Origin of the sequence: Bacillus sp. FSL R5-0709, assembly GCF_038004785.1 — a bacterium.
In the GTDB taxonomy this organism is placed as follows: Bacteria; Bacillota; Bacilli; order Bacillales; family Bacillaceae_G; genus Bacillus_A; species Bacillus_A mycoides.
This window is the reverse complement of sequence record NZ_JBBORT010000001.1, coordinates 32,501-80,000: the sequence shown is the minus strand read 5'-3', so window position 1 is coordinate 80,000 and position 47,500 is coordinate 32,501. Positions and strand designations below refer to the sequence as shown.

49 protein-coding genes, 2 tRNA genes and 2 rRNA genes (2 of these 53 cut by a window edge) are annotated in these 47,500 nt (G+C 36.6%); 1 reads left to right on the top strand and 52 read right to left on the bottom strand.

All coding sequences use genetic code 11. The features are described 5' to 3' along the window. From dusB to metG, 41 genes are all read right to left on the bottom strand, one after another. A protein-coding gene (gene dusB, locus MKX37_RS00425) for a tRNA dihydrouridine synthase DusB (protein WP_002009708.1) crosses the window boundary here: on the bottom strand, positions 1 to 860 show its 5' portion. It extends 139 nt beyond the left edge of the window; 860 of the gene's 999 nt are visible here — the first part of the coding sequence; it begins with the start codon at positions 858 to 860; the stop codon falls past the left edge of the window. A 23-nt stretch (positions 861 to 883) separates the two neighbouring features. Next, entirely contained in the window at positions 884 to 1,087 is a 204-nt protein-coding gene (locus MKX37_RS00420; RefSeq protein WP_002009706.1) for a helix-turn-helix domain-containing protein, read from the bottom strand. Then, complete coding sequence (gene folK, locus MKX37_RS00415; protein WP_002130229.1) at positions 1,039 to 1,554, bottom strand: 2-amino-4-hydroxy-6-hydroxymethyldihydropteridine diphosphokinase; 516 nt, start codon at positions 1,552 to 1,554, stop codon at positions 1,039 to 1,041. Before folK ends, MKX37_RS00420 begins: the two co-directional genes overlap by 49 nt. Beyond that, on the bottom strand, positions 1,551 to 1,913 hold the full coding sequence (folB, locus tag MKX37_RS00410; RefSeq protein WP_002130228.1) for a dihydroneopterin aldolase: 363 nt from the start codon (positions 1,911 to 1,913) through the stop codon (positions 1,551 to 1,553). Before folB ends, folK begins: the two co-directional genes overlap by 4 nt. Then, complete coding sequence (gene folP / locus MKX37_RS00405; RefSeq protein ID WP_002167275.1) at positions 1,914 to 2,774, bottom strand: dihydropteroate synthase; 861 nt, start codon at positions 2,772 to 2,774, stop codon at positions 1,914 to 1,916. It abuts the gene before it with no gap. Further along, a complete protein-coding gene (gene pabC, locus MKX37_RS00400) occupies positions 2,749 to 3,621 on the bottom strand; it encodes an aminodeoxychorismate lyase (protein WP_078422378.1) in 873 nt (290 codons plus the stop codon). Before pabC ends, folP begins: the two co-directional genes overlap by 26 nt. After that, a complete protein-coding gene (gene pabA / locus MKX37_RS00395) occupies positions 3,615 to 4,202 on the bottom strand; it encodes an aminodeoxychorismate/anthranilate synthase component II (protein WP_002130225.1) in 588 nt (195 codons plus the stop codon). Before pabA ends, pabC begins: the two co-directional genes overlap by 7 nt. A 5-nt stretch (positions 4,203 to 4,207) precedes the next feature. Beyond that, positions 4,208 to 5,605 carry an anthranilate synthase component I gene (gene trpE / locus MKX37_RS00390; RefSeq protein ID WP_033728756.1) on the bottom strand — a complete coding sequence of 466 codons (1,398 nt, stop codon included), beginning with the start codon at positions 5,603 to 5,605 and terminating at the stop codon, positions 4,208 to 4,210. Positions 5,606 to 5,828: 223 nt separating this feature from the next. Continuing rightward, positions 5,829 to 6,752 carry a cysteine synthase A gene (cysK, locus tag MKX37_RS00385; protein WP_002130221.1) on the bottom strand — a complete coding sequence of 308 codons (924 nt, stop codon included), beginning with the start codon at positions 6,750 to 6,752 and terminating at the stop codon, positions 5,829 to 5,831. Between the two features lie 117 nt (positions 6,753 to 6,869). Beyond that, a complete protein-coding gene (gene hslO, locus MKX37_RS00380) occupies positions 6,870 to 7,745 on the bottom strand; it encodes a redox-regulated molecular chaperone HslO (RefSeq protein ID WP_002009693.1) in 876 nt (291 codons plus the stop codon). 6 nt (positions 7,746 to 7,751) lie between these two features. Beyond that, positions 7,752 to 8,540, bottom strand: a complete 789-nt coding sequence (locus tag MKX37_RS00375) for a type III pantothenate kinase (protein WP_002009692.1) — start codon at positions 8,538 to 8,540, stop codon at positions 7,752 to 7,754. A 222-nt stretch (positions 8,541 to 8,762) separates the two neighbouring features. Beyond that, positions 8,763 to 10,664, bottom strand: coding sequence for an ATP-dependent zinc metalloprotease FtsH (gene ftsH, locus MKX37_RS00370; RefSeq protein WP_002091565.1), 1,902 nt, complete (start codon positions 10,662 to 10,664; stop codon positions 8,763 to 8,765). 85 nt (positions 10,665 to 10,749) lie between these two features. Further along, positions 10,750 to 11,292 (bottom strand): hypoxanthine phosphoribosyltransferase, encoded by a 543-nt coding sequence (gene hpt / locus MKX37_RS00365; RefSeq protein ID WP_002124550.1) that lies wholly within the window; start codon positions 11,290 to 11,292, stop codon positions 10,750 to 10,752. Continuing rightward, positions 11,289 to 12,719, bottom strand: a complete 1,431-nt coding sequence (gene tilS, locus MKX37_RS00360; RefSeq protein ID WP_002107305.1) for a tRNA lysidine(34) synthetase TilS — start codon at positions 12,717 to 12,719, stop codon at positions 11,289 to 11,291. The genes hpt and tilS overlap by 4 nt, the downstream gene beginning before the upstream one ends. A 203-nt stretch (positions 12,720 to 12,922) precedes the next feature. Beyond that, positions 12,923 to 15,394, bottom strand: a complete 2,472-nt coding sequence (gene spoIIE / locus MKX37_RS00355; RefSeq protein ID WP_002091571.1) for a stage II sporulation protein E — start codon at positions 15,392 to 15,394, stop codon at positions 12,923 to 12,925. Positions 15,395 to 15,655: 261 nt separating this feature from the next. Further along, positions 15,656 to 15,727: transfer RNA gene (locus MKX37_RS00350), tRNA-Glu, on the bottom strand. A 13-nt stretch (positions 15,728 to 15,740) separates the two neighbouring features. Further along, positions 15,741 to 15,814 (bottom strand) — tRNA-Met (locus tag MKX37_RS00345). A gap of 159 nt (positions 15,815 to 15,973) precedes the next feature. Then, positions 15,974 to 16,459: a S1 domain-containing RNA-binding protein gene (locus MKX37_RS00340; RefSeq protein WP_002009683.1), complete on the bottom strand. Its 486-nt coding sequence runs from the start codon at positions 16,457 to 16,459 to the stop codon at positions 15,974 to 15,976. A gap of 87 nt (positions 16,460 to 16,546) precedes the next feature. Beyond that, on the bottom strand, positions 16,547 to 16,906 hold the full coding sequence (gene divIC / locus MKX37_RS00335; RefSeq protein ID WP_002091572.1) for a cell division protein DivIC: 360 nt from the start codon (positions 16,904 to 16,906) through the stop codon (positions 16,547 to 16,549). After that, entirely contained in the window at positions 16,903 to 17,556 is a 654-nt protein-coding gene (gene yabQ, locus MKX37_RS00330; protein WP_002091573.1) for a spore cortex biosynthesis protein YabQ, read from the bottom strand. The genes divIC and yabQ overlap by 4 nt, the downstream gene beginning before the upstream one ends. Continuing rightward, positions 17,553 to 17,840, bottom strand: coding sequence for a sporulation protein YabP (gene yabP / locus MKX37_RS00325; protein WP_003186823.1), 288 nt, complete (start codon positions 17,838 to 17,840; stop codon positions 17,553 to 17,555). The genes yabQ and yabP overlap by 4 nt, the downstream gene beginning before the upstream one ends. Before the next feature lie 79 nt (positions 17,841 to 17,919). Then, the gene (locus MKX37_RS00320) at positions 17,920 to 18,195 is read right to left on the bottom strand and encodes an RNA-binding S4 domain-containing protein (protein WP_002009677.1); all 276 of its coding nucleotides are present in this window, start codon (positions 18,193 to 18,195) and stop codon (positions 17,920 to 17,922) included. Between the two features lie 14 nt (positions 18,196 to 18,209). Then, the gene (mazG, locus tag MKX37_RS00315) at positions 18,210 to 19,670 is read right to left on the bottom strand and encodes a nucleoside triphosphate pyrophosphohydrolase (RefSeq protein WP_002009675.1); all 1,461 of its coding nucleotides are present in this window, start codon (positions 19,668 to 19,670) and stop codon (positions 18,210 to 18,212) included. A 12-nt stretch (positions 19,671 to 19,682) separates the two neighbouring features. Continuing rightward, positions 19,683 to 21,284, bottom strand: a complete 1,602-nt coding sequence (locus MKX37_RS00310) for a putative polysaccharide biosynthesis protein (protein ID WP_002130218.1) — start codon at positions 21,282 to 21,284, stop codon at positions 19,683 to 19,685. Between the two features lie 231 nt (positions 21,285 to 21,515). Further along, positions 21,516 to 22,052, bottom strand: a complete 537-nt coding sequence (gene spoVT, locus MKX37_RS00305; RefSeq protein ID WP_002009670.1) for a stage V sporulation protein T — start codon at positions 22,050 to 22,052, stop codon at positions 21,516 to 21,518. A 135-nt stretch (positions 22,053 to 22,187) separates the two neighbouring features. After that, positions 22,188 to 25,718 carry a transcription-repair coupling factor gene (gene mfd / locus MKX37_RS00300; protein ID WP_078422377.1) on the bottom strand — a complete coding sequence of 1,177 codons (3,531 nt, stop codon included), beginning with the start codon at positions 25,716 to 25,718 and terminating at the stop codon, positions 22,188 to 22,190. A 105-nt stretch (positions 25,719 to 25,823) separates the two neighbouring features. Further along, on the bottom strand, positions 25,824 to 26,048 hold the full coding sequence (locus MKX37_RS00295) for an anti-sigma-F factor Fin family protein (RefSeq protein ID WP_002091576.1): 225 nt from the start codon (positions 26,046 to 26,048) through the stop codon (positions 25,824 to 25,826). Positions 26,049 to 26,118: 70 nt separating this feature from the next. After that, positions 26,119 to 26,679, bottom strand: coding sequence for an aminoacyl-tRNA hydrolase (gene pth / locus MKX37_RS00290; protein ID WP_087943057.1), 561 nt, complete (start codon positions 26,677 to 26,679; stop codon positions 26,119 to 26,121). A gap of 72 nt (positions 26,680 to 26,751) precedes the next feature. Next, on the bottom strand, positions 26,752 to 27,705 hold the full coding sequence (locus MKX37_RS00285) for a ribose-phosphate diphosphokinase (protein ID WP_002091580.1): 954 nt from the start codon (positions 27,703 to 27,705) through the stop codon (positions 26,752 to 26,754). A gap of 18 nt (positions 27,706 to 27,723) precedes the next feature. After that, a complete protein-coding gene (gene glmU / locus MKX37_RS00280) occupies positions 27,724 to 29,103 on the bottom strand; it encodes a bifunctional UDP-N-acetylglucosamine diphosphorylase/glucosamine-1-phosphate N-acetyltransferase GlmU (RefSeq protein ID WP_002091584.1) in 1,380 nt (459 codons plus the stop codon). A 328-nt stretch (positions 29,104 to 29,431) separates the two neighbouring features. Beyond that, the gene (gene spoVG / locus MKX37_RS00275) at positions 29,432 to 29,725 is read right to left on the bottom strand and encodes a septation regulator SpoVG (RefSeq protein ID WP_000454042.1); all 294 of its coding nucleotides are present in this window, start codon (positions 29,723 to 29,725) and stop codon (positions 29,432 to 29,434) included. 152 nt (positions 29,726 to 29,877) lie between these two features. Further along, complete coding sequence (locus MKX37_RS00270) at positions 29,878 to 30,252, bottom strand: RidA family protein (RefSeq protein ID WP_000869819.1); 375 nt, start codon at positions 30,250 to 30,252, stop codon at positions 29,878 to 29,880. A 123-nt stretch (positions 30,253 to 30,375) separates the two neighbouring features. Beyond that, positions 30,376 to 31,224 (bottom strand): pur operon repressor, encoded by an 849-nt coding sequence (purR, locus tag MKX37_RS00265; protein ID WP_002091587.1) that lies wholly within the window; start codon positions 31,222 to 31,224, stop codon positions 30,376 to 30,378. A 54-nt stretch (positions 31,225 to 31,278) separates the two neighbouring features. Then, positions 31,279 to 32,148 carry a 4-(cytidine 5'-diphospho)-2-C-methyl-D-erythritol kinase gene (gene ispE, locus MKX37_RS00260; protein ID WP_078422376.1) on the bottom strand — a complete coding sequence of 290 codons (870 nt, stop codon included), beginning with the start codon at positions 32,146 to 32,148 and terminating at the stop codon, positions 31,279 to 31,281. Positions 32,149 to 32,344: 196 nt separating this feature from the next. Continuing rightward, positions 32,345 to 32,524, bottom strand: coding sequence for an acid-soluble spore protein SspF (gene sspF, locus MKX37_RS00255; protein WP_002094215.1), 180 nt, complete (start codon positions 32,522 to 32,524; stop codon positions 32,345 to 32,347). Positions 32,525 to 32,615: 91 nt separating this feature from the next. Beyond that, entirely contained in the window at positions 32,616 to 32,879 is a 264-nt protein-coding gene (gene veg, locus MKX37_RS00250) for a biofilm formation stimulator Veg (RefSeq protein WP_002009653.1), read from the bottom strand. A 238-nt stretch (positions 32,880 to 33,117) separates the two neighbouring features. Beyond that, complete coding sequence (gene yabG, locus MKX37_RS00245; protein ID WP_002009651.1) at positions 33,118 to 33,981, bottom strand: sporulation peptidase YabG; 864 nt, start codon at positions 33,979 to 33,981, stop codon at positions 33,118 to 33,120. Between the two features lie 117 nt (positions 33,982 to 34,098). Continuing rightward, a complete protein-coding gene (gene rsmA, locus MKX37_RS00240; RefSeq protein WP_002091590.1) occupies positions 34,099 to 34,977 on the bottom strand; it encodes a 16S rRNA (adenine(1518)-N(6)/adenine(1519)-N(6))-dimethyltransferase RsmA in 879 nt (292 codons plus the stop codon). Then, positions 34,974 to 35,531, bottom strand: a complete 558-nt coding sequence (gene rnmV / locus MKX37_RS00235; RefSeq protein WP_002029323.1) for a ribonuclease M5 — start codon at positions 35,529 to 35,531, stop codon at positions 34,974 to 34,976. Before rnmV ends, rsmA begins: the two co-directional genes overlap by 4 nt. Before the next feature lie 260 nt (positions 35,532 to 35,791). Then, positions 35,792 to 36,559, bottom strand: a complete 768-nt coding sequence (locus MKX37_RS00230; protein ID WP_078422375.1) for a TatD family hydrolase — start codon at positions 36,557 to 36,559, stop codon at positions 35,792 to 35,794. Between the two features lie 165 nt (positions 36,560 to 36,724). After that, positions 36,725 to 38,707: a methionine--tRNA ligase gene (gene metG, locus MKX37_RS00225; RefSeq protein WP_033728750.1), complete on the bottom strand. Its 1,983-nt coding sequence runs from the start codon at positions 38,705 to 38,707 to the stop codon at positions 36,725 to 36,727. Between the two features lie 520 nt (positions 38,708 to 39,227). Between metG and MKX37_RS00220 the strand changes: the two genes are divergently transcribed. Beyond that, positions 39,228 to 39,512, top strand: coding sequence for an AbrB/MazE/SpoVT family DNA-binding domain-containing protein (locus MKX37_RS00220; protein ID WP_000843037.1), 285 nt, complete (start codon positions 39,228 to 39,230; stop codon positions 39,510 to 39,512). A 20-nt stretch (positions 39,513 to 39,532) separates the two neighbouring features. Here MKX37_RS00220 and rsmI read toward each other — a convergent pair whose 3' ends face one another. The 11 genes from rsmI to MKX37_RS00165 form a co-directional block, all read right to left on the bottom strand. After that, positions 39,533 to 40,408 (bottom strand): 16S rRNA (cytidine(1402)-2'-O)-methyltransferase, encoded by an 876-nt coding sequence (gene rsmI / locus MKX37_RS00215; RefSeq protein WP_002130208.1) that lies wholly within the window; start codon positions 40,406 to 40,408, stop codon positions 39,533 to 39,535. Continuing rightward, positions 40,377 to 40,667 carry a GIY-YIG nuclease family protein gene (locus MKX37_RS00210; protein WP_002130207.1) on the bottom strand — a complete coding sequence of 97 codons (291 nt, stop codon included), beginning with the start codon at positions 40,665 to 40,667 and terminating at the stop codon, positions 40,377 to 40,379. Before MKX37_RS00210 ends, rsmI begins: the two co-directional genes overlap by 32 nt. After that, the gene (locus tag MKX37_RS00205) at positions 40,654 to 41,394 is read right to left on the bottom strand and encodes a tRNA1(Val) (adenine(37)-N6)-methyltransferase (protein ID WP_002130206.1); all 741 of its coding nucleotides are present in this window, start codon (positions 41,392 to 41,394) and stop codon (positions 40,654 to 40,656) included. The genes MKX37_RS00210 and MKX37_RS00205 overlap by 14 nt, the downstream gene beginning before the upstream one ends. A 120-nt stretch (positions 41,395 to 41,514) precedes the next feature. Continuing rightward, positions 41,515 to 41,865: a DNA replication initiation control protein YabA gene (yabA, locus tag MKX37_RS00200; RefSeq protein ID WP_002009639.1), complete on the bottom strand. Its 351-nt coding sequence runs from the start codon at positions 41,863 to 41,865 to the stop codon at positions 41,515 to 41,517. Positions 41,866 to 41,879: 14 nt separating this feature from the next. Continuing rightward, positions 41,880 to 42,707, bottom strand: a complete 828-nt coding sequence (locus MKX37_RS00195; RefSeq protein WP_002009637.1) for a PSP1 domain-containing protein — start codon at positions 42,705 to 42,707, stop codon at positions 41,880 to 41,882. Between the two features lie 5 nt (positions 42,708 to 42,712). Next, positions 42,713 to 43,696 (bottom strand): DNA polymerase III subunit delta', encoded by a 984-nt coding sequence (gene holB, locus MKX37_RS00190; RefSeq protein ID WP_002009636.1) that lies wholly within the window; start codon positions 43,694 to 43,696, stop codon positions 42,713 to 42,715. Between the two features lie 35 nt (positions 43,697 to 43,731). After that, on the bottom strand, positions 43,732 to 44,358 hold the full coding sequence (gene tmk, locus MKX37_RS00185) for a dTMP kinase (protein WP_002130202.1): 627 nt from the start codon (positions 44,356 to 44,358) through the stop codon (positions 43,732 to 43,734). Position 44,359: 1 nt separating this feature from the next. Further along, positions 44,360 to 45,781 (bottom strand): aminotransferase class I/II-fold pyridoxal phosphate-dependent enzyme, encoded by a 1,422-nt coding sequence (locus MKX37_RS00180; protein ID WP_002130200.1) that lies wholly within the window; start codon positions 45,779 to 45,781, stop codon positions 44,360 to 44,362. Positions 45,782 to 45,860: 79 nt separating this feature from the next. Then, positions 45,861 to 46,040, bottom strand: coding sequence for a sigma factor G inhibitor Gin (locus MKX37_RS00175; protein ID WP_002130199.1), 180 nt, complete (start codon positions 46,038 to 46,040; stop codon positions 45,861 to 45,863). A 198-nt stretch (positions 46,041 to 46,238) separates the two neighbouring features. Beyond that, positions 46,239 to 46,354: ribosomal RNA gene (rrf, locus tag MKX37_RS00170) — 5S ribosomal RNA — on the bottom strand. A gap of 49 nt (positions 46,355 to 46,403) precedes the next feature. Continuing rightward, a 23S ribosomal RNA gene (locus MKX37_RS00165) occupies positions 46,404 to 47,500 on the bottom strand (it continues 1,825 nt past the right edge of the window).

Below are 47,500 nucleotides of genomic sequence, written 5' to 3'. Positions count from 1 at the left end.
CAAGCTGCATGCTTTCTCATCTCTCTTACGGCAACATTTTCGTTCTTTAAATCGATAAGACGATCTAGATGCAACATACATACATCAATTTTCTCACGCACTGTTGGTTCCGGCATTAACTCACCTGTCTCTAAATACTTTACCGTACGATAAATCATCCACGGATCTCCAAGAGCAGCGCGACCAATCATAACACCATCTACACCAATTTCATCAAGCATACGCTTTGCATCTTGTGGTGTTTCGACATCACCATTTCCGATAACCGGAATATTTACAGCCTGCTTTACTTGTTTAATAATATTCCAATCCGCTTTACCTTCATACATTTGCACTCGTGTACGCCCATGAACCGCTATCGCTTGTCCACCAGCACGCTCAACAGCTCTAGCATTTTCTATTGCGAAAATATGTTCTTCATCCCAACCAATACGCATTTTAACTGTAACTGGCTTTTCAACAGCATCTACAACCGCCGCTACCATCTCATATATTTTATTTGGGTCTAAAAGCCACTTTGCTCCTGCATCACACTTAGTGATTTTCGGTACTGGGCACCCCATATTAATATCAATAATGTCTGCTGTCGTATATTTATCTACGTATTTCGCAGCATCTACAAGAGTTTCTTTCTCTCCACCAAAAATTTGTAAACTTAATGGCTTTTCTCTCTCATCGATATATAACATATCTAATGTTCTTTTGTTATTAAGTAATATTGCCTTATCACTTACCATTTCAGCACAAACTAAACCTGCACCAAATTCTTTTACCGTCAAACGGAATGCAGAGTTACACACTCCCGCCATCGGTGCTAGTACAACTGGATTTTTCATCTCAATATTTGCAATCTTTAACACCCGACTTACTCCTTCCTTTACGGTCACTTTGGCATCAATTCGTCTATTGAAACGTTTAATGTTTTAGCGACTTCTACTACAAAATCTTGGGAAGGTGATCTATTGCCCCTCTCAACTTCACCTAAAACCGATACAGATACCCCTAATTCTTTCGCAAAACCTTCTTGCGTATAGCCTTTTAGCTTTCGAAAAGCACGAATGCGTCTTCCCCATTTTTCTGCTTCCATACCGTTACTCCCTCTCGCCTTTTCATTTCTTCTACTTGTGAACGTGAAATATTTTGTTTTATATCTTGATTAATCTCTAACAACGGAACGATAACAAAAGCTCTTTCGAACATCCGCGGATGCGGAACAATCAGATTCTCTGCTTCAATATTTTCTTGATTATATAGTAAAATGTCAAGGTCGATGGTCCTCGGGCCCCATCTAATTTCCCTTTTTCTTCCTAGGTCATTCTCTACCTTTTGTGTTACTTTCAATAATTCTTGCGGTGATAAATTGGTAGAAATTTTTATAACTAAATTTAAAAAGCAATTTTGGTCAGTATAGCCAACCGGATCAGTTTCATATACAGACGAAACATCATCAACTTGGATATGCTGGTTTTTATTTAAAAACTGAATTGCTTCAGTTAAATAAGTATAACGCTCCCCAATATTGGAACCTAATGCAATGTACGCTATATTATTCATGGACGTTCTCTCGTAATTTCTACCGCTACAGCACGATAATGTCCCGGTATCGGCGGATCCGGTTTAATTACCTTAATTGTACACTGTGAAATACTCTCATATTGTTTCAATATATCTGTAGCGATATTTTCAGCAATACTCTCTACAAGCTTATACGTTCTATCTTCAACCACTTTTCTACATAGTTCGAAAAGCTCCCCGTAATTGACAGAATACTCTAAGTCGTCGCTTTCTCCTGCACGTTTTAAATCCAACTCCACCGTTAAATCCACTTTAAATCTCTGACCCAATTTATTTTCTTCTGGGAATACACCATGATAACCGTAAAACTCCATATCATGGATATAAATTTTATCCAATTACTTTGCCCCCTTACCAATCATCGCGTCCATCATCTTAGCCATACGCGCCATTTCTTTCACATCATGAACACGGATAAACTCACAGCCCTTTTCAATACCAAGACAAACGGTAGCTCCCGTTCCTTCAAGACGTTCCTCCACTGGCAAATCTAACACATGGCCAATAAAGGACTTTCTTGAAGTACCTAAGAGAACTGGGTAACCCAGTACATTTAACTGTTCTAAATTGCGCATCGCTTCTAAATTTTGCTCAGGTGTTTTCGCAAAACCGATACCTGGGTCTAAAATAATATTCTCATCTCGCACACCAGCATCTTTAGCAATTTTAATACTTTCATACAAATCAGCAATCATATCGGCCATTAAATTGCGGTAATTCATATTATCTCGGTTATGCATTAAGATAATGGGCACATCATAATAGGCTGCAACTTCAGCAATCCTCGGTTCCGCCTTCGCTCCCCAAATATCATTAATAATATGGGCACCAGCTTCAATCGCTTGTTTCGCAACCTCAGCTTTATACGTATCAATAGAAATAGGTAGCTTTACTTCTTTTGACACTGCCTGAATCATTGGAACAACTCGCTTTATTTCCTCTTCTACTGAAACTTTAGCGAAACCCGGGCGGGTAGATTCGCCGCCAATATCAATAATATGGGCACCTTCACTTTTCATTTCTTTCGCATGTCGCACCGCAGCATCTACTTCGTTGTAACTCCCACCATCAGAAAATGAATCTGGCGTTACATTTAAAATCCCCATAATTAATGTCTTTTCATTTAAGTTCAATGTATATTCGCCGCAGCGCAAATCATAATCCCACTTCAAACTACACATCTCCTCTTCGCAATTCATTTCTGCTCCACAATTTCTCTCTCTGCACTCCATAAAGATCCATAAGTCTTTTTGTAACCACTCCCACTTTACCCGGGAAATCTTTCTCCTCTATACGATAAAGAGGGACAATCTCTTGAATAGAGTTCGTTACGAACACTTCATCCGCTGAAAGCAATTCATCTTTTGTAAAGAAACCTTCCTTTACTTCTATATCTAGCTCTTCAGCAGCCTTTATAATAAACGCACGAGTGATTCCGTTTAAAATCCCTGTTTCTAATGAAGGAGTATATAAAATATCTCCTTTAACAAAAAAGAGATTCGAAACAATACCCTCTGCAACATAACCTGTTTCGGTAAGAAAAATACCTTCCTTATTCACAACATTTCCAATTTCGCGTTTCCCTAAAATATTATTTAAATAATGATGGGACTTCAAGCGAAATGCACCCTCTGGTGTATTTCTCACTTGCTTTAAAATAACTCCTTCTTTTTCCACTACATTCCCTGGAGATGCTAAAGGTTTTATAAAAACAATAACAGACGGTTCTTCATATACTTCCGTTTGTAATCCTATTTCATCTATACCCGCCGATACATTTAAGCGCACATATGCATGCTTTAACCCATTCTTAACAAGTAGATTCTTTAAAATAAGCATCACTTCATCTTTTGTCATTGTCCATTTGATTTGCAATATATCTAGCGCATCCATTAAGCGTTCATAATGATCATCCAATAAAAAAGGATGACCATTATAAATACGAAATGTCTCAAAAACCCCAAGTCCATATAGGTAACCGTGGTCATAAGGAGAAATTTTCGCTTCACTCGTTTCTACATACGCGCCATTTACGTAAATTAACACGATGTCACACTTGGGCTATATTTGCGAATGAAATTCTGTAGCAACTCTTTCCCATGAGAAGTCATAATAGATTCCGGATGGAATTGTACCCCTTCAATCGGCAACGTTTTATGACGAAGCGCCATAATTTCACCTTCTTCAGTCCAAGATGTTATCTCTAAACAATTCGGTAACGTCTCTTTTTTAACGATAAGAGAGTGATAACGTGTCGCGGTAAATGGATTTGGGATATCAGAAAAAATCGTCTGCCCATCATGATGCATTAAAGATGTTTTTCCATGCATCAAACGCTCTGCCCTGACAACATCCCCTCCAAATACTTGCGCAATTGATTGATGTCCAAGACAGACCCCAAAAATCGGAAGCTTACCTGCAAAATATTTAATAACCTCCATACTGATTCCCGCCTCATTAGGACTACATGGACCTGGCGAAATCATTAAAAAATCTGGTTTCATATTCTCAATATCCGAAATAGTCACTTCATCATTACGCTTAACAACAAGCTCTTGTCCAAGTTCTCCAAGAAATTGCACTAAATTAAATGTAAAAGAATCATAATTATCAATCATTAATATCATTTCTCTCACCTAACCGTTTCTTCGCTACTTTCTTTTGCACGCCATAAAGCGATTGCTTTTTTTAACGACTCTTTATATTCATCTTTTGGATTTGAATCAATTACAATACCCGCTCCAGCTTGCACATGCGCTTGTCCATCTTTAGCAAGTAGTGTTCGGATTACAATATTCAATTCCGTATCTCCAGAATAACCAATCCAACCAATTGAACCCGTATAAATTCCTCGGCGAACAGGTTCTAATTCTTCAATGATTTCCATCGTACGTATTTTCGGGGCACCGGTAATTGTCCCACCAGGAAATACAGCCTTCACCAAATCGAAAGCATCTTTATCTGCTTCCACCTCACCACGCACATTAGAAACAATATGCATAACGTGTGAGTATTTTTCAATTACCATAAATTCATCTACTTCAACAGTGCCATATTTACAAACCCGGCCCAAGTCATTTCGTTCTAAATCCACAAGCATTACATGCTCTGCTCTTTCCTTTTCATTTTCAATTAATTCTTTCGCTAATTCTTCATCCTCTTGCTCACTTGCTCCTCGAGAGCGCGTACCAGCAATCGGTCTTGTACTCACTTCTTTTCCTTGCTTTTTAATTAGCAATTCAGGCGAAGCACTAACAATTTGAAAATCTCCAAACTCCAAGTAACCCATATATGGAGATGGATTAATTTCACGAAGACTTGTATATATTTCTAGTGGATGTGTTTGTAATGTTCTTTCTTGTCTTGTCGACAAGTTTACTTGAAACACATCACCCGCTCCAATATATTCTTGAATACGTTCAACGGCCTTCATAAAGCCCTCTTCCGTAAAAGCGACTGCTTCATTTTTCTTTTCAGGAGATTCAAACGGCATAGTCACTTCGGGGGCTTCTTTCATCCAAAGACCCTTCCATTCATTTAATCGTTCTTCTGCCTCTTCACACTCATCTACATAATGCGTAATAATCCATAATACTCTCTCCTGTTGATCATACACAAACACGTCATCAAATAACAAAAAGAATATGTCAGGTATATTAATATCATCCTTCGCAAGAGAAGAAAGTTTTTCAATATAACGGATACAATCATAACTAAAGTATCCAATTGCCCCACCCTGAAAAGGTGGATACTCCGGATTATAATTCGTTTTCCATTTCTCCATATACGCTTGCATTAAATCTAACGGATTCCCTCGCTTTATTGTTTCCTTGCCACTTTCACTTATATGTAACGTCTCATTCTTACCCTGAATTACCGCTACTGGATCCAGCCCAACAATATTATAACGACCACCACGTCCACTTTCTAACAAAATATGTTGCGGCTTATCCTGAGAAAGAAATTTATATTGCTTAAAGAAATCTAACTGATATGGAATAGAAAGCGCTAAAGATTTTCTTCGTTGCATATCAACACCCCGTCTTCTGTTATCCCACCCTCTTAAGCCAATCAAATCAAACTACATAAAATTATTTATATAGAGAATGATTATACTTGAGGGCTAGTGAAAATAAATTAGTTATACTACTTCTTATTTTACATGAAGTTTTCTAGTCATTCACTCTTTTCCTTTTTCCAATCAAAAAAGAAAAAGCATCCTTTTTTAAGGATGCTTTTCAAATCACATTCACTTATGACTCAAATTGATAAAGTGGTGTACTTAAATAACGTTCACCGTTACTTGGGATAATAACAAGTACCTTTTTCCCTTTACCTAATTTCTTCGCAACTTCTGTCGCTGCATAAACGACTGCTCCCGAAGAGATACCAACTAAAATACCTTCTTCTTTAGCCACTCTTCTCGCATATTCGAACGCTTGCTCCGTTTTCACTTGAATAATTTCATCATATACCTCTACATCCAATGTCTCCGGAACAAACCCCGCTCCAATTCCTTGGATCTTATGTGGTCCTGGCTTTCCACCAGATAATACTGGTGAATCCGCAGGTTCTACCGCGTAAATTTTGATATCTTTATAAGCCTCTTTCAGCACTTCACCGGCACCTGTAATTGTTCCACCTGTACCAATACCTGCGATAAAAGCATCTAATTGATCCCCCATCTGTTCAACAATTTCTGGACCTGTTGTTATACGATGGATTTCTGGATTCGCTTGATTTTGGAACTGTTGTGGTATAAAGTACCCATGTTCTTCTGCTAATTCAGTTGCCTTTCGAATTGCTCCGCCCATTCCTTCAGGTCCTGGAGTCAATACTAATTCAGCACCGTAAGCGCGTAATAAATTACGACGCTCAATACTCATTGTTTCTGGCATTACTAAAATTGCCTTATATCCTTTAGCAGCTGCTACCATCGCTAAGCCAATACCTGTGTTACCACTTGTCGGCTCAATGATTGTATCGCCCTCTTTTAATAATCCTTTATTTTCAGCATCTTCAATCATAGCTAACGCGATACGATCTTTAACACTGCTCCCCGGATTCATAAATTCTAATTTTAAATATACATCTGCGCTGTCTGATTCTACGATGCGGTTCAACTTAACGATCGGCGTTTTCCCGATTAATTCTGAAACTGATTGTGCCACTCGCATTCCTGTCACTCCTAACACCGAGTATTTTTATTGGTTTTATCTATATTTAGATTTTGTCAGAAAATTCCCTGTTTGTCAATCTATTCGGGCGGCTGATTCTCCACCTAAACTTCTTTATTACAGCTTCTCAATTAGACTTGTAATATCCTCTTTAGCGAATTTATGTCGTTCATTACAGAAGTGACAGTGAACTTCCGTCTCTTCTTCTTCTGCACGAATTTGTTCTAACTCCGCTTTACCTAAACTAATTAGCACACTTTCAATACGCTCACGTGAACATGTACAATTAAATTGAACATCCATTGTTTCTAGCACTTTCACTTTATCTTCTCCAAGCACTTCATACAGTAATTCTTCTGGAGAAAGACCTTGTTCGATTAATTGTGATACTGGCGGGATTTGTTGAAGACGCTCTTCAATAAATGAAATTGTTTCTTCCTGCGCACCTGGCATAATTTGAAGAATGAATCCACCCGCCGCTAATACGCTATCATCTCCATTTACAAGAACACCAACACCTACAGAAGAAGGCGTCTGCTCAGAAACCGCGAAATAATATGTGAAATCTTCCCCTAGTTCTCCTGAAACAATGGGAGATTGACCAATAAACGGTTCACGCATACCGATATCTTTAATTACCGTTACAAATCCTTCTGTACCTACCGCTTGATATACACGTAATTTCCCTTGTTCCGTTCCTTCAAAATCAACATGCGGATTCGTTACATAACCACGTACATCCCCATTTGCATGAGCATCGACTAAGATAGGACCAATCGGGCCGTTACCCTCTACTTTAATCGTTAACTTCTGCTCGCCTTTTAACATAGCACCCATCATTGTACCCGCAGTTAAAGAACGACCAAGTGCCGCTGAAGCTGTTCTCCATGTATCATGACGCTTTTGCGCCTCACTTACTGTATTTGTTGTACGTACACTATAAGCACGAACCTCTCCATTAAACGCTAACGCTTTTACTAAATAATCTTTCATACTTATTTATTCACCCTTCTCATGTTGTAAATTTGCATTACGCTCATATAACATATACAAACCTTTTAACGTTAAAAACGGATCTACAATATCAATTACATTTGATTCTTCTGAAATTAATTTTGCTAATCCACCTGTTGCAATAACTTTCGGTTCTTGCTTAGCTTCTTCCTTCATACGCTTAACAATACCTTCCACTTGTCCAACGTATCCATAAAGAATACCTGATTGCATTGCACTTACTGTATTCTTCCCGATAACACTACCCGGTTTTGTAATTTCAATACGAGGAAGCTTTGCTGCCCTGCTATATAAAGCCTCTGCCGAAATCATAATTCCCGGCGTAATGACGCCACCCATATAATGCTTCTCTTCGTTAATATAACAATATGTAGTAGCCGTACCAAAATCAACAATAATAAGCGGACTTCCATATAAGTGGATTCCTGCTACTGCATTTACAATTCGGTCCGCGCCTACTTCACGTGGATTTTCATATTTAATATTCAAGCCAGTTTTTATCCCAGGCCCCACTACAAGCGGTTTAATTTTAAAATACTTTTCACACATACGCTCTAAAGCGAACATAATTGGCGGTACAACTGAAGACACAATAATACCTTTCACATCTTCAAAAGAAAGACCTTCATGCTCAAGTAACTGCTTTACAAGCATCCCATACTCATCTTCTGTTTTATGACGATCTGTTTCCATGCGCCAATGCTGACGAAGTTCCCCCTCTTCAAACACACCTAGTACCGCATTTGTGTTCCCTACATCCAATACAAAAATCATATTCTCACCACTTATCTTATTTAATCTATATTTGCGCAGTATGTATAAAACTTATAAAAACATCATATCACACATACTTATATAATCAGTTTTTCTATACTCATCATTGTACAAAAAGATTACTCTCTATTTCAATTTTTAATAATAGTTTCATTCAATTTTTTTTGCCACTTAAATTCATTCCACAAAAAAAAGGAGTGACTATTGTCACTCCTTTTTTTCTTACTTATCTTCTGTATCTTCATCGTCTTTCTTCATATTGATGTTTACTTTCACATCATCTGAAGATGTTGGACGCTCAGGTAATCTGCCATAATCATATAAATGATTAATTTGCTCTGCATCTAATGTTTCTACTTCAAGTAACGTTTTTGCGATAATATCAAGCTTATCTCGTTTTTCAGTAAGAATTTGTTTCGCGCGAGCATAACAGTCTTTAATAATTATTTGCATTTCCACATCAATTTCATGCGCGATTGCATCACTGTAGTTTTGTTCTGAATGGAAGTCTCTTCCTAAGAATACCTGACCACCTTGTGAGCTACCAAATTGCATCGGTCCAAGCTTATCACTCATCCCGAATTCTGTAACCATACGTCTTGCAATACCAGTCGCACGTTGGAAGTCGTTGTGAGCACCTGTACTTGCTTCACCAAATACAATCTCCTCAGCTACTCGACCACCAAGTAAACCAGTGATTTTATCAAGTAACTCTGGTTTTGTCATGAAGTAACGATCTTCCTTCGGAAGCATTACCGCATATCCACCAGCTTGACCACGAGGGACAATTGTTACTTTATGAACGATATCTGCTTCATCAAGAACAACACCAATTACAGTATGGCCAGCCTCATGGAATGCAACGATATTACGTTCTTTTTCAGAGATAACGCGACTTTTCTTAGCTGGACCTGCAATAACACGATCCGTCGCTTCATCGATGTCACTCATATCAATTTTCTTCTTATCTTGACGCGCAGCTACTAAAGCAGCTTCGTTTAATAAGTTTTCAAGATCGGCACCAGAGAATCCTGGTGTACGAGTTGCAATTGCTCTTAAGTTGACATTCTCATCAAGCGGTTTATTACGAGCGTGTACCTTAAGTACAGCTTCACGACCATTTACATCTGGACGATCTACTGTAATTTGACGGTCAAAACGACCTGGACGTAATAACGCTGGATCAAGAATATCAGGACGGTTTGTCGCAGCGATGATAATAATACCTTCGTTTGCACCGAATCCATCCATTTCAACAAGCAATTGGTTCAACGTTTGTTCACGCTCATCATGACCACCGCCAAGACCCGCGCCACGTTGACGTCCTACTGCATCAATTTCATCAATGAAAATGATACAAGGAGCATTTTTCTTTGCATTTTCAAATAAATCACGTACACGGGATGCACCGACACCGACGAACATCTCTACGAAGTCAGAACCACTAATAGAGAAGAACGGAACGCCTGCTTCACCTGCAACAGCACGTGCTAGTAAAGTTTTACCTGTACCTGGAGGTCCCACTAATAGAACACCCTTCGGAATACGGGCACCAACTTCAGCGAACTTACGAGGGTCTTTCAAGAATTCAACTACCTCAACAAGTTCTTGTTTCTCTTCATCCGCTCCAGCAACATCTCTGAAACGAATTTTTTTCTTTTCATCATTGTATAGCTTCGCCTTACTTTTCCCGAAGTTCATAACACGGCTACCGCCGCCCTGAGCTTGGTTTAATAAGAAGAAGAATAAAATGAAGATAATGACAAACGGAATGATAGAAGTAAAGAACGTTACCCAAGCACTTGTTTCTTCTGCTGGTTGATACTTAACTTCAGCCCCTTGCGCTTTATCATTAATTTTCTTTTGTAATTCCTCAGTATTTGGTGCATAAGTAACAAATTGTTCTCCTTGGCTAGAAGTCTTGAATTGTCCCTTTACCTCAAACACACCATTTTTCGGTTGAAGCTGCACATTACGCACTTCACCTTTTTCAAGTTGAGTAATGAATTTATCGTAGCTAACTGATGTCGTTTTTTGCGTCGAACCATTAAAATAGCTCACGATTCCAATTACTACTAAGAATATCAGTAAATAAAAGATGGTATTACGGAAGATACGATTCATTCCTAACCTCCTCTCACGGCATAAACACTATAGTAAATCGTAACATAAAAAAAATTTCCTATACAATTGTAACGCCTATATTTAATTAATTTGAGTAAACACTTGGTTTTAATACTCCTACATAAGGAAGATTACGGTACTGCTCTTTATAATCTAATCCATATCCTACAACAAATTCATGAGGAACAGTAAATCCAACATAATCTGCTTTCAGATCAACCTTACGGCCTGTTGGCTTATCTAATAAAGTAACAATTTTTACAGATTTCGCTTTACGATATTTAAACAGATCCACTAAATAGCTTAGTGTAAGACCGCTATCAATAATATCTTCAACGATTAAAATATCGCGACCTTCTACCGAAGTATCAAGATCTTTTAAGATTTTTACTTCGCCTGTCGAAACTGTAGAGTGACCGTAGCTAGATACAGCCATAAAATCCATTTCAAGATATGTATCTGTTCTCTTTAATAAATCTGCCATAAATGGCATTGCACCCTTTAGTACACCAATCGCAAGAGGTACTGTATTTTTGTAATCCTCTGCAATAACTGCACCTAGTTCGTGCACCTTTTCTTGTATTTGTTCTTCAGAAATTAATACTTTTTCGATATCTTGATTCATCATTTCATTATCCTCCCGGAAGACTCCTTGCTTTTGTAGTGAATAATCATGTATTTACCCTTCTTTGCTAGCTCTTTCGAAGTAGCAAACGCAGATCGTTTCAACAAGGGTACCCAAATAATATTTCCACTTGCGTCACAAACGATCGGCCATTCTTCTCTTTTTTCTTTTGGTACTTTCGCTTCGATAAAAACAGCTTTTATCTTTTTTGTACCATCCATACCTTGCATTGACATGCGATCTCCATTTTCCCTAGACCGAATACGAAGTGGATACGATATATCATTATACTTAGCAACAAATACTGTTTCATTCATGTTACTCGGTATATCTTCGCTCACCTCTGTTACAAGTTTATCCCCATTCGGCAATATAATTGTCCCAGGTACTGATAAATCTTGCGAAAAAGGAGAAACAATTTCTTGTTTAAATCCAAAACCACATTCTTCGTATGTGCGAACAATTTTCAAACCACCTGGAAAATCTAGTGAACCTGAAGGTTGTGCCCGCTTAAAAAATTCAATCACCTTGTCAATATGTATAGAAGAAAGCGAAGATGGAATCTTATATTCATAAAGATAGTTTAATATTAGTTGAATCCCTCTTCTTTGTAAAGGCATAGACATGGATTCAAAGGCAGGAATTGATAAGCTAATTTGTTTATCGCTTTTTTTTGTAATTACTTTATTCATTTTCTCAAAAGCTAATTCCTGCAAATAAGCCTCATCCTCTTGCATCTGCACGCTAAATTTTTGAAATTTCTCATGCATTTGTGGATTTTCTTCTTTCAAATAAGGAAGGACATATTTACGTAATCGATTCCTTGTATATACTTCTTTTTTATTACTCGGATCTATACGCGGAATAACTTTTAATTTATTACAGTAATCAACAATTTCTTCCTTAGTTACCCCAAGTAACGGCCTAATTAAATATCCATTATGAAAAGATCGCTTCACTGCAATTCCTGCGTATCCTTTCGGAGTACTCCCTCGTACAAGGCGCATTAAAATCGTCTCTACTTGATCATCTCCATGGTGACCAAGAGCTACATATCTCGCATCATATTTCTTCATTATTCTTTCCAAAAATGCATATCTGCATTCTCTAGCTGCAACTTGTGCATTCATTCCATATTGCTGTTGATATTGCGACACATTAATCCTTAGCGTTTCACAAATAACTCCTAGCTCTTTGCAAAGACCCTGCACAAACTGTAAATCCTCATAAGATTCATTACCTCTAAACATATGGTCCACATGTGCTACTACAATTTCTAGCTGTTTTTCTGCCCTTTTTTCTAACAAATAATATAAAAGAGCCAAAGAGTCAGGACCACCAGAAACCCCTACAACAATTGTTGAATGTTTCTTTAATACATCATGCTGCTTTACAAAGTCATCTACTTTTTCAACAAATGCATCTTTCAACTTCGCAATCACCTTTCATTAAACAAGAACAACAACATTAGTTACCTTGTATATAATGGTACAACTTTTACAAACATTGTGCAAAAAAAAGATGTACAAAATCCATATTTTTATCTTACATCCCTCCTGTATATTTAACAAAGTAATAACATTACCTTTTTAATCAAAAAAACCTAGGCATCTACCTAGGTTTTTTGATTATTTTATTGCGCCTGCATTCCTACTATTGGAATCGTAGCCCACTTCGGCATATTTTTCTTTACTTTCGCCACCACAATAGTCATATCATCATTTATATAACCATCACCAGAGCGAATTACTTCTTCCATAATAATATCAGCGATTTCCTGTGGGTCCTCTGTTTGTAGTTCTTTAATTTTACGTTTTATCCATAATTCGTGATTCTCCACATGTTGCGCTCCCTCAAAGATGCCGTCACTCATCATGATAAGAAGATCACCCGTTTTTAATTGCTCACCAACCACATCAACTTCAACATCTTCAATGATTCCCATCGGCAAATTACTTGCCTCAATTTTCAAAATATTATTTCCGCGTTTAACAAAACTCGGCGTCGATCCAATCTTTAAAAACTTCGCACTCGCATCCCGCAAATCTACCATAGCCAAGTCAAGCGTTGTATACATCTCCTCTGTCGTCCTTAAAGAAAGAATCGAATTGATGGACTTAATCGCTATTTCTTCATCAATACCTGATTGAAGTATCTTTTGTAATAATTTTACCGTTTCCCTACTCTCCATATGAGCCCTTTGTCCATTTCCCATACCATCACTAATCGCAAGTGCATATTTACCAACGCTCAAATCCATCATCGCGTAGGAATCACCTGAAATAAACCCACCACCTTTTGCAGCTGTGGCCAATCCTGTATCAAGAGAATATGTCTTCGCTGAACCAAATGATATTAAACTGTGCCCATTTGGATATGAGGATTTCTCTTCATGCTTAACGACGATATTCTCTTTTAAAATATCTGAAAGCATTGGAGCAACCAACTTCTCACATTCCCCATGTTCATTAGATGCAGCCGGAATCAACATTTCAATATCAATACTTCCTCTATCTAAACAATAAATATCAACATGCTCCACTTCGACACCAAAATCACGAAACGCTTGTAAAATTTGCTCCTCCTGCGCTTGATGGTTCTCTCTTTCTCGTTGTATCTCCTTAGCGAAATCCTCCATCACTTTTGATACACCTAGTAATTGCTCCGCTACAATTCTACGATTTTCCTTCATTTGTTTTCTTAATTTCTGCCCCTCATAGAAGTGATCTAATTCACCCGCTACTAAATCCGTTACTTTCTTCCCTCTCACACAATGCTTGTCCCATTCACGAACTAACTTCCGATTATGCTGCAGCGTTCCTTCTTCTGTTTCACTCATTATTTGTTTCATATAATCGTATGTTTTATCAAAATTAACTACCCAACATTGATCCTTCTTAAAACATGTTTGACATGTTTTTGCAGTAATTGTACTTAAAAATAAATCAGCTTCTGTTTCTTTATCTTCCTCCTCCACATACCCGTATACAGAAAAGCTATTAGACAAAGCAGCAAATACATTAGCAAATTGATTGATTTTGTTTGCTGTAACATCGCGCACTCTTCTTAAATATTGTTGTTGATCCTGTGAATGTTCCTGTGTACCCGGCATAAATTTAGCAATACGATCCATAACAAGCTTCGGTGTTAATAAGAAGAAAACAATCGCTACACCAGATTCAATTAAAGTTGTTACAATACTTGTTTGCTTGTCTACATATAATGTAATTAAGCTTGTACCAATTAATAAACCTAAACTAACTCCTATACGCTTCCCTTCTTTTAACAATCCCCCAAGCAATCCTGAAAAGGCAAGGAGACTAAGTTGAGACAAGCTCGCCACATTTGCTAAACTTAATATTAACCCAGTGACAACTCCTACCGTGGACCCTGTAGCTGCCCCTGCAATAAAGGCAAATACTAATACTAAATATCTAGTGAAAATATGTTGAATAGAAGCATCATAAACAAACCAATCCGTTGTGCCCGTTAAAACAGATGCTAGTAATATAATTAAACAAACAATTTCTTCTGTTTCTAACGCTTGTTGCTTCCCTTTCCTTTCCACTAAAAGCGGAACACTTTGTAAAAATATCATCGTTAATACGAAGCTAAGCCCCGCTTCGATCGTACTGACGAGCAGATCATACATGGTGACGGTTTGCTGTGCAAAATATACAACAACTAAATGTGCGGTTAATGCGGAGATAAATACTTGGAATGGTACAAGTCCAACAGTTTTACGTGTAAACCGACTAAAGAAGATATTATAAATAAAGAAGGTAAAGATAGATGCAAAAGTAAAAAATAAATTATCTATTGAAACTGAAAGTGCTCCCCCCATTAGGGCTAAGAACGCGAGCGGCATTTTATCTCGCTTCATAACATAAACAGCAGCAAAAAACGGCAATGCAAACGGTAAAATGTTTGTTAATATATATGCTCGTCCCAAAAGAAAACCAATAACAGCAATAATGAATCCCCATCTAAAGAAAACTTTTTCAAACTTCATTCGCAACTTACTCGTCCACTTTATTGTTCCAAGCTGACTTTCATTCATCGCCAATGCACTTGTATTCATAGTATTCCTTCCTGCTTTAGGCATATTTTTAACACCACCTGCATAGTTTAATTACTGTTATTATAAAAGATGATTATTGGTTTTTTTGTCAAAACAACAGTTTTGACTTTTATAATCGTTCGACTTTTTATTCGAAATAAATCTACATATATACATAGTATTTAATTTATTTAAAGTAAGTTGAAAGAATGTTCAGAAAATATAGGGTGATTTTGTAGAAGTATTGTACGTCTTAATTTATATTTAACAAAAAAAGACCATGCAAATTTGCATGATCTTTTTAGATGACCCGTACGGGATTCGAACCCGTGTTACCGCCGTGAAAGGGCGGTGTCTTAACCACTTGACCAACGGGCCGTTAAATTAAATATAGCGGCGGAGGGGATCGAACCCCCGACCTCACGGGTATGAACCGTACGCTCTAGCCAGCTGAGCTACACCGCCATGTCGTCGTATTTAACGGACAATTAGTATATTACATCAGATATATTTTAAAGTCAATACATCTCAAAAACTTTTTTAAAAATATATTCTCTCACATAAAAAAGTACCCGAGTAACTACTCTGGGTACCTCTCTATATGTTAAGAATTAAACGGACTTATTATCCGCGACGTGCGCCACGGCCACCACGTTTAGATTCTGTGTTACGCTTTAAAGAAGTTAAACGATCTTCACTATCTTTTAAAAAGCGTGCCATCTTTTGCTCAAATGTTTCTTTTGGAGCTCGTTCGTTACCGCCACCGCGGTTATCTCTGTTGGAAGAACGATTATTACGTTGTGGACGTCCAGAACGTTGTTGATCACCACCACGTTGGTATTCACCGCGTGGACGATCTCCTTCTGTTTTTTCACGTTCTTTCGCTTTCTTAATAGATAGGCCAATTTTGCCATCTTTTTCAACATTGATAACTTTTACTTCTACTTGGTCGCCTACTTTTAAGTGATCGTTAATATCTTTCACATAATTATCAGCAACTTCACTAATATGAACAAGACCTGTTAAGCCTTCTGGCAGCTCCACAAAAGCCCCAAAATTTGTAATACCTGTTACTTTACCCTGTAACTTGCTGCCTACCTCGATTGACATAAAAAAAATGCTCCTCCTTAGTGGTTAAAAAGTCAAATTTTACTTTATTATATATAATCCTAAAATACAGTGTCAATAAGACATACTCTACTTAGAAACAGGAAAAATTATCTCCCCTTTTCCGGAGAAGAAATAATCCCTTCTAGCAATCTTTAAAACGTACTCTTCATCATTCAACTTTTGAACTTCATCTTTTAGATTCTTTTCTTTTTTCGTTAATGAATCCAGTTCTTTTTTCATGTCCTTAACTTTTGCTTCTTTTGCTTTAATGGAACTGTTTTGTTGATAAAACGTCACACTAATACTAGCAATAATTGTAAAAGCAAAGACAAGAAAAACCGCTAAACGGCGATAAAGTCGCTTCCTGTTCTCATCCGTTTGTATTATATGTTCTTTAACAGGATTTGGACTCTGTTTGTCGATTGTTCTTTGTCTCAGTTCCCTCATTTCCGAGGTCCCCCTAACTTCTTTTTTATACGCACCCATAATTGGAAGATATGTCCCTTCAATTTTGCTACATATTGCAGGAACCCTACATGCTTCATTATAAAAAGTTTAACACGATTAGGGAGAAGTTTCCATATGAGCGAAGCAATAAACCGAACAGGCGAGAAAAAAACTTTCCATATGAAAAGTAATATCCAAATCACCATTTTCCATAACACATGTCCAATTGAAAGCAGTATACGAAATAAGAATAATATAAATGCAATAAATAGCTGTGCTATAATAATAACAGGTTTTATCATGAGTAGCTGTATAATTCGAACAAAAAATTGTGTTGTTTGTACAAAAATATAGATGAGAAAATTTAACATCTTCATGTATAGTGCTTTCAATAAGCTTTGATATGCTGCAAAACCACATAGTAACGCCAAAAATACATATATACGTAGTTCGGCTTCATTTACACGCAGTAATACATAAAAAACGAATAATGCTTGGACAATCCAAAATAGTATATCATGTATAAATACAAGCCAACGTTTACGCTCTTGGCGCTTTAAAAACCGTTGGTATGTATCTAAAGAAGCACCAATCCAAGCACCCATTCCAATCATCGAAAGCATTGTATACAACTGAATTGTTAGGCTCATTTAAACAGCTTACTAAAGAAGCCTTTAGTTTTCTCCCCTTGGTTCTCATCAATATACAGCATTTCATGAACTTTCCCTTTAATTGATACAATACCCTTTTCTACATCTAAATTCTTCATTTGCAAATTTTGACCACGAATTGTTAAAAAACCCATTACAGTCTCGAGTAAAAACTCTTCGCTATCAAAACTCTCTACCTGCTTTACACCGGTAATATCAATTACACGCCTGCCACGCATAATAATATCATGCTCTACCGAAACATTTTGTTGATTAGAAGACATAGGTGAGTAACCATTATTCACGAAAATCCCCCCATAGCTTTATACTAGCTAATAGTAATGTATGAAGGGCTAACCTATTTTAGAACAAGCCTTCTTCCGCTTTCACCTTTTCCTCACGAACGAGACTATACATGTTTGCTGCATCTTCTTTTTTAGTTGTTTCTTTCAATTCATTTACTTTCACAGTTACTATTTTTTGCCCGAAACGAATTGTTAATTCATCCTCTACCTTCACATCTGAACTCGCTTTTGCCACTTGGCCATTAATCGAAATTCTTCCTTGGTCAGACACTTCTTTTGCTAATGTTCTTCTTTTAATTAAACGTGATACTTTCAAAAATTTATCTAGACGCATATCAAATCCCCCTATTAACGCTCTGTTTGTTTTGCCTCTTCCCATAAAATATCTAACTGTTCTAATGATAAATCTTGCATTTCCTTATTCATTTCAGCTACTTTTGCTTCCATGTATAAAAAGCGATCCATAAATTTCTCATTAGTTGAACGTAACGCTTCTTCTGGATCTAATTTATAATGACGAGCTATATTCACAAATGCAAATAGTAAATCACCAAATTCACCTAGCATCTTTTTCTCATCCATGTTTACAACTTCTTGTTGGAATTCTTGCCATTCTTCTAAGGCCTTCTCTATCATCGGCTGCACATCAACCCAATCAAATCCAACCTTTCCAGCTTTCTTCTGAATTTCATAAGCACGCATTAGTTGTGGCAAGCTTTTTGGAATACCCGCTAAAACAGATTCTTTCACGAATCCCTTTTCTTGTTTTTTAATTTCTTCCCAATTTGCAATCACTTCATCAGCATTATTTACATCCGTATCCCCAAACACATGCGGATGACGACGAACCATTTTCTCAGCTAAAGTCCGAATAATATCATCTATAGAGAACCAACCTTCATCCTCTCCAATTTGGGCATGAAGCATAACTTGTAATAATATATCACCTAGTTCTTCTACTAAATGATCATCATCCTCTTCATCAATTGCTTCTAGCACTTCATACGCTTCTTCAATTAAGTATTTCTTTAAAGATTGATGAGTTTGCTTTTTATCCCATGGGCAACCATTCGGTCCACGAAGATCAGCAATAATTGCTCTAAGCACATCAAATTGCTGATATAAGGACGCACGTTCCTTAACTGGCGGTACATACACACTCGTTAAATTATTTAATTCTGTTTCGTGATCTAACATGTATAACGATACCTTTTTCACTTGCTCGAATGAAGTCCCTGCAGCTGTTACGATATACACTTCGTAATCATCTGGCAAAATCTCCATTAACGTTAGCTTCACATCTGAAGCAACGAATGCATCATACACCTGGCAAAAGATTAAATGTTGACGTAATTCTAATTGTCCTCTTTCAAATGATGTAGCATCAATTAATTGGAACCCTTCAATCGGATCAATTTTTAGACTTGCGAACATCGGATCAAGGAAACTTTGTCCACCTTCAATTCGCACTTCAATATTTGCTGCTTCTCCTTTTTCCAAAAGTAGCTGAACTGTTCTTTCTGCTACAAGCGGATGACCTGGAACAGCATAAATAATTTCTGCGCCTTTAGCTTGTTCTAGCAATGTATTCGCAATTGTTTCATATACGATTTCAAATGTATCATGTGCCTCATATACATTATCAAAGGCCGTATACTTTATAGCTTCTTTCTCCAATTCTTCTATAACTGGGTGCTCCTTCGTTCTAACAAACATATGGTCTGCTTCTTTTATCTTTCGATATACACCCATTGTTAACTGATCTAACTCACCAGCACCTAATCCTAAAATAGTAATGATTCCACTCACAACCAGTCACCTCTATCCACTCTTCTTCAATGAACCTTCTTTTTTCTCTTGTTTCATAACGTTTCCTAATTCTTCTTTTGTAAATACACGTAATTTTAAAATTAAAAACATATATGCTAATCCACCGATAGCTACACCTAACAGCGCTTCAAGCGTCGCAATTCCTCTATGTCCTGTATCAATTACTAATCCGGACATTCGTAACATACGCATAAAGATTATTAATACAAACCCCATACCGATACCACTAATAGCTACACCTAACATATTCCGCCTATCAATAAGCGGCTCCGATACAGCTCGCATAAGTAACACACTATTTAGCAAGGCAATTACAATAAGCGCAACTAAAGTTGCAATTGCAGCTCCCTTTACACCAAAATACGGCATTAATATATAGTTTAAAACTAACTTCAAACAACCTCCAAATACAACGAATATTGCTGGTTTTAATGTTTGTCCCACTCCTTGCAAAATGGAAGCAGTTGTAATTGACAATGAACTAAATAAAATAGATAAAGATAAAATCGATAACACATCTGATCCATCACTATTTTCAAACAACATAATATTTGTAGGTTGAATAATACAAGTTAATCCAATAGCAGCTGCAGATCCAATAACAAATGTTATTTTCATTGCTAACTTTACCTTTTCTTGAATAAATGAAAGATCTCCTCTTTCTTTCGCCGCTGTAATAATAGGAATAAGTGACAATGAGAAAGAAGTTGTCACAACAGTACCTAATTGCATAAGCGGGATACTTCTATCATAAACACCTTTTAGTACCTTTGCATTTTCAACTTGCTCTCCCGCACGAATAAGCAAAGTATACAAGGAAATAGAATCCGCCATTTGTATAAAAATAAGGACTAAATTACTAACACAAATCGCTAATCCCTGCCAAAAAAGGATTCGAACAATCCCTTTTTTATTTCTAATTCCCTTCCATCTTTTGAAGAAAATAGCATGGAAATCATGACGCATATAAAGTAAAAGTACGATAATCCCAATAAGCCCGCCTGCAATTGAACCTAGCATGGCACCCGCACCAACTGTATATAAATCAAATCCATGAGCAATAAGGAATAGTGATAAAAATACAATAATAGAAACACGAATCGTTTGTTCAATTACTTGCGAAACAGCCGTCGGCATCATATTATTGAAACCTTGAAAATATCCTCTCGCTACAGATAAAAATGGCATTAGTAGGAATGAAAACGAAATAACACGTAATAATTTATCTAAATGTATATCGCCCATAGCCGATGCAATTGTTTCGGCCCCAAAGAATAATGTGAAAAATCCTATAAATCCAATTCCTAATAAAAACCAAAAAGATACACAAATAATTTCTTCTGCTTCTTTTTGTTTTCCTCGTTCTAATCTTTCTGCGACCATTTTTGAAATAATAATGGGAAACCCATAAGTAGCTAAAATCAAACAAAATCCATAAAACGGATAAATTTGTTGGTAAATATAAAAACCAACATCACCCGCTATATTTTGATATGGAATACGGTAAAAAGCGCTTAATACCTTCGTAACAAAACTTGCGATTGTTAATATAATAGCCCCACGCCAAAAGGCTTGGTACTTCTTCGCTTCCATACAAGAAAACTCCTTTTTCTATTCTCACCCCTCGTATTATATCACAAAGAAAAACTGGCTCTCCTTCATATTCCTTACATTCACTGACTTCTTTCAACAGCAAAAATATTCAATGAAAAAAGGTAGCAAAGCGCTACCTTCGTTCAATATACTTATATCTCCAAATAGTTAATTTCTCAAATAGAAATATCATAATTAGGAAAGATTGCTACTTATAGAAATTACACTTCGCTACTGCTCCATTTGTTTCGCTAAAAAGCTTGCAGCTGTATTTACTGATTTATGCTCTACTTCACTTATAATAGCCTCTTTAGAGAAGATAACGACAGCTCCGATTGGATCTCCATTTGCAATAATCGAGCCAATTGTATAAGAGCTCACTTTTTCTGTTACTCCATCAATAATTGAAATTTCGCTTTCATCTGTCATAATTACAGACTTACGCTCTTCCATTGTCTTCTCAATTAAATCGCCAACACTTTTATTTAAGTATTCTTTTTTAGATGCGCCTGCTACTGCGATAATAGAATCACGATCGCATACAAGCACATTATGTCCTAAGCTATCGTATAAAGCTTCCGTATATTCCTTTGCAAAATTACCTAGTTCACTAATTGGAGAATATTTTTTCAAAATCACTTCTCCATCGCGATCAACAAATATTTCTAGTGGATCTCCCTCACGAATACGTAAAGTTCTACGAATTTCCTTCGGAATTACTACCCTGCCTAAATCATCAATTCGACGTACGATTCCAGTTGCTTTCATTCTAATGCTGCCTCACTTTCTACTGATGATCAAAGTGGTGAATTTACCTGTTCATGTAAAAATCACCAACTATTAAACATAGTATTTTACACATTAGTTCTTCTATGCACGTCGAATTGTATTTTTTATCTTATATTAGGCATTTATTACTTCTTTTTTTACATCTGGCAAGCCTTTTAATAAATTTTCAGCAATTGTTAACCATTTCGACGTCTCTAATCCATTCGTTTTCATCACAATTTTCAATTGTGACCCCTCCATACCAAGACCGATCATACGGCCAAAACTACTTCCTAGCATGAATAATTTTCCACCATCTATATTTTGGCTCGCTTGTTCAGAAAACAGGAATGTTACTTCAAATTTATTTTGCTTAATTAACTCAATTTTTTCTTTCATCGCCAACACTTTAATGTTTGCAATTTGTAATAAATAACCAACTTCTTGTGGATAATCACCAAATCTGTCGATCATCTCTTCCTGCAACTCTTCAATATCTTCAATTGCAGAAATACCTCTAAATTGTTTATACATCATAATTTTTTGTTTACTATCTGAAATGTACGCATCCGGTAAATACGCATCTACTTCTAAATCAATTTCAACATTAACGGTATTTTCAACTCCGTCTGTTCCTCTACGTTGCTCAATTGCATCTTTTAACATTTGAGAATATAGATCAAATCCGACAGAATCAATAAATCCATGTTGTTCTGCCCCTAACAAATTACCCGCACCACGAATTGATAAGTCTCTCATCGCAATTTTGAAACCAGATCCAAGCTCTGTAAACTCTTTAATTGCTTGCAGACGCCTCTCTGCAACTTCCGATAACACTTTATCACGTTTGTATGCAAAGTATGCATACGCGACGCGATTAGAACGCCCAACACGACCACGAAGCTGATACAACTGCGATAGTCCCATACGATCTGCATCAAATACAATTAATGTATTTACATTCGGAATATCTACACCCGTCTCAATAATTGTTGTACTTACAAGAACATCATGCTGCCCTTCTAAAAACGATAGCATAACAGACTCTAATTCACCTTCATTCATTTTCCCATGTGCGTATGTTACACGAGCATCTGGAACTAACATCGAAATTTCATCTGCTTTTCTTTCAATATCCTCCACACGGTTATATAGGAAGTAAATTTGACCGCCTCTTGCTAACTCTCGCTCTATCGCTTCTCGCATTAACGCTGGATTATACTCTACTACATATGTTTGTACTGGGAAACGATTCTCTGGTGGTGTCTCAATAACAGATAAATCGCGCACACCAAGCATAGACATATGAAGTGTACGTGGAATCGGAGTTGCCGTTAATGTTAACACGTCAACATTTGCTTTCAATTGTTTAATTTTTTCTTTATGTGTAACGCCGAATCTTTGTTCTTCATCAATAATAAGAAGTCCTAAATCTTTATAAGTAACATCTTTAGATAAAATACGATGCGTTCCGATTACAATATCCACCGTTCCATCTTTTAAACCTTTAATCGTTTCATTTTGTTGTTTTCGTGTGCGGAATCTACTTAGTAACCCTATATTAATCGGGTAATCTTGAAAACGCTCTCGAATTGTTTCATAGTGTTGTTGTGCAAGGATTGTTGTTGGTACTAAAATCGCAACTTGTTTTTCATCCATAATTGCTTTAAATGCCGCACGAATAGCTACTTCCGTCTTTCCATATCCTACGTCACCACAAAGAAGCCTATCCATCGGACGTCCGCGTTCCATATCTTTCTTAATCTCTTCAATAGAACGTAATTGATCCTCTGTCTCTTGATATGGGAATAAAGATTCAAACTCTTGTTGCTCTGCCGTATCTGGTGTATATGCATAACCTTTCGAAGCTTCACGCTCGGCATATAATTTAATTAGGTCATCTGCAATGTCTTGTACAGATTTTTCAACTTTCGTTTTGACCTTCTTCCAATCATTTCCGCCTAATTTATAAACTTTTGGTTCCTTACCTTCAGACCCTACGTATTTTTGCACTTGATCAATTTGTTCAATTGGAACGTATAACTTATCATTACCTTGATATTTAATATTTAAATAATCTTTATGAACACCATTAATCTCTAATGTCTCAATACCTAAAAATTTACCTATACCATGATTTACATGAACTACATGGTCTCCAACTTTTAATTCCGAATAACTTTTAATACGTTCAGCGTTAGATAACTTTTGCTTACGTTGTGATTTTTTAACCTTCTTATGAAAAAGCTCCTTTTCAGTAATGACAACAAACTTTTGCATCGGCATTTCAAAGCCTGCATGTAAATCACCTACAGCAATTTGTAACCTTCCAGGCAATAAGATATCTGTCGCCTCTACAATGTCTGCATCAATATCATAATCACTTAAAATATGTTGTAGTTTTTTTACACGTTCATCATCTGTTCCAAGCACAACGGTCGTAAAATTACCTTCATTCCATCTATCAATTTCAGTTTTTAACAAATGCATCTGTCCGTGGAAATCTTGCATCGTTTTACATGTCACATTTACAATATTTTGAGGATGTGTGTGTGCTATATGGCGTAAGAATAACGTTAAATATACAAAACTTCTTTTTTTATTATGAAGAAACTCCTCAAACGAGTGGGAGAAAGATAAATCCTGAATAATTGTTCCTTCGCCAAGAAGTGAGATATACCATTCCGCTTCTTCTGTTTCAAGATGTGATGCTGTTTCTTGAATACGGGAAATCTCATCTAAAATCACAACACCATTTTCTGGTAAATAATCTATCAGACTAGCAGGTTCTTTATAGAAAATAGATAAATATTTAAACATTTGTTCTATACTCTGCCCGTTTTTCAACATTTCAATTTCATGACTAACCGTCTCAAGCACAGTAGTCTTTAATTTATCATCGGAAAGCTTTTGCATCGTCTTAGTCAAACCTTCTTCAAGATGCTTAATTCCCGATTTCAATTCTTCCTGTGAAAATAAAAACTCTGTTGCTGGACCGAACTTAACACTTTCCTTTTTATCTTGAGAACGCTGTTCATCCACATCAAACAATCGAATAGAATCGACTTCTGTATCGAAGAATTCAATACGAAACGGTAATTCTTCCGTTAATGGGTAAATATCTAATATTCCCCCGCGTAAACTGAACTCTCCTGGAGCTTCTACCATTGACTTACGCTCGTAGCCAATATGATGTAAAGTATGCAAGAGTGCATCTAAATCAATCTCTTGCCCTAGATTGATTTCAATTTGCCTTTGCTTCCATAATTCTTTTATTGGTAAAAACCTACGCAGCCCTGCAACTGGCGCTACAATAATCCCATTCTCTCCTGCAGCTAAGCGATTTAACACTTCAATACGCTGTGCCTTCAATTCTGGACTTGCAACACCAACCTCCGATGCTATCAATTCATTTACCGGATATAGCCAAACATCTTTTTCACCAAGTAACGCCACTAAATCTTCATGTACTTTTTGTGCTTGGTATAAATTGTGCGTCACGATAAGTTGTGATTGCTTTGTCTTTTTATATAAAGCTGCCATTAATAATGAACGAGAGGATGTTGCCATACCCGATACAAGTTGTTCTTTCAACCCATCTTCTAGCCCATTAATAACCGATTTTATTTCTTCATTTTTATAAAATTGCTCTAATAAACCTATCATTTTCAAAACTCCTCTCAACATAAAGAGCAAGTTACTATATTTTATGCAAATATTTTGGAAAAAGAAAACAGAAAAATGCTTTGGACATGCCAAAGCGACAACATTTTATTGCAGAAATTTTTCATATTCATAATACTCAGGATAAGATGCGAGCGTTTCTTGACACGATTCACAAATCGTTTTTATATATATATTTCCATTCTCATGAAAATGAATCATATCCACTACTTCTTGCTCTGTTAGTTGAAACAAAACGTCGCTATATACTTTTTCTGCGATAATGGAGCCCACATTACTTCCACAATGTCTACAGTAATAATAACCTTCCATACTAGCCTCCTAAATATCCAATTGCTACTAGTATGGGATAAAACAAAATAAAATATTCCAGATTGTGCGCTTAACTATTAAAAGTATTCATGATTTGGAGAAAAGGTTTATTTAACCATTCCTCACATGCATCTGCTGCATTTTCAATGGATTGATTAACGCCAGATATTTCTTCAGATGTAAAACGTCCTAATACGTAATCCACTACTTTTATCCCATTTTTCGGACGATCGATTCCCATGCGGATACGTTGAAATTCTTGTGTTCCTAAATGTGAAATTGTTGATTTCACACCATTATGTCCACCCGCACTACCTTTCATGCGAAGGCGTAATTTACCTACAGGAATATCTAAATCATCGTACATAACAATGAAGTCCTCGACATCAATTTTATAATAATCCATGAGTGGACGGATACTTTCCCCAGATAAATTCATATATGTAAGTGGCTTTAGTAAGATTACTTTTTCCCCATTAACAAAACCTGCGCCAAATACCCCTTTAAACTTTTGTTCATTCAAAGAAATACTCCAACGTTTTGCAAGTTCATCGATTGCCATAAATCCAATATTATGCCTTGTTAATTCATATTCTCTACCTGGGTTCCCAAGTCCTACTATTAATTTCATTCTTGTACCACTACTTTCTTTTTTCGATACGAAAAGACGTAACCAAGCTTGGTTACGTCTCATTCTATCCAATTAATTGAATAATACACTTACAGATTCTTCTTCGTATACACGAATGATTGCTTCTCCGATTAATGGAGCAACTGAAAGTTCATGTACTTTATCAATTTTCTTCTCTTCTGGTAATACGATAGAGTTCGTTACAACTAACTCTTTAATATTCGAATTTTGAATACGCTCAATTGCTGGACCAGATAATACTGGGTGTGTACAGCAAGCATATACTTCAGAAGCACCGTTCTCAACAAGAGCGTTTGCCGCTAATGTAATTGTACCAGCTGTATCAATAATGTCATCAATTAAAATTGCTGTTTTGCCTTCGATGTTACCGATAATGTTCATTACCTCAGATACATTCGGACGAGGACGACGCTTATCAATAATAGCGATTGGCGCTTTTAGGCGATCCGCCATTTTTCTAGCGCGCGTTACACCACCGTGATCAGGAGATACGATTACGATATCTTTAAGGCCTTTTGCTTCAAAGTAGTCTGAAAGAATCGGTACACCCATTAAGTGGTCGATCGGGATATCAAAGAATCCTTGAATTTGCGGAGCATGTAAATCTAGAGTGATTACACGAGTTGCACCTGCTGTTTCAAGCAAGTTTGCTACAAGTTTCGATGTAATTGGTTCACGAGAACGCGCTTTACGGTCTTGACGCGCATAACCATAGTAAGGAATAACAATATTAATTGTTTTTGCAGATGCACGTTTTAATGCATCAATCATAATAAGTAATTCCATGATATGTTCGTTTACTGGGAAGCTTGTAGATTGAATAATGAATACATCGCAACCACGGATACTTTCTTCAATGTTAATTTGAACTTCTCCATCACTAAAACGATCAACAGAACATTTTCCTAGTCCTACTCCAATATGCTTTGCGATTTGCTCAGCAAGTTCCTTATTAGAGTTTAAAGAGAATACTTTCAAATTAGAATTTAGATATTGAGTCGACATCTAGATTAACCCTCCACATTATGATTTTTTCTTATTCAGCAATTGATCAACATAGTCTTCTTTGTTAACTTGACGTGCACGTGCTACTGATAATGCTTTTGATGGAACATTCTCTGTTATTGTAGAGCCTGCCGCCACATAAGCACCATCTTCAACTGTTACAGGAGCAACAAGGTTTGAATTACATCCAATAAATACCCCGTTACCAATTACAGTTTTAAATTTATTCTTGCCGTCGTAGTTCACCGTAATTGAACCACAACCAAGATTCACGTCTTCTCCAACTTGTGCATCCCCGATATAACTTAAGTGTGAAGCTTTACTTCTATTACCAAAAACAGTTTTTTTGATTTCTACGAAGTTTCCAACGCGCACTTCATCTCCAATAACTGAATCTGGGCGAATATGTGCAAATGGACCAACTGATACTTCTGTACCAAGTTTGCTGTCATGTACAGTAGATTGACGAATTACCGTACGATCTCCAATTTCACTATCGCGAATTACTGTATGCGGTCCAATTTCACAATCAGAACCAATTACAGTGTTCCCCTCAATAACCGTTCCTGGGTGAAGAACTGTATCACTACCAATAATTGCATCCGCAGAAATGTATGTGTTACTTGGATCAATAATTGTAACACCATTTACCATGTTCTTTCTGTTGATACGATTTTTCATAATAATTTCCGCTTGCGATAGAGCGACTCTGTCGTTAACACCTAACGTTTCATCGAAGTGCTCTGTTTGATAAGCTGATACAATATGACCTTCATTTTTTAAAATTTCAATAACGTCCGGAAGGTAATATTCGCCCTGTACATTATCATTTGAAACTTTAGAAAGTGAAGCAAATAAAGCTTTATTATCAAAACAATACGTACCTGTATTGATTTCTTTAATAGCTAATTCTTTTTCATTCGCATCCTTATGCTCAACAATCTTTTCAACATGACCATTCTCATTACGAACGATACGGCCATATCCAGCAGGCTCTTCTATGTACGCTGTTAGTACCGTCGCCATTGCTCCCGCTTCTTCGTGTTGCTGAAGCAATGCTTCCATCGTTTCAGCAGTTATTAGAGGTGTATCACCACAAATAACTAAAGTTGTTCCCTCTTCATTTGCAAGTACACTTGCAGCTTGATCGACAGCATGAGCTGTACCAAGTTGTTCTGCTTGTAATGCAAACTCACTTACGTTTCCTAGCTGTTCTTGTACCTTTTCAGCACCATGTCCAACGACTGTTACAAGTTTCTGCAATCCTAATTGAGATACTTCATTGACTACATGTTGTACCATTGGTTTTCCACATACAGGATGCAGCACTTTGTATAGCTTGGACTTCATACGTGTGCCTTTACCTGCAGCTAGAATCACTGCAAATCTGTTTGACATATAGACCCTCCATCGCAACCTATTTATCCATTAACGATATTATCCTAAATCATCATATATTTCAAGAAACACATTATAACTATTAAATTTTACCATAATTCTTATAAGATGTTTTACTCTTTAGTATCTTTTTTAAGGAATAAGCTATACTATTTTAAATGATTTTGAAAAAATTAGAAGTTTTTCATCTTTATTTTTTCAAAATATGAATTTTTATAATTAGAAACGTGTATTATTCAAAAAAAAAAAAACAAACTCCTGTAAATGCTTACAGGAGTTTGCTACAAAATTATAAGACTTTCTTTCAAAAGCCCTTTTCATTCGAATTTTACGAAGCGCCTGCTTCTTCAAACTCAACCTCTTCTAACTCGCCTAAACGATGATACTCTGTTAAAACCGCATCTTGAATTTTAGAGCGTGTATTAGAATTAATTGGATGTGCAATGTCACGGAATTCTCCATCTGGAGTACGTTTACTTGGCATTGCTACAAATAATCCATTATTACCATCAATTACACGAATATCATGAACAACAAATTCATGGTCTAGAGTAATAGAGGCAATTGCTCTCATGCGGCCTTCTGTGTTTACGCGGCGTAATCTTACGTCAGTCACTTCCATCTTGTGTTCACCACCCTTTTCTAAATAAGCGATATATTTGTATAAATTCCACAAAATTTCTATTTTCCCTTTAATTTTTTAAAAATTTTTAAGATAAAAATTTTTATTGTAGTTGAATATAAGGATTAGTAGAGGTTATCGCTTACAAAGAGTTACTTAACTAGGGCAATTACTTCGATTTCAACAGAAACATCTTTCGGTAATTTTGCTACTTGTACACAAGAACGCGCTGGTTTATGAGTAGAGAAATAAGAACCGTATACTTCATTAACAGCATTAAAATCATCCATATCCTTCAAGAATACTGTTGTTTTTACCACTGTATCAAATGAAGCACCTGCTTCTGCTAATACCGCTTGTAAATTTTCAAATACTTGCTCTGTTTGTACTGTTACATCTCCTGTTACAAGTTCTCCACTTGCCGTTAACGGAATTTGTCCTGAACTATAGAACATATTATTTACAATAATCCCTTGTGAATATGGTCCGATTGCCTGTGGTGCTTTGCTTGTTTGAACAACTTTCATACTTTTCACCCTTTTATTATTTATTTTTACTCTTTAAAAATAGTGTACCAAAGGCAGTTTGTCCATCTATTTTGTAATTTATAAATAGGAATAAAAAAAGGTAAAGCTATCTGCTTTACCTTTTTACTCAGCCTCTACAAGCCCTTTATCAAATGGTGCAAGTGCATAATTCCCCTTTTCCACTTGAATCGCTTTTTCTTTCACATCAACTTCTGACAGACGAATTAATGATACAAAGTTATTAATAAGTCTTTCTTCAATATCCGTAGACTCTACTAATACGCCAATCCCAACAACATTAGCTTTAAACTCTTCTAGCATGCTCATCATACCTTGAATGGTTCCGCCAGCTTTCATAAAGTCATCAATAATTAAAACATTGGACCCTTCTGGAAGGCTACGCTTTGCTAAAGTCATCGTTTGGATTCGCTTAGAGGAACCTGATACATAGTTAATACTAACAGTGGGTCCTTCTGTTACCTTATTATCTTTTCTCGCAATTACTACCGGTACATCTAAGTAGTTCGCTACTGCATAAGCAAGCGGAATTCCTTTTGTCGCTACCGTCATAACCGCATCAATTGGTTGCCTAGCAAAAACAGAAGCAAATAAACGACCTGCGCCATTAATCTGGCGAGGATTACTTAAAAGATCCGTCATATATAAGTAACCGCCAGGCAAAATACGGTCTGGGTTTTCAAATAAGCTACAAAGCTCGTTAATAATCAGATTTGCCTCTTCTTCACTTATATAAGGAATATATTTCACTCCTCCTGCTGCTCCTGGTACCGTTTGCAATGTGCCGACACCTTGTTGTTCAAACGTTTGCTTAATAATAACTAAATCTTCACTAATGGAAGATTTAGCCGATTGATACCTTTCAGCAAAAAAAGTGAGAGAAACTAGCTGACGAGGATTTTGTAACAAGTAATACGTCAGATCGACCAATCTTGTACTTCGTCTAATTTTCATACTCTCACCTCAAATCACGAATATTCTAAACAAATCATAACGTATTATACGTCTTTATTCAAGCGTTTCTCGCTCTCCTAATAAACGCACTGCATATACTTGCTCGCAAAATCCTTTTAACCCGTTATATATGCGGTGCATTCGCGAATCATGGTGTACAAGACCAAATACAGTTGGGCCACTTCCACTCATTAATACGGCATCTGCTCCAAAGCGTTTCATCTGTGATTTAATACGTGCAACCTCGGGATGCATCGCAAACGTCACATCTTCTAAAACGTTACCAACAGTATCACAAATTCCTTTATAATCGCCATGGTTAATGACTTCAACCATTTTATCTACATTTGGATGAGTAACACGATTTAATTTTAAATTTCCGTACACGTCAGCAGTAGATACACCAATGTGGGGCTTTGCTAAAACAACCCAACAAGAAGGCGGAGTCTTTATATGTTCAATTTCTTCTCCTCTTCCAGTGGCAATAGCAGTTCCACCATATACACAGAACGATACATCTGACCCAATTTCTGCGCCAAGCTTTGCTAATTCATCGATTGTTAGCCCTAAACTCCATAACTTATTAAGGCCACGTAATGTCGCTGCTGCATCACTACTTCCACCTGCTAATCCAGCGGCTACTGGAATCGTTTTTTCAATAGTAATAGACACACCTTTTTTTACATTAAACTTCACTTTTAATAATTTCGCTGCTTGATAAGCTAAATTGCGTTGGTCGTCTGGGACATACCGATTATGGGACAAAATTTCAATACGGTCTTCTGCTAATTCCGTTAGCTCTAAACGATCTGCCAAGTCGATTGTTGTCATAATCATTTTCACTTCATGATATCCATCTTGTCTTTTTCCCAGTACATCTAACGACAGATTAATCTTTGCTGGTGCTTTCACTAGTAGCTTCAATCTATTCACCCACTCTATGTACTCAATCTTTTATCGTTTATTTTACCATAAATTTATAGTAAGACGATGACACTTCCCTAATTATATCGAAAAGCATTCAGAATGAAACTACTTATGTCAAATGACGGCACCTTTTAGCGTGCAAAAAGCCGAGGAATCTCTCCTCGGCTACCGTAGCATAGAAAGTATCTTACAACTACTGGTTTCGTTTCATTAATTGCTGTTCTGCAATTTCTATAGCACGTTTCACCATATTACCAGCATCTTTCGCACGAATTCCGCCCCATCCTTCTTTCTGAACAACATCATAAAAGCCAAGCTCTTTTGCAAGCTCTTCTTTAAATTGATTTGACATGACTCCTCTTCGTCTACTCAATGCAGAGTCCCTCCTTATTTTGCTACGGTATAATTAGTATGCAAAATAATATAGCTTTTCATTTATGGGAATATATGTAACGAAAAATACATTAATTATAAAATACTTCATTTTGAGATTCATCGTAAAATGTTAGCTCTACTGTCTCTGTTAAAACATCTGCATAACTATAAGATACACGTTGCAATGCATCTTCTTGCTGGTCTAATTGTACAACAAACACAGAACGATACGTTTCTGCAAGTACACCTGATTGCTCCACAGTTTTTCTTCTCCCACTATTTGCCTTTAACATAAGTCGCTGTCCAAGATGGTGATCTAATTCGCTTTTAATTTCATCTAAACGTTTTGACATATACTTTGCTACACCTCGCTGTAATTTAGATTGAACACTTAAAACACGATATATCTATCCCAATTATTAACCGCAATTCACAGACAATATCATTATAAAAGCATCATGCGTTCAAATAGATAGAAGAAATACTATATTCTAAAAGTATCATTGTATAGTCTGCACGTTCTTGCCGCTTTTTATCCAGACTCATTTAAATCATTTCCACATAAAAAAGCAAGATACGTATGTACCTTGCTCATTCGTCATAATGTTGAAAGGGCAATCCTGTTCGTAAAATCCCTCTTGTTTCAATTCCGCCTAGTCCCTTTTCGCCAGTAATTGTATTACGCACAACGTCCCATACATTTACTCTTTCCATAAATGAAGTGAAACTAATTTTGCCAACTACATATACAGGATCTAGAGCATGAATATTAATTCTAGACGGTGAACTAGCAAAATTAGCACCTGCCCGAATCAACGCCTCAAAGTGTGATTGACAAGCCCCAGCAAAAATAACGAGTTGATCTAACGATGGATACTTTTTCCGCACTTCTCGAACGGCCTGTACAAAATGTCTAGAATGTCTATATGCTGCTAAATCTCCCATAACTCCTTTTGACTTTGTATATGCATCATGTCCTGTAATAACTAAAATGTCTGGGCGAAAATGATCTATTAAGTCTACTACCTTTTCATGCATCTCCGTTTCCTTACAATGAATACCTTGAACAGGAACGCCTATTTTATTATATAAATCTAAGCACTTGCGCAAATATAAAGGATCTCCATCTATATGCAACACACGTCCTGGCATTTGAAAATAATTCACTTCACTTGTATATCCACCAGTTGAATTATGTTCATGTCTTTGTTTCATCAACACGTAATCTTGCTGAAACAACCGGTAAGTACGCTCCATCGTTTCTTTTTCACGCTTCACTCTATTTTTATGTTCTCGTTGATCTATACTAACTAAATCTGCAAGTGGTGCATCCGCCACAAGTCTAATTTCCTCTCCAAATAATATTGCCATATCGCCTTTTATTTCTATAATACGAAAAAGAATATCCCTATTATGAGAATATCGTTCAACTAATTCTCCAACATGTAAATCCATTCTCCTACCTCCAAACTCCAAACTCGTTAGGCCATCTTACCTGTTTTTAAAGTATGAATTTAGGAAAGGAAAGGTGACAAAAGGGACAGCTCAAGTTGAACTGTCCCTTTCATATTCTTATGACAATTTATGAAGAATTAATGCATTACTTAATGTTGCAAACTCTTCGATAGATAGCGTTTCGCCTCTTCGCTTCGGATCAATTCCTACTTCTGTCAAAATTCGATCCAACAGCTCTTTATCTTTCGGGAAACCATTTAAATTATTTGATAAATTATTCATTAAAGTTTTACGACGCTGTGCGAAACTTGCTCGTACTACTTCAAAGAAGAAAGTTTCATCTGTCACTTCTACAACTGGTTTAGGACGCTTTAGAAGACGGATAATCGCAGAATCAACATTTGGTTGTGGTACAAACACTGTACGCGGTACAGTCATAACTGTTTCTACCTCTGTATAATACTGAATGGCAATTGATAAAGAACCATACTCTTTCGTTCCTGGTTTAGCAGCTAAACGATCCCCAACTTCTTTTTGCATCATAACAACAAATCCACGAACCGGTAACTTTTCTTCGAGCAATTTAAATAAAATTGGCGTTGTAATATAGTATGGTAAGTTAGCTACTACCATTACATCTTGTCCTTCTTCAAATTGCTCACTAAACACTTCATGTACATCTGCTTTTAGTACATCTTTATTTATAACTGTAACGTTGCTATATGGAGCTAACGTCTCGTCTAAAATTGGTAATAATCTCTGATCAATTTCAAAAGCCACTACTTTTTTAGCACGCTTTGCCAATTGCTCTGTTAACGCACCGATACCTGGTCCAATTTCAATTGCGCCACTTTCTGAACCGATTTCTGCGTGATCAACGATACGATTTAATACATTCGTATCAATTAAAAAATTTTGTCCTAAACTTTTTTTGAATGAAAATCCATACTTTTCAACAATGTCTTTCGTACGATTTGGTGTTGCGATATCCTTCATTTTTTTTCCTCCTGTATTACTTGCTTATAAGCTTCTGCAAATGATTCCTTTGAAACCTGAAACATTTGTAAACGTTTATGTAACTGTTTTGCGTTTGTATAACCAATCTTTAATAGCTTACCCACTCTTTCTCTGCGACTCTTTGCCATTTCTCCGCCCACTAAGCCCGCATCGACTAGATCACTCCAACTAATTTCACTTGTGTAAGCTTCCATTTCTTCATGTATATTCTCTAAAGCACGGCGAATCGACTCATTAGAAGCATGTTCGATTCCAACACCTTTTTTCCTTTTAGCAAGTGCTTCTTCCTTCGTTAAAAAAGCATGCTTACATCCAGGAACCTTGTCAGAAATAATTTTTCGAATACGCTCTCCAGGATAATCCGGATCTGTGAAAATAATAACGCCTCGTTTTTGCTGCGCTAATTTAACTTGCTCAATAACGTGATCACCGATTGCTGAACCGTTCGTTTCGATTGTATCCGCATCAACAGCACGTTTAATCGCAACTGTATCATCTTTACCTTCTACAACGATAATCTCTTTAATTTTCATGCTTGCCTCCACACTCTTTTCATCTCTACTTAGTAAAACAAAAAAATGACGACTTTTCCATTATTATTTTCCCAATCGTACATTTTAAAAAGTAGAAGAGAAAAATCTTTGTTCACTATCCTTATTGTAACACTTCTATCTCCATCTTAATTTATCCGCAATATTTCTACACTTATGTTATGAGTAAATAGTGGGTTCTTATCACTTCTACTATCTCTCTTCTCAAAAAACAAAAAAAGAATGGGACTCCCCATTCTTTTTTATTCAACACCAAATAAGGATTTGGCATTCTTTGTTGTTACTTGCGCTACTTCGTCATAAGAAATTCCTTTTAAATTCGCAATTTCTTCTGCTACCAGTTTTACATAACTAGGTTCATTTCGTTTCCCTCGAAATGGGTGTGGTGTTAAATACGGGCAATCTGTCTCTATCAATAATTTTTCTAACGGAATCTCCATAGCAACTTCTTTCGGTTTCTTGGCATTTTTAAATGTTATTGGCCCACCTAATGAAATTAAAAAGTTCATATCGACACATCGCTGCGCTACTTCTACACTACCGCTAAAGCAATGCATAATGCCCCCTACTTCAGCTGCATTCTCTTCCTCTAGGATATCAACAATATCTTGAGTTGCATCGCGGTTATGTATAATAATCGGTAATTTCACCTTTTTCGCTAATGCAATTTGTTTACGGAATACTTCCTTCTGTATTTCTTTTGGAGACTTATCCCAGTGATAATCTAATCCCATTTCCCCAATTGCAACTACTTTAGGATGAGCCGCTAATTCTTCTAACCAAGCTAAATGTTCTTCTTTCATATCGATTGCATCAACAGGATGCCATCCAACTGCAGCGTAAATAAAATCATAAGCCTCTGCTAATTCAATTGCTTTCTTTATCGTTACTTCATCAAATCCAACAACAACTGTATATGTAACTCCCGCTTCTTTCATTCTCGCGATAACTTCTTGTAAATCTTCTTCAAATTGCTCTGCATTTAAATGTGAATGTGTATCAAACAACATAATAAATAACTCCTTTTATATTGAAATCAATTCTCTCATAGAAAAACTACACTCTTTCTAACTTAACGATAACAATACTTCAATTTTAATGCAAAAAACGGAATGTAAAAAGAAAAAAGATGCTTCACCAATGTTACACGTGAAACATCTCTTTTCTTGTCTCAATTACTTGATTTTTGTACCATTTGGTAAATTCTGGTCAATTGATGCTAATGACAATACGCCATTCTCTTCACCTGCTAAAATCATACCTTGTGATAATTCACCACGTAATTTTACAGGTTTTAAATTCGTTACACAAATAACCTTTTTACCTTTTAGTTCTTCTGGGGAATAGAATTTAGCAATCCCAGAAACCACTTGGCGCTTCTCTGTACCTAAATCAAGCTGAATTTTTAACAACTTATCTGCTTTTTTCACAGGTTCAGCGGATATTACTTCAGCTACTCGTAATTCTACTTTAAAGAAATCATCAATTGTAATTTCTTCTGCCTTTGGTTCTTCTGCTTTTTTCTCTTCTACTTTAGGAGCAGAACCTTGCATTTGTTCTTTAATATACCCCACTTCTACTTCCATTTCCAAACGAGGGAAGATTGGGTTTCCTTTTTCTACTTTTGTTCCAGCTGGAATACATCCAATTGTAGATAGGCTTTCCCAAGATTTATGCGCCTCTTCAGTAAGTCCAAGTTGAGCAAACATCTTACTTGGTGCTACTGTTAGGAATGGCATAAGCATAATACCTGTTTGACGAAGTACCTCAGCTAAGTGGGCCATTACAGACGCAAGTTTTTCGCGATCATTCTCATCCTTCGCTAATACCCACGGCTGCGTTTCATCAATATATTTGTTCGTACGGCTAACTAATTGCCAAATGGAACTTAGCGCTACAGAGAATTCCATATTCTCCATTGCCTCTTCTACTTTTTTCAATGTATCTTTGGCAAATGCCACTAACGTTTCATCGAACTCAGTTACATTTGCTTTAAATGCAGGGATTTCCCCGTTAAAGTATTTATCAATCATAGCTACTGTACGATTTAATAAGTTACCTAAATCATTCGCTAAATCAAAGTTGATTCGTTCAACAAATCCTTCTGGTGTGAATACTCCATCAGATCCAAATGGAACTTCGCGAAGTAAGTAGTAACGCAATGCATCTAATCCGTAACGATCAATTAGTGTAACTGGATCTACTACGTTTCCTTTTGACTTACTCATTTTTCCATCCTTCATTAAAATCCAGCCATGAGCAAAGACTTTCTTCGGAAGTGGTAAATCTAAAGCCATTAAAATAATTGGCCAATAAATTGTGTGGAAACGAACGATTTCTTTCCCAACTAAATGGACATCTGCTGGCCAGAATTTTTTATACTTCTCTTCATTTTCTGTTCCATATCCTAATGCAGTAATGTAATTAGACAACGCATCTACCCATACGTAAATAACGTGTTTTGGGTTACCTGGAACACGAACTCCCCAGTCAAATGAAGTACGAGAAACAGCTAAATCTTCTAATCCTGGTTTAATGAAGTTATTAATCATTTCATTTTTACGGGACTCCGGCTGAATGAAATGTGGGTTATCTTCATAGAACTTTAATAGTCGGTCTACATATTTACCCATTCTAAAGAAATAAGACTCTTCACGAACAAGTTCTACAGCGTGACCACTATCTGGGCTTTTTCCACCAACTACTTTGTCACCTTCCATAATTGGATCTACTAATTGATGCGCTGTATAGAATGTTTCATCTTGTACAGAATACCAACCTTCATATTCATCAAGATAAATATCGCCTTGATCTACTAGCTGCTTGAAGATTTTCTCAACAACATCTTTATGACGATCTTCAGTTGTACGAATAAAATCATCATAAGAGATATCCATCTTCTCCCAAAGTTCTTTAATCCCTGATACAATGTTATCCACATATGCCTGTGGTGTAACATTTAGTTCTTCTGCTTTCTTTTGGATCTTCTGTCCATGCTCATCAGTTCCTGTTAAATAATGAACATTGTATCCTTGCATACGCTTATATCGTGCCATCGCATCTCCTGCTACTGTCGTATAAGCATGTCCAATGTGTAACTTTCCACTTGGATAATAAATTGGGGTAGTAATATAAAAGGACTTATTTTCCTCTTTCATCGTTTTGGACCTCCCGAATAACCTCATATGTATTTATAAACAGTATATCAAAAACTCATATATAAAGTGAAACTTTAATCCGTGGAGAGGGTTCATCCCCCATGGATTATTAGCCCACACCAATCGGGCTTTTACGAGCAGCCCGACTCCCACTTAACTTCTTTGCTCCGGCTAAATTTTGAAGTGGGGGTCTTACTGCTCGTTAATGCGGGATAAAAACGAGTTAATGCTCGATATCTTTATCATCTATTACTCATATTCAAAAAAAATATACAATATATTTCCCGAAAAGTATAAACATTACAAAAAATAATACAAAACAATTGTAGAAATGACTTACATTCTATCATATATAAGAAGTATAAAAATCTATAAATCTTTTTTAAAAATATAGAATTTAATAATTGACGGAAATGTAAATGATTGGTATCATATGTCCATAGGGTATTTTGTCGAAAAATGACGAATCAAAAAAATAGACTCGAAACTTATAAACTATTTATTTAGGAGGAAAAGAATTATGAAATCTACTGGTATCGTTCGTAAAGTTGATGAATTAGGTCGTGTAGTAATTCCAATCGAATTACGCCGTACTTTAGGTATTGCAGAAAAGGATGCTCTTGAAATCTACGTTGATGATGAAAAAATCATCTTAAAGAAATATAAACCAAACATGACTTGCCAAGTAACTGGTGAAGTATCTGATGGTAACCTATCTTTAGCTGAAGGTAAAATTATCTTAAGTAAAGAAGGCGCTGAACAAGTCTTAAACGAACTTCAAGATTATATCGAAACAGCAAAATAAGCTTCTCAATTATGAGAAGCTTATTTTTTATCCACATGATAGATTTGATATACGTCGCGTTTCGACAAATCTCGGTCTTTAGCGACTATTTTTATCGCTTCTTTTGAATTCATACCTTTTTCATTTATATAATGTTCAATATGATTATATACTGAAATAGCTTCCCACCATTGTTCTTCTGGAGTAGGTTCTTCTGTTGAACCTGCTACTAAAATACAAAACTCACCACGAACTTCATTTTGCTTCGTCCACTCAATCGCTTCTTCAATTGTTCCACGAATAAACTCTTCAAATTTTTTCGTTAGCTCACGACATAATACGATTTCCCTATTTCCTAATACTTCTTGCATAGAGATTAAAGTATCATCTAAACGATGTGGCGCCTCATAAAACATCATTGTAGTTGGAATATAGCGTAGTTTTTCTAATTCAAGCTTACGTCCCTTTTTATTTCTTTGCAGGAAACCATAGAAATAAAAATGTTTTGTCTCAAGTCCTGATGCAATCAATGCTGTAAGGGCTGCATTTGCCCCAGGAAGCGGGATAACATGATATTGTTCTGCTACAGCCTCTACAACGATATCATAACCAGGATCTGAAATACATGGCATACCAGCATCGCTCACAATGGCTACAGTCTTACCTTCTTCTAACTTATCTAAAATTTTCCGTCCACTTACTCCTTTATTATGCTCATGATAACTCATAACTGGTGTTTCAATTTCAAAGTAATTACAAAGTTTCTTCGTTTGCCTTGTATCTTCCGCTGCAATAATGTCTGCCTCTTTTAAAATTCGGATTGCACGAAATGTCATATCCTCTAAATTTCCGATTGGAGTCGGTACTAAATATAAAACTCCCTTTTCATTTTGCTGAAAGCTTTTTTGCTGCCACATAGCGTTCTCCTTTTTGCATATATTCTTCTTTTTTTTTCCTCGTTAACTGCTTAAAGTGATACTCAGCTTGCATAGCCGTTCGTTTATCCTCGTGATCCTCTACATATTTTAAAACAACTGGAAGTCTAGCGCGTGTATATCTAGCACCTTTTCCACTATTATGGGTCTGAATCCGTTTTTCTATATGATTCGTGTATCCAGCATAATAACTTCCATCAGAACACTCCACCACATAAAAACAATGCTTATTCTTCTCCATATAAAATTGAACGAAGCTCCTTTGTATATTCATTGTTTTCTTCATATACAAAAAGAGGTGGTAAGATTTTTAAATCTGCATTCCCATCCTTAATTCCTTCAATTAACAATGTATTCGCTTCTTTACCAGCCTTAGGATAAACAAATCGCACACGTTTCGGTTCAATTTTGTATTTACGCATTAATGTGACGATGTCGAGCAAACGACCTGGACGATGTACAAATGCTACTTTCCCACCCTGTTTCACTAGCTGACTACTTGCGTATACAACATCTTCTAGTGTGCACATAATTTCATGACGAGCTATCGCTAAATGTTCATTCATATTCTTCTCAGAAGTTTGTGGTGTTTGAAAATAAGGAGGATTACATGTTACAACATCATATTGATGACGTCCAAGTTTCTCCGGCATATCTTTCAAATCTCCATGGATTAAATGAATTCTTTCTACTAAATTATTGTATTGAACACTTCTTATTCCCATATCATATAAGCGCTCTTGAATTTCTACACCTGTAATTTTCCCTTTTGTCCTTGTACTTAATAAAAGAGGGATAACTGCATTACCTGTACACAAATCAAGTAAATTACCTTTTTGAATTGGCACCCAAGCAAAATCTGCAAGTAAAACAGCATCCAAAGAAAAATTAAATACTGATGGACTTTGTACAATCTTCATATCTTGCGCTAATAAGTAATCTAAACGCTCATCTTCATATAAATTCATATATTGCTCCCTTTCTTACACTTAACCTACCCTATTTCATCTTCTATTAATGTAAAAATAAATTTCATTCTACTCTCATGTATAAAAAATTACCTTTCCAATTATATTGGAAAGGTAATCTCACTTTTTATTTAAAAATGACAGACAGAATAAACAATCTCCCTCTTTACGTACACTTCCATAATGTAGATTGCAAATATGAAAACCTTCTTGATATAGTCTCGCTAGATTATCGTAGCCTTCACCAATATCTGTCTTCGCCTTCATTTCTTTGCGTTTTTGAGTTTTTTGTTTTTCCTTGTTCTGCACTTCTTCAAAACGATGTCGCAAATTTTCATTTTCCATTTTTATATGTTGGTTTTCTTCCAATAATTCTGCAAGATGTTGTTTTAATTCTCCCAACTGTTTGTATAAATGTCCAATTTGCTCTTCCATACTAGAAACCGATGCAAAAATATCCTTTTTCTCCACAAGCACCCACCTCATTAATCTGTGGTTTGACTCGAAACGACCCCTTTATTCATTAATTCATCTAACGTATATTCTACTATCCGTTCCTTGTCTACTAGTTCCACTTGAATTAATCTTTCTAAAATATTTAATCCGATAACACGGCCAGTACCGTGCGGTGTTTGTATACGTTGATCTAAATCAGGAAGTTGTTCCTTTGCTGCCTCATATTCATCATTCTCATATTTTAAGCAACACATTAAGCGACCACATAAACCAGAGATTTTTGCAGGATTTAATGATAAATTTTGATCTTTTGCCATTTTAATGGATACAGGTTCAAAATCTCCTAAAAAAGTAGAACAACAAAGCATACGACCACATGGACCAATACCACCAAGCATTTTTGCTTCGTCACGAACGCCGATCTGTCTCAGCTCAATTCTTGTCCTAAAAATTGCCGCTAAGTCTTTCACTAGTTCCCGGAAATCAATCCGACCATCCGCAGTAAAGTAAAAAATAATCTTATTACGATCGAACGTATACTCTACATCTACAAGCTTCATATCAAGATTATGTTCTCCTACCTTTTGTTGACAAACTTGATATGCTTCTTTCGCAGCATGCCTATTCTCTTCAACAATGGTACGATCATTTTCATTTGCAATACGAATAACTTTTTTTAGCGGTAATACAACGTCATTTTCATCAACTTGCTTTTTGGTAATAACTACTTTTCCATACTCAATACCTCTTACCGTTTCTACAATTACAAACTCATTTTCTGAGATATCGAACTGATTTGGATCAAAGTAATATACCTTTCCGGCCTTCTTAAAGCGAACACCTACTACATCATACAAAACGGTCATCCCTCCTGCAACCGCAACACTAACTGTTCGAACACAAGCTGCGCATTTACATTAGCGTTGATTCTATTTTTTGCCTCCAATATATTAAAGAGAGCTGATACAATGCGCTTCTGAGCATAAGAAAAGGATTCAAACATCTCTTTCTGCTCATGAAAAACAAGACGATCTTCTTCTCCAAGTTGAACATATAATAAATCCTTATAAATAAGGAGTAACATATCTAAGCCTTGCTGTAATTGTTCTTTCTCTCCAAAGTGCTTCCCCCATTTTTCTTGTACAAAAAAAATAGAGGCCTTATCTTTTTCGAGCGCTTCACATAATTTTATCACTAAAGCTCTCGCTTGTGCAAACCATTCATCATTACACATTAATAAAGCTTCTTCAAAACTATTTGTAAGCTGCGCAGCAAGTGTAGATAAAGAAACTGTAATACCTTCTTCCTCTAACCTCTTAATTAAAGATTCTGTAGGCAACGGCCTAAACGTAACAACTTGACAACGAGATAAGATTGTATTTAAAATCTGATGACTTTGTTCAGTAAGTAAAATAGCTGTTGTATCACTACTTGGTTCTTCTAAAAACTTTAAGAGCGTATTCGCTGCATTTGCTGTCATACGATCTGCATGCTCAATAATATATACTTTTTTATTTGCTTCTAATCCTGTTTTTGAAAACTCTTCTTGTAAATCATGAATTTGCTGTTTTTTAATAGATAATCCATCTGGTTTTACAATATGTAAGTTTGGGTAGTTACCTGAATCAATTCGGCGACAATTCGTACATACATGACAAGGCTCTACACCATTTCTTTGTGAACAGAGAAAACTTTTTGCCATTTGAATTGCTGTGGCGAACTTCCCAGTCCCTTTCCCTCCCTCTAACAAGTAAGCGTGGGATATACGCTCTTTTGCAATGCTATTCATCAACATTTTGACACCGATGGGCTGTATAGCAGAAAGCTGCTCCCACGTATTTATCATACTGCATACCTCACTTATTTCATTCTTTCCTTCTATTATAACAATTTATCTTCTATAATCTGAACAACTTCTTCTATAAGTTTTTTCATTGGTTGATCAGCATTTACTAATACAATGCGATTAGAGAAACGCTCTACAACTTGTAAATACCCTTCACGCACACGTTTATGGAAAGAGATATCTTCCATATCTAGTCGATTTACTTCACGTCCTGCATCTTTTCCAATTCGTGCTAAACCTACCTCTGGCTCAATATCTAAATAGATTGTTAAACTAGGCATACAATCTTCCGTTGCGAAACGATTAATTTCAAATACTTTATCCATACCTAAGCCTCTTGCATATCCTTGATATGCTAAAGAGCTATCTATAAAACGATCACATAGTACAAGATAGTTTTCCTCAAGTGCTGGCATAACTTTTTCCACTAAATGTTGTCTACGTGCAGCAGCATATAAGAGCGCCTCTGTACGTGCTTCCATCATCGTATACTCTTTTTTATGTAAAATTGTTCTAATATCTTCAGAAATTGCAATACCACCTGGTTCTCTGGTCGCCATTACCTTTTGTTCCTTTTGCTCAAAATATGGTAATAAACTTTTAATTAATGTTGTTTTACCCGAACCTTCTGGCCCTTCAATTGTTACAAATAATCCCTTCATCCTAAAACCTACTTTCTATATCATACACGTTCATATATTTCGTACTACCTTGAAAACGAGCCCCTGTTTTCTCTAAATGAGTAATTTGCTTTGTATGTTCTTGAGTAATTCTCTCTCCATACATGATCAATGGAATTCCAGGTGGATACGGAATCACCATTTCTGCAGCTATCATACCAACGGCTTCTTCTATAGATACTAACTTCGTTTCATATCTCTCTAATTGTTTATACGTATACGGTAAAGGGGAAATCTCCCCTTTATAAGTATAACGAATTGATGCTGTCTTGTCTTTTACCTTATATTGCTGCATAGCTAATCGAATGATCTCTATAGCTTTCATATACCCCTCATTTACTTGTAACGGTAATATAAATAGGACGTTATATGGATCTGCCATTTCCGTATATATACCGACTTTTTCAAATACAGACTGTAATTCATACCCCGATAACTGACAGCGAGTTTGCACCGTAACTTTTAATTCATCTTGCGATGGATATTGTAAAATAGCTATTTGTGGGATAGATCGCAATCCTTCTTTAAATCGGCGTAAAAACTCAACGATTTCATCATGACCTTCTTCCTTTATAACAGCTATTGCAAAACGTGCTATATCAAGAGAAGCCATAATTGGATACGATGGGCTACTAGATTGTAGCATACTTAAATAGGAGGAAACTTTTTCTTCGCTCACCAAACGGCTATTTATATGTAAATAAGATCCCATTGTCATCGCAGGTAATGTTTTATGTGCGGAATGAACCACAATATCCGCACCATAAACTAATGCTGACTTCGGGAAGGGGTCCCCTATACAAAAATGCGCCCCATGGGCTTCATCTACTAGAACAGGAATTTTATGTGCATGTGCGTAAGCGATACTTGCCTCTAAATCAATTCCCATACCATAGTAATTAGGATGTGTTAAAATAAGTGCTTTTGCATTTGGATACTTTGTAATTGCCTCCTTAATAATTTCATCATGAACACCTACTGGTACGTTATGTACTTCATCAATCCATGGATTTAAAAAGACCGGATTAGCCCCTGCTAATTTCAAACCATTAATGATCGATTTATGACAATTTCTTTGTACGAGGACAATATCATGTTCGCCGCAGCAAGACAAAATCATTGCTAAATTTCCAACTGTTGAACCATTAATTAAAAAATAACTTTTGTGCACGCCATATACTTCAGCTAATAATTGCTGTGCTTCATCTATACATTCAAACGGGCTATGTAAATCATCTAATCCTGTTAACTCTGTTACATCAATTGATAATATGTCCTTAAACCCCCCTGAAGCTTTCTGAGGGAAGTTTAAACCATTCTTATGACCCGGAACATGAAAAGATAGTAGTCGCCTTTCTTTAAATTCCATTAGCGCCTCATATAAAGGCATACGATTTTGATTCATATATATCTCTTCCTTATTATTCATTCTGTATCTATTATACAGATATTAGGGCAAAAAAAATAATAGGCATAATGCCTATTTAAAAATATGATACTTCTAATTTTCGCAGTTGTTTTAAATAATGTATATACTTCGGGTCAGTTGTCTCAGTATTCACCAGATTTCTTTCGCACTCGTAACATATTAAATTATTATATACATATATTCCTTCCCCTCTTTTTGTCTCACAAACGATGCAAATTTCACTTGGTAATTTCATAATCTTTCCTCCTTTTTAAATAAACATATTATATACCTCTATTCCTTAACAAATTTCCGGAAAATATACATCAATTTTTTATATAATATGATTTATTCTTGGGCAACGTGTTTGTATTACTTATGTATTCTCTTTACTTCTTTCATGTACTGTTTAAAAACAAAAAAACACAAGTCAAAAGACTTGTGTTTTTATCTTGCTTGGCGACGTCCTACTCTCACAGGGACAAGGTCCCAACTACCATCGGCGCTAGAGAGCTTAACTTCCGTGTTCGGTATGGGAACGGGTGTGACCTCTCTGCCATCATCACCAAACTATGAAGGTATATTCCTTCAAAACTAGATAACATTTGCTTCATATTATATGGTTAAGTCCTCGATCTATTAGTATTCGTCAGCTCCACATGTCACCATGCTTCCACCTCGAACCTATCAACCTGATCATCTTTCAGGGATCTTACTAGCTTACGCTATGGGAAATCTCATCTTGAGGGGGGCTTCATGCTTAGATGCTTTCAGCACTTATCCCTTCCGCACATAGCTACCCAGCTATGCCCTTGGCAGAACAACTGGTACACCAGCGGTGCGTCCATCCCGGTCCTCTCGTACTAAGGACAGCTCCTCTCAAATTTCCTGCGCCCACGACGGATAGGGACCGAACTGTCTCACGACGTTCTGAACCCAGCTCGCGTACCGCTTTAATGGGCGAACAGCCCAACCCTTGGGACCGACTACAGCCCCAGGATGCGATGAGCCGACATCGAGGTGCCAAACCTCCCCGTCGATGTGGACTCTTGGGGGAGATAAGCCTGTTATCCCCGGGGTAGCTTTTATCCGTTGAGCGATGGCCCTTCCATGCGGAACCACCGGATCACTAAGCCCGACTTTCGTCCCTGCTCGACTTGTAGGTCTCGCAGTCAAGCTCCCTTATGCCTTTGCACTCTACGAATGATTTCCAACCATTCTGAGGGAACCTTTGGGCGCCTCCGTTACACTTTAGGAGGCGACCGCCCCAGTCAAACTGCCCACCTGACACTGTCTCCCGGGTCGATGAGACCCGTAGGTTAGAATTTCAATACAGTCAGGGCGGTATCCCACCAGCGCCTCCACCGAAGCTAGCGCTCCGGTTTCAATGGCTCCCGCCTATCCTGTACAAACTGTACCAAAATTCAATATCAGGCTACAGTAAAGCTCCACGGGGTCTTTCCGTCCTGTCGCGGGTAACCTGCATCTTCACAGGTACTATAATTTCACCGAGTCTCTGGTTGAGACAGTGCCCAAATCGTTACACCTTTCGTGCGGGTCGGAACTTACCCGACAAGGAATTTCGCTACCTTAGGACCGTTATAGTTACGGCCGCCGTTTACTGGGGCTTCAGTTCAGAGCTTCGCTTACGCTAACCCCTCTCCTTAACCTTCCAGCACCGGGCAGGTGTCAGCCCCTATACTTCGCCTTACGGCT

What these genes read in the sequence shown, in the direction of transcription:
- MKX37_RS00420 (WP_002009706.1), bottom strand. Translation starts at nt 1,087, where the DNA reads ATGGAAGCAGAAAAATGGGGAAGACGCATTCGTGCTTTTCGAAAGCTA.
- folK (WP_002130229.1), bottom strand. Translation starts at nt 1,554, where the DNA reads ATGAATAATATAGCGTACATTGCATTAGGTTCCAATATTGGGGAGCGT.
- folP (WP_002167275.1), bottom strand. Translation starts at nt 2,774, where the DNA reads ATGAATTGCGAAGAGGAGATGTGTAGTTTGAAGTGGGATTATGATTTG.
- pabA (WP_002130225.1), bottom strand. Translation starts at nt 4,202, where the DNA reads ATGATATTAATGATTGATAATTATGATTCTTTTACATTTAATTTAGTG.
- trpE (WP_033728756.1), bottom strand. Translation starts at nt 5,605, where the DNA reads ATGCAACGAAGAAAATCTTTAGCGCTTTCTATTCCATATCAGTTAGAT.
- cysK (WP_002130221.1), bottom strand. Translation starts at nt 6,752, where the DNA reads ATGCGAGTGGCACAATCAGTTTCAGAATTAATCGGGAAAACGCCGATC.
- hslO (WP_002009693.1), bottom strand. Translation starts at nt 7,745, where the DNA reads ATGAAAGATTATTTAGTAAAAGCGTTAGCGTTTAATGGAGAGGTTCGT.
- MKX37_RS00375 (WP_002009692.1), bottom strand. Translation starts at nt 8,540, where the DNA reads ATGATTTTTGTATTGGATGTAGGGAACACAAATGCGGTACTAGGTGTG.
- ftsH (WP_002091565.1), bottom strand. Translation starts at nt 10,664, where the DNA reads ATGAATCGTATCTTCCGTAATACCATCTTTTATTTACTGATATTCTTA.
- hpt (WP_002124550.1), bottom strand. Translation starts at nt 11,292, where the DNA reads ATGATGAATCAAGATATCGAAAAAGTATTAATTTCTGAAGAACAAATA.
- spoIIE (WP_002091571.1), bottom strand. Translation starts at nt 15,394, where the DNA reads ATGCCTAAAGCAGGAAGGAATACTATGAATACAAGTGCATTGGCGATG.
- MKX37_RS00340 (WP_002009683.1), bottom strand. Translation starts at nt 16,459, where the DNA reads ATGTCAATCGAGGTAGGCAGCAAGTTACAGGGTAAAGTAACAGGTATT.
- divIC (WP_002091572.1), bottom strand. Translation starts at nt 16,906, where the DNA reads ATGAGGGAACTGAGACAAAGAACAATCGACAAACAGAGTCCAAATCCT.
- yabQ (WP_002091573.1), bottom strand. Translation starts at nt 17,556, where the DNA reads ATGAGCCTAACAATTCAGTTGTATACAATGCTTTCGATGATTGGAATG.
- yabP (WP_003186823.1), bottom strand. Translation starts at nt 17,840, where the DNA reads ATGTCTTCTAATCAACAAAATGTTTCGGTAGAGCATGATATTATTATG.
- MKX37_RS00320 (WP_002009677.1), bottom strand. Translation starts at nt 18,195, where the DNA reads ATGCGTCTAGATAAATTTTTGAAAGTATCACGTTTAATTAAAAGAAGA.
- MKX37_RS00310 (WP_002130218.1), bottom strand. Translation starts at nt 21,284, where the DNA reads ATGGAAGCGAAGAAGTACCAAGCCTTTTGGCGTGGGGCTATTATATTA.
- spoVT (WP_002009670.1), bottom strand. Translation starts at nt 22,052, where the DNA reads ATGAAAGCAACTGGAATCGTACGTCGAATTGATGATTTAGGCAGGGTA.
- mfd (WP_078422377.1), bottom strand. Translation starts at nt 25,718, where the DNA reads ATGATAGGTTTATTAGAGCAATTTTATAAAAATGAAGAAATAAAATCG.
- MKX37_RS00295 (WP_002091576.1), bottom strand. Translation starts at nt 26,048, where the DNA reads ATGGAAGGTTATTATTACTGTAGACATTGTGGAAGTAATGTGGGCTCC.
- pth (WP_087943057.1), bottom strand. Translation starts at nt 26,679, where the DNA reads ATGAAATTAATAGTAGGACTTGGGAACCCAGGTAGAGAATATGAATTA.
- MKX37_RS00285 (WP_002091580.1), bottom strand. Translation starts at nt 27,705, where the DNA reads ATGTCGACTCAATATCTAAATTCTAATTTGAAAGTATTCTCTTTAAAC.
- glmU (WP_002091584.1), bottom strand. Translation starts at nt 29,103, where the DNA reads ATGTCAAACAGATTTGCAGTGATTCTAGCTGCAGGTAAAGGCACACGT.
- spoVG (WP_000454042.1), bottom strand. Translation starts at nt 29,725, where the DNA reads ATGGAAGTGACTGACGTAAGATTACGCCGCGTAAACACAGAAGGCCGC.
- MKX37_RS00270 (WP_000869819.1), bottom strand. Translation starts at nt 30,252, where the DNA reads ATGAAAGTTGTTCAAACAAGCAAAGCACCACAGGCAATCGGACCATAT.
- purR (WP_002091587.1), bottom strand. Translation starts at nt 31,224, where the DNA reads ATGAAAATTAGACGAAGTACAAGATTGGTCGATCTGACGTATTACTTG.
- veg (WP_002009653.1), bottom strand. Translation starts at nt 32,879, where the DNA reads ATGTCAAAACGTTTAGATGAAATTAAAAGCGAATTAGATCACCATCTT.
- yabG (WP_002009651.1), bottom strand. Translation starts at nt 33,981, where the DNA reads ATGGATTTACATGTTGGAGAATTAGTTGAACGATATTCTCATAATAGG.
- rsmA (WP_002091590.1), bottom strand. Translation starts at nt 34,977, where the DNA reads ATGAAGGATATCGCAACACCAAATCGTACGAAAGACATTGTTGAAAAG.
- rnmV (WP_002029323.1), bottom strand. Translation starts at nt 35,531, where the DNA reads ATGAAAATTAAAGAGATTATCGTTGTAGAAGGTAAAGATGATACAGTT.
- MKX37_RS00230 (WP_078422375.1), bottom strand. Translation starts at nt 36,559, where the DNA reads ATGTTGTTTGATACACATTCACATTTAAATGCAGAGCAATTTGAAGAA.
- metG (WP_033728750.1), bottom strand. Translation starts at nt 38,707, where the DNA reads ATGAAAGAGGAAAATAAGTCCTTTTATATTACTACCCCAATTTATTAT.
- MKX37_RS00220 (WP_000843037.1), top strand. Translation starts at nt 39,228, where the DNA reads ATGAAATCTACTGGTATCGTTCGTAAAGTTGATGAATTAGGTCGTGTA.
- rsmI (WP_002130208.1), bottom strand. Translation starts at nt 40,408, where the DNA reads ATGTGGCAGCAAAAAAGCTTTCAGCAAAATGAAAAGGGAGTTTTATAT.
- MKX37_RS00210 (WP_002130207.1), bottom strand. Translation starts at nt 40,667, where the DNA reads ATGGAGAAGAATAAGCATTGTTTTTATGTGGTGGAGTGTTCTGATGGA.
- MKX37_RS00205 (WP_002130206.1), bottom strand. Translation starts at nt 41,394, where the DNA reads ATGAATTTATATGAAGATGAGCGTTTAGATTACTTATTAGCGCAAGAT.
- holB (WP_002009636.1), bottom strand. Translation starts at nt 43,696, where the DNA reads ATGATAAATACGTGGGAGCAGCTTTCTGCTATACAGCCCATCGGTGTC.
- tmk (WP_002130202.1), bottom strand. Translation starts at nt 44,358, where the DNA reads ATGAAGGGATTATTTGTAACAATTGAAGGGCCAGAAGGTTCGGGTAAA.
- MKX37_RS00180 (WP_002130200.1), bottom strand. Translation starts at nt 45,781, where the DNA reads ATGAATCAAAATCGTATGCCTTTATATGAGGCGCTAATGGAATTTAAA.
- MKX37_RS00175 (WP_002130199.1), bottom strand. Translation starts at nt 46,040, where the DNA reads ATGAAATTACCAAGTGAAATTTGCATCGTTTGTGAGACAAAAAGAGGG.